At 37.7% G+C, this 57,671-nt stretch carries 47 protein-coding genes (2 of these 47 only partly in view); 7 read left to right on the top strand and 40 right to left on the bottom strand.

Annotation, left to right across the window (positions count from 1 at the left end; translation table 11 throughout):
* The 14 genes from IGL28_RS04340 to fabT all read right to left on the bottom strand — a co-directional run.
* Positions 1-688, bottom strand: partial view of a transporter substrate-binding domain-containing protein gene (locus tag IGL28_RS04340; protein WP_081128638.1) — the 5' portion only. 140 nt of this gene lie to the left of the window's left edge; the window shows 688 of its 828 coding nt (coding positions 1-688); the start codon lies at positions 686-688; its stop codon lies beyond the left edge, outside the window.
* Positions 689-1,667: 979 nt separating this feature from the next.
* Positions 1,668-5,645, bottom strand: a complete 3,978-nt coding sequence (locus IGL28_RS04335; RefSeq protein WP_081128636.1) for a BspA family leucine-rich repeat surface protein — start codon at positions 5,643-5,645, stop codon at positions 1,668-1,670.
* 82 nt (positions 5,646-5,727) lie between these two features.
* Positions 5,728-5,925, bottom strand: a complete 198-nt coding sequence (locus IGL28_RS04330) for a hypothetical protein (RefSeq protein ID WP_014834757.1) — start codon at positions 5,923-5,925, stop codon at positions 5,728-5,730.
* A gap of 752 nt (positions 5,926-6,677) precedes the next feature.
* Positions 6,678-7,463: an acetyl-CoA carboxylase carboxyl transferase subunit alpha gene (locus IGL28_RS04325; RefSeq protein ID WP_010738133.1), complete on the bottom strand. Its 786-nt coding sequence runs from the start codon at positions 7,461-7,463 to the stop codon at positions 6,678-6,680.
* Positions 7,456-8,325 (bottom strand): acetyl-CoA carboxylase, carboxyltransferase subunit beta, encoded by an 870-nt coding sequence (gene accD / locus IGL28_RS04320; protein WP_081128634.1) that lies wholly within the window; start codon positions 8,323-8,325, stop codon positions 7,456-7,458. Before accD ends, IGL28_RS04325 begins: the two co-directional genes overlap by 8 nt.
* Complete coding sequence (locus IGL28_RS04315; RefSeq protein WP_010738135.1) at positions 8,326-9,705, bottom strand: acetyl-CoA carboxylase biotin carboxylase subunit; 1,380 nt, start codon at positions 9,703-9,705, stop codon at positions 8,326-8,328.
* A gap of 7 nt (positions 9,706-9,712) precedes the next feature.
* Entirely contained in the window at positions 9,713-10,132 is a 420-nt protein-coding gene (fabZ, locus tag IGL28_RS04310) for a 3-hydroxyacyl-ACP dehydratase FabZ (RefSeq protein ID WP_010719672.1), read from the bottom strand.
* A 23-nt stretch (positions 10,133-10,155) separates the two neighbouring features.
* Positions 10,156-10,650 (bottom strand): acetyl-CoA carboxylase biotin carboxyl carrier protein, encoded by a 495-nt coding sequence (gene accB / locus IGL28_RS04305; RefSeq protein ID WP_010738136.1) that lies wholly within the window; start codon positions 10,648-10,650, stop codon positions 10,156-10,158.
* 2 nt (positions 10,651-10,652) lie between these two features.
* A complete protein-coding gene (gene fabF, locus IGL28_RS04300) occupies positions 10,653-11,888 on the bottom strand; it encodes a beta-ketoacyl-ACP synthase II (protein WP_010719674.1) in 1,236 nt (411 codons plus the stop codon).
* A gap of 17 nt (positions 11,889-11,905) precedes the next feature.
* The gene (gene fabG / locus IGL28_RS04295; RefSeq protein WP_010719675.1) at positions 11,906-12,643 is read right to left on the bottom strand and encodes a 3-oxoacyl-[acyl-carrier-protein] reductase; all 738 of its coding nucleotides are present in this window, start codon (positions 12,641-12,643) and stop codon (positions 11,906-11,908) included.
* Entirely contained in the window at positions 12,634-13,569 is a 936-nt protein-coding gene (fabD, locus tag IGL28_RS04290) for an ACP S-malonyltransferase (protein ID WP_053765627.1), read from the bottom strand. The genes fabG and fabD overlap by 10 nt, the downstream gene beginning before the upstream one ends.
* A gap of 110 nt (positions 13,570-13,679) precedes the next feature.
* The gene (locus IGL28_RS04285) at positions 13,680-13,904 is read right to left on the bottom strand and encodes an acyl carrier protein (RefSeq protein WP_005876288.1); all 225 of its coding nucleotides are present in this window, start codon (positions 13,902-13,904) and stop codon (positions 13,680-13,682) included.
* Between the two features lie 46 nt (positions 13,905-13,950).
* Positions 13,951-14,913, bottom strand: coding sequence for a beta-ketoacyl-ACP synthase III (locus tag IGL28_RS04280; RefSeq protein WP_010738138.1), 963 nt, complete (start codon positions 14,911-14,913; stop codon positions 13,951-13,953).
* A 9-nt stretch (positions 14,914-14,922) separates the two neighbouring features.
* Positions 14,923-15,363 (bottom strand): fatty acid biosynthesis transcriptional regulator FabT, encoded by a 441-nt coding sequence (fabT, locus tag IGL28_RS04275; protein WP_010719678.1) that lies wholly within the window; start codon positions 15,361-15,363, stop codon positions 14,923-14,925.
* A gap of 345 nt (positions 15,364-15,708) precedes the next feature.
* Here fabT and IGL28_RS04270 point away from each other — a divergent pair, with 345 nt between their 5' ends.
* Positions 15,709-16,581 carry a GIY-YIG nuclease family protein gene (locus IGL28_RS04270; RefSeq protein WP_088766128.1) on the top strand — a complete coding sequence of 291 codons (873 nt, stop codon included), beginning with the start codon at positions 15,709-15,711 and terminating at the stop codon, positions 16,579-16,581.
* 342 nt (positions 16,582-16,923) lie between these two features.
* Here IGL28_RS04270 and IGL28_RS04265 read toward each other — a convergent pair whose 3' ends face one another.
* From IGL28_RS04265 to IGL28_RS04240, 6 genes are all read right to left on the bottom strand, one after another.
* A complete protein-coding gene (locus tag IGL28_RS04265; protein ID WP_010719680.1) occupies positions 16,924-17,154 on the bottom strand; it encodes a YkuJ family protein in 231 nt (76 codons plus the stop codon).
* A gap of 86 nt (positions 17,155-17,240) precedes the next feature.
* Positions 17,241-18,128, bottom strand: a complete 888-nt coding sequence (locus IGL28_RS04260) for an NAD(P)-dependent oxidoreductase (RefSeq protein ID WP_010738140.1) — start codon at positions 18,126-18,128, stop codon at positions 17,241-17,243.
* Between the two features lie 89 nt (positions 18,129-18,217).
* Positions 18,218-19,441, bottom strand: a complete 1,224-nt coding sequence (locus IGL28_RS04255; RefSeq protein WP_010719682.1) for a glycosyltransferase family 4 protein — start codon at positions 19,439-19,441, stop codon at positions 18,218-18,220.
* A gap of 17 nt (positions 19,442-19,458) precedes the next feature.
* Positions 19,459-20,502, bottom strand: coding sequence for a glycosyltransferase (locus tag IGL28_RS04250; RefSeq protein WP_014834761.1), 1,044 nt, complete (start codon positions 20,500-20,502; stop codon positions 19,459-19,461).
* A gap of 173 nt (positions 20,503-20,675) precedes the next feature.
* The gene (gene ptsP, locus IGL28_RS04245; RefSeq protein WP_010719684.1) at positions 20,676-22,403 is read right to left on the bottom strand and encodes a phosphoenolpyruvate--protein phosphotransferase; all 1,728 of its coding nucleotides are present in this window, start codon (positions 22,401-22,403) and stop codon (positions 20,676-20,678) included.
* On the bottom strand, positions 22,403-22,669 hold the full coding sequence (locus IGL28_RS04240) for a phosphocarrier protein HPr (protein ID WP_010719685.1): 267 nt from the start codon (positions 22,667-22,669) through the stop codon (positions 22,403-22,405). The genes ptsP and IGL28_RS04240 overlap by 1 nt, the downstream gene beginning before the upstream one ends.
* 553 nt (positions 22,670-23,222) lie before the next feature.
* Between IGL28_RS04240 and IGL28_RS04235 the strand changes: the two genes are divergently transcribed.
* Both IGL28_RS04235 and IGL28_RS04230 read left to right on the top strand, forming a co-directional pair.
* The gene (locus tag IGL28_RS04235; RefSeq protein ID WP_034867873.1) at positions 23,223-25,460 is read left to right on the top strand and encodes an ATP-dependent Clp protease ATP-binding subunit; all 2,238 of its coding nucleotides are present in this window, start codon (positions 23,223-23,225) and stop codon (positions 25,458-25,460) included.
* 202 nt (positions 25,461-25,662) lie between these two features.
* Positions 25,663-25,983 (top strand): DUF1827 family protein, encoded by a 321-nt coding sequence (locus tag IGL28_RS04230; RefSeq protein ID WP_010719687.1) that lies wholly within the window; start codon positions 25,663-25,665, stop codon positions 25,981-25,983.
* A gap of 99 nt (positions 25,984-26,082) precedes the next feature.
* Here IGL28_RS04230 and IGL28_RS04225 read toward each other — a convergent pair whose 3' ends face one another.
* From IGL28_RS04225 to IGL28_RS04200, 6 genes are all read right to left on the bottom strand, one after another.
* Positions 26,083-26,256 (bottom strand): hypothetical protein, encoded by a 174-nt coding sequence (locus tag IGL28_RS04225; RefSeq protein WP_010719688.1) that lies wholly within the window; start codon positions 26,254-26,256, stop codon positions 26,083-26,085.
* Positions 26,257-26,405: 149 nt separating this feature from the next.
* A complete protein-coding gene (gene wecB, locus IGL28_RS04220; protein ID WP_010738142.1) occupies positions 26,406-27,506 on the bottom strand; it encodes a non-hydrolyzing UDP-N-acetylglucosamine 2-epimerase in 1,101 nt (366 codons plus the stop codon).
* Between the two features lie 80 nt (positions 27,507-27,586).
* Entirely contained in the window at positions 27,587-29,167 is a 1,581-nt protein-coding gene (locus IGL28_RS04215; protein ID WP_010738143.1) for a peptide chain release factor 3, read from the bottom strand.
* Positions 29,168-29,497: 330 nt separating this feature from the next.
* The gene (locus IGL28_RS04210) at positions 29,498-33,841 is read right to left on the bottom strand and encodes a polysaccharide lyase family 8 super-sandwich domain-containing protein (RefSeq protein ID WP_438843897.1); all 4,344 of its coding nucleotides are present in this window, start codon (positions 33,839-33,841) and stop codon (positions 29,498-29,500) included.
* 634 nt (positions 33,842-34,475) lie between these two features.
* Positions 34,476-35,852 (bottom strand): hemolysin family protein, encoded by a 1,377-nt coding sequence (locus IGL28_RS04205; protein WP_010719693.1) that lies wholly within the window; start codon positions 35,850-35,852, stop codon positions 34,476-34,478.
* A gap of 151 nt (positions 35,853-36,003) precedes the next feature.
* On the bottom strand, positions 36,004-37,125 hold the full coding sequence (locus IGL28_RS04200; protein ID WP_010719694.1) for an AI-2E family transporter: 1,122 nt from the start codon (positions 37,123-37,125) through the stop codon (positions 36,004-36,006).
* A 142-nt stretch (positions 37,126-37,267) separates the two neighbouring features.
* Between IGL28_RS04200 and IGL28_RS04195 the strand changes: the two genes are divergently transcribed.
* Positions 37,268-37,702 carry a GNAT family N-acetyltransferase gene (locus IGL28_RS04195; protein WP_010719695.1) on the top strand — a complete coding sequence of 145 codons (435 nt, stop codon included), beginning with the start codon at positions 37,268-37,270 and terminating at the stop codon, positions 37,700-37,702.
* A 128-nt stretch (positions 37,703-37,830) separates the two neighbouring features.
* Here the strand turns inward: IGL28_RS04195 and ntdP are convergent, their stop codons facing one another.
* The 3 genes from ntdP to recX form a co-directional block, all read right to left on the bottom strand.
* Positions 37,831-38,364 (bottom strand): nucleoside tri-diphosphate phosphatase, encoded by a 534-nt coding sequence (ntdP, locus tag IGL28_RS04190; RefSeq protein ID WP_010719696.1) that lies wholly within the window; start codon positions 38,362-38,364, stop codon positions 37,831-37,833.
* Between the two features lie 93 nt (positions 38,365-38,457).
* Positions 38,458-39,639, bottom strand: a complete 1,182-nt coding sequence (gene mutY, locus IGL28_RS04185) for an A/G-specific adenine glycosylase (RefSeq protein ID WP_081128626.1) — start codon at positions 39,637-39,639, stop codon at positions 38,458-38,460.
* Complete coding sequence (recX, locus tag IGL28_RS04180; RefSeq protein ID WP_010738148.1) at positions 39,632-40,429, bottom strand: recombination regulator RecX; 798 nt, start codon at positions 40,427-40,429, stop codon at positions 39,632-39,634. Before recX ends, mutY begins: the two co-directional genes overlap by 8 nt.
* Positions 40,430-40,536: 107 nt before the next feature.
* Here recX and rlmD point away from each other — a divergent pair, with 107 nt between their 5' ends.
* Positions 40,537-41,934 (top strand): 23S rRNA (uracil(1939)-C(5))-methyltransferase RlmD, encoded by a 1,398-nt coding sequence (gene rlmD / locus IGL28_RS04175; protein WP_081128624.1) that lies wholly within the window; start codon positions 40,537-40,539, stop codon positions 41,932-41,934.
* Positions 41,935-42,097: 163 nt separating this feature from the next.
* Here the strand turns inward: rlmD and IGL28_RS04170 are convergent, their stop codons facing one another.
* From IGL28_RS04170 to IGL28_RS04160, 3 genes are all read right to left on the bottom strand, one after another.
* A complete protein-coding gene (locus IGL28_RS04170; RefSeq protein ID WP_034698910.1) occupies positions 42,098-42,778 on the bottom strand; it encodes a YcjF family protein in 681 nt (226 codons plus the stop codon).
* 386 nt (positions 42,779-43,164) lie between these two features.
* On the bottom strand, positions 43,165-43,743 hold the full coding sequence (locus IGL28_RS04165; protein WP_010719701.1) for a lytic polysaccharide monooxygenase auxiliary activity family 9 protein: 579 nt from the start codon (positions 43,741-43,743) through the stop codon (positions 43,165-43,167).
* 77 nt (positions 43,744-43,820) lie between these two features.
* Positions 43,821-45,374 (bottom strand): carbohydrate-binding protein, encoded by a 1,554-nt coding sequence (locus IGL28_RS04160; RefSeq protein ID WP_063626810.1) that lies wholly within the window; start codon positions 45,372-45,374, stop codon positions 43,821-43,823.
* Between the two features lie 329 nt (positions 45,375-45,703).
* Here IGL28_RS04160 and IGL28_RS04155 point away from each other — a divergent pair, with 329 nt between their 5' ends.
* Positions 45,704-46,174, top strand: a complete 471-nt coding sequence (locus IGL28_RS04155; protein ID WP_053765637.1) for a TspO/MBR family protein — start codon at positions 45,704-45,706, stop codon at positions 46,172-46,174.
* Between the two features lie 51 nt (positions 46,175-46,225).
* Here IGL28_RS04155 and IGL28_RS04150 read toward each other — a convergent pair whose 3' ends face one another.
* The 5 genes from IGL28_RS04150 to IGL28_RS04130 all read right to left on the bottom strand — a co-directional run bounded on the left by IGL28_RS04150 (position 46,226) and on the right by IGL28_RS04130 (position 54,242).
* Positions 46,226-47,443 (bottom strand): LCP family glycopolymer transferase, encoded by a 1,218-nt coding sequence (locus IGL28_RS04150; protein WP_010738153.1) that lies wholly within the window; start codon positions 47,441-47,443, stop codon positions 46,226-46,228.
* Positions 47,444-47,789: 346 nt separating this feature from the next.
* Positions 47,790-49,274, bottom strand: a complete 1,485-nt coding sequence (locus IGL28_RS04145; RefSeq protein WP_034698897.1) for a Mur ligase family protein — start codon at positions 49,272-49,274, stop codon at positions 47,790-47,792.
* A 31-nt stretch (positions 49,275-49,305) separates the two neighbouring features.
* The gene (locus tag IGL28_RS04140; protein WP_034698894.1) at positions 49,306-49,545 is read right to left on the bottom strand and encodes a hypothetical protein; all 240 of its coding nucleotides are present in this window, start codon (positions 49,543-49,545) and stop codon (positions 49,306-49,308) included.
* 22 nt (positions 49,546-49,567) lie between these two features.
* The gene (locus IGL28_RS04135; protein WP_081204215.1) at positions 49,568-51,232 is read right to left on the bottom strand and encodes a hypothetical protein; all 1,665 of its coding nucleotides are present in this window, start codon (positions 51,230-51,232) and stop codon (positions 49,568-49,570) included.
* A 91-nt stretch (positions 51,233-51,323) separates the two neighbouring features.
* On the bottom strand, positions 51,324-54,242 hold the full coding sequence (locus tag IGL28_RS04130) for an adhesive domain-containing protein (RefSeq protein WP_438843896.1): 2,919 nt from the start codon (positions 54,240-54,242) through the stop codon (positions 51,324-51,326).
* A gap of 526 nt (positions 54,243-54,768) precedes the next feature.
* Here IGL28_RS04130 and IGL28_RS04125 point away from each other — a divergent pair.
* Positions 54,769-56,202, top strand: coding sequence for a helix-turn-helix domain-containing protein (locus IGL28_RS04125; RefSeq protein WP_232088559.1), 1,434 nt, complete (start codon positions 54,769-54,771; stop codon positions 56,200-56,202).
* A 97-nt stretch (positions 56,203-56,299) separates the two neighbouring features.
* Here the strand turns inward: IGL28_RS04125 and IGL28_RS04120 are convergent, their stop codons facing one another.
* From IGL28_RS04120 to IGL28_RS04110, 3 genes are all read right to left on the bottom strand, one after another.
* Positions 56,300-56,500: a cold-shock protein gene (locus tag IGL28_RS04120; protein WP_010719711.1), complete on the bottom strand. Its 201-nt coding sequence runs from the start codon at positions 56,498-56,500 to the stop codon at positions 56,300-56,302.
* Between the two features lie 123 nt (positions 56,501-56,623).
* A complete protein-coding gene (locus IGL28_RS04115) occupies positions 56,624-57,232 on the bottom strand; it encodes a superoxide dismutase (protein WP_081128616.1) in 609 nt (202 codons plus the stop codon).
* Between the two features lie 97 nt (positions 57,233-57,329).
* Positions 57,330-57,671: the 3' portion of a GtrA family protein gene (locus IGL28_RS04110; RefSeq protein ID WP_010719713.1), read on the bottom strand. The gene runs 123 nt beyond the window's last position; only the last 342 of its 465 coding nucleotides appear in the window; its start codon lies beyond the right edge, outside the window; its stop codon occupies positions 57,330-57,332.

Here is a 57,671-nt window from a genome sequence, read left to right as displayed (position 1 = left end):
AGGCTTCATCAGGAGCTGGCTCAAGTGAAATATCAGCGATCATCAGATCAGGATTTTGGGCGATATATGATTCGGCGATCGTTTTTTCAACGACTGTCGCAGCTAATGAGCCTTGGTTAACTTCAACGATCATGTTGGGAACTTTGTCGATTGTCACAAGCTTCGCACCTTTCAGTTGCGTCTTAACTAATTCCTCTTGAATTGATCCCTTTTGAGCACCTACATTTTTATCTTTTAGGTCATTCGCATTGCGATAGATTTCTTTATTTTTTTTGTTGATGATCACAACTTGTGGTGGGTTGTAATAATTGTCTGTGAAGTCAAATTGTTGTTTTCTTTCATCTGTGGCAGAAATCGCAGAAATAGCGAGATCTGCTTTCCCTTCTTTTAAGGAAGCTAAAACGGTATTGAAATTCATATCTGATACTTCAGCTTTTACTCCTAGTTCTTTTGCGATTGCTTTAGCTAAGTCAATATCAGATCCTACGATTTTATCTTTCCCGTCAACCATCGTATGAAACTCAAACGGCGCGTAATCAGCCGACGTAGCTACTTTTAGTACCCCGCTTTTTTTAATCGCTGCTAACTGATCCTTTTCCTGACCTTGAGCAGTCGTATTGCTGCTGCCACATGCACCTAAAGTCGCTAGTGCAAACAGTACCGTTAACATCCCAAAGAATTTTTTCATGTCATTTTCCTCCTACGTTAAAACTTTTGTATTAAGTGAAGTAATTATAGCATGAAACTTTCAAAAAAAAAGCATTTTTTGTATATTTATTTAAAAAAATGTATTTTAAGGCGAATATATTGTATATAAAACAAATAAAAGAATAATTATTTTAGAATAGTTTTCAATAAAATGAAAAAGAGCTAAGAATGAAAAAGTCATCTTAGCTCTTTTACAGGTGTAACCACAGATAAGGTTAGTTAATCTCCCGCAAGAAGATAAAAGTCATCAAACATTCAAGAAGGAAATTTTGGAAATTCTACTTCTTGATGCGAAACACTCTTTATGTGCAAATAATATTTATCAGAGTTCAATTAGATCTGGGAATCAAATTCCATGTCTGATTACTAGTATTTTTCATTGTTCTACTGATAATAGGATTAAAATCAGTTAGATTATTGTCTTCTAGATCCTATCTACACTCACATTAGAATCCTTATTTTGATAACAAAAACAGCGGGAATCTAGTCCGTTTTAACCGCCGTTCACTCTGAGTGTATTCTAGTCTGCAGTTGGATTGTTTGCGCAAAATTCATTCACACTATAGGAATGCTAGTAGAACCTTGCACTTATCCAAAGAAAAGAAACGGAGACAAAAGCAGCATCTTCGGAAAATTAGTCGGAATTACTTGATACTAAACATGTTTGTTTCAACCCCTTCTGTGCTCAACTAAGTTTCCTATTCTAAGTAATTCTCAATCAGCTTGTTTGACCAACTAATTATGCAACTGATTAATTCTAAATAATCTTAGAATCATCGTATGATTTCTAAACAGATCTTATTTTACTAAATATAAACCTCTGTACACATTCCGGTATTCATCATTTAGCTCAACCTATTTTAATTTTGAGCGTATCTTAAATCAAGAAAACTGAGACATTGATCAGATTTTTTCTAATCAATGCCCCAGTTTTTAGACTTACATGAATTTATTTTTCCTTAGTTTACAGAAACTGTTTGGTTTTCAGCCAATAAGTTGCCACTTCCATCATAGAAATTCATTGTCACTTGGTCATCAGCTTTGATTAGATCTGGCTTCACATAATAACTGATTGCCCCATCCTTAAAGCTCCCACCTTTACTGATCAGTTTACCATTGACAAACAAGTGTCCTTGGTGAACTTGAGTATCAGAATCATAGGCTCCTTTGATCGTTTGTGTGCCAAGTTTATAAGTCAATTCGTTGATTTCAGCTGTTGGTGTTTGAATAGTGACATCAATCTCTGATCCTGGAATTTGTTGTCCTCGATTGTTGGCACCCATCAAGACTACCTGATCGTCTTCTGATACTTTAAGGTTTCCTACATAATAACTGAACTTGCCATCTTTGAAGCTATCGCCTTGACTAACTTTTTCGCCATTGACCAATAAGATTCCTTGGTAAACATCGCCGGTGTAGCTTCCTTCGATCACTGTACTGATTCCCACACGATGGGCTTCTGTTAATTGACCCAGTTGTTCTCCTATAGTTACTGGTTGTGGGTCCCCTAGTGGTGTATCAAATTTATCATAGCCTTGAATCGTTGCTTGATCCCCTGCTTTGATGATTTGAGAGTTCACATAATAGCTAAACTTGCCATCTCTATAGGTTCCGCCCCAACTAACGACTTCTCCATTCACTACTAGTTTTCCTTTATGGATATCCCCCGTATAAGTTCCAGTAATGGTTGAATCACCTAGCTTATAAGTGTCCACCTGATCAATTGATCCTGAAGATTCGGAAATCACTTCAATCTCTTTGGAATCTATCAGTTCCTTCTCTTTGTTGTAGCCATCTAATACGACTTTGTCGCCGACTTTTAATTTGCCAGCACCGACATAATAGCTGAATTGACCATCTTTGAAGCTACCGCCCCAGCTGACAACTTTGCCATTAACGGTTAATCGTCCGAGAGACATATCCTCTGTGTAGGTTCCAGTAATATTGACATCTCCTACATGATATTCTTGTGGTTTCAACTCACTTTTCACTAGTTCTGCCACATAAGTTCCTGCCGTTAAATCACCAGTGCCATAATTTGCCATAAAGTCAGCAGGTGAATAGCCTTTGGACTGACCATCTTCACGAATCCAATTTCCTGTCAGCTGATCTCCATCGTTCAATGCTTTCGGTGCTGATAAACCAGTGTCTTCAACCGCCTTAAAGTGATCACCTAGTGTTAATTTAGCAAGAGGTGTATTCTTAAACATACTTTCCATCGTTGTTACTTTGCTAGTGTCAAAGCTACTTACATCTAGACTTGTTAAGTTATCCATATCGTAAAACATTGTACTCATATCTGTTACATTACTAGTATCAAAGCCACTTAGATCTAGGCTTGTTAAGTTCCCCATCTCTCTAAACATCTCGCGCATAGTTGTTACGTTACAAGTATCAAAACCACTTAAATCTAGACTTGTTACGCTACTCATACCGGAAAACATACCATGCATACTTGTCACGTTACTAGTATTCCAACCATTTACATCCAAATTTGTTATGTTTTTCATACCCAGAAACATATAACTCATAACTGTGACTTTACTGGTATCAAAGCCACTTACATCTAAACTTGTTACGCCGTTCCTATAAAACATATAAGACATATCTGTTACTTTGCTGGTGTCAAAGCTACTTACATCTAAACTTGTTAAGTTACTCATCTCTTTAAACATATAGCTCATGTTTGTTACGTTACTAGTATCCAGTTGATTTAACCCTTCAATTTCAGTTAAATTATTAAGATACTTGGATCCGGTAAGATCACTACTAAATAAGTAGGCAGAATCTTCCGGAGCAACTACTTTTCCAGCCAAGACAATTTTCTTGATGGCTTCACTATCTACTTTGTCGCTGTTCCAAGGTGATTCTGCAGAGCTACTTAATTCACCTGCTTCGATCGTCAATACCCCTGTATTTTCATCAAACATATACGGACTAGTGCCCCACGTGCCTGTTTCAACGGAAACATACGTGCCAGCAGTCAGATCACCGGTGCCATAGTTTTTCATGAAATCTTCTGCTGTATAAACCTTCCCTGTGCCATCTTCTCGCTTCCAGGCAGAAGTAAGTTTTGCATTTTCGGAGCCTGATTCTACAAATTTAAAGGTATCTCCTAGAATTAATTTCTTAAGTGGAGTATCAACAAACATCTCACGCATATCTGTCACTTTGTGAGTGTCAAAGTTGCTTAAATCTAGACTTGTTACACGACTTAAACCTTGAAACATCGTATACATACCTGTTACATTACTGGTATCAAACCCACTTACATCTAGGCTTGTTATGCTACTCATATTTTTAAACATATAATTCATAGATGTTACGTTACTAGTATCAAACCCACTTACATCTAGATTTATTACGCTACGCATATCGGAAAACATACAACGCATATCTGTTACGTTACTGGTATCTAGTTGACTCAACCCTTCGATTTCAGTTACATTCTTAAGTTGCTTACCAGTGTAAGTTGAACTAAACAAATAGCCAGAATATTTTGGAGCCACTACTTTCCCAGACAAGACAATTTTTTTGATTGCTTCATAATCCACTGTTCCGCTGTTCCATGGTGATTTTTCATAGCCACTTAACTCACCTGCTTCGATCGTCAATGTCCCTGTGTTTTCATCAAAATTATACGGACTGGTACCCCACCATCCTGTAGCAGAAACGTACGTGCCAGCAGTCAAGTCACCGGTGCCATAGTTATTCATGAAATCTGCTGCTGTATAAACCTTCCCTTTACCATCTGCTCGCTTCCAGGCAGAAGTAAGTTTTGCATTTTCGGAGCCTGATTCTACAAATTTAAAGGTATCTCCTAGAATTAATTTCTTAAGTGGAGTATCAGCAAACATACCACCCATATCTGTCACTTTGCTAGTGTCAAAGTTGCTTAAATCTAGACTAGTTAAACTGCTCATACGGCGAAACATATCACCCATATATGCTACGTTACTGGTATCAAAGCCACTTATATCTAGACTGGTTAAACTTTGCATACCGAAAAACATAGAATCCATAACTGTTACTTTACTGGTATCAAAGCTATTTAAATCTAGACTTGTTAATCTACTCATACTGTCAAACATAAACGCCATTTCTGTTACTTTACTGGTATCGAAGCCACTTACATCTAGACTTGTTACGTTGCTCATACTGTAAAACATAGCATCCATATTTGTTACGTTACTGGTATCAAAACCACTTACATCTAGACTTGTTACGCTGCGCATACCGTGAAACATATACTCCATATTTGTTACGTTACTGGTATCCAGTTGACTCAATCCTTCGATTTCAGTTACATTTATAAGGTACGAATAAGAAAATAGGCGTCTAGAATCTTCCGGAGCAACTACTTTTCCAGACAAGACAATTTTCTTGATTGCTTTAGCATCTACTTTTTTACTGTTCCATGGTGATTCTTTATAGCCACTTAACTCACCTGCTCCGATCGTCAATACCCCTGTATTTTCATCAAAAGTATACGGACTGGTACCCCACGTGCCTGTTATCTTAGAAGCTGCTGCCACGTTCGCTTTTTGCGCTACTTTTGGCGCTTCAGCTGTTGGATTAGTTGCATCCCCTTCACTTTCGGCAGTCGCTGCTGTTGCTTGTTCTTGTTCTGTTGCTTGGTCTTGGGTGTCATCCGTTGTTTCATCCGTTGCTTCATCAGTTGTTGCTAATGAATCACTAGTTGTAGTGGTTGAATCCGTTGGGTTTACTAACGGCTCTGTGACGTTTTGTATCGTTTGATCGATGACTTCTTTTGCTTCATTCGCCTGTGTTTGTTCAGTAGCAGTTTCAGCTGTTGGTGACAAAGTATCCGCTAATGCCATCGTTGGTGCGATCCCAGCATTTCCCATCACACCAGCCACCGCAAACATCGTTAATAGCTGTTTTTTACGTTTTGCTGTTAATTTTTTCTTACTCATATTTACTCCTTTTTTTCTCTTATTTTTGATCATTACTTTCTCGTCAATACCACTTCATCAGCTTTAGGTGTTTTCTCTGTTTTCAATTGATATCTCTTTCCAATGTCCATTTTGTTACCGAAGCTGACAAAATCGTATGGATCATCTCCCCTGTAGCTTTTATTTTACTTGTTCTAATCAAGAGTAAACGCTCAATATAACTAATTAATATTCTTGAATCTTGATCGTTTACCATAACTGTTTTGTTGTATGTATTTTTTTCATTGATTGAGGAAATCAATCAAGCTTTCTCTACTACTTATCATCTGAAAAAATTTTTCATCTACATGTTACGATTTATGTAAAGGTTCATACGTGGCAGAATAACCTGCAACCTTTTAGACAGGAGAAAGATTTAAATACATCAAACAAGGAAGTGGAGACAAAAGTAGTTAGCATCAAGAAATAAGAAGAGATTCCCAAAAATGGACAAGAAACACAAAAACTAGTTTTTTGCTGTTGATTGTTACCTACTTGGTGCTTCTCAAATTTTTGGTAAATTTCAGCAGATTTTCCGAAGACGCTGCTTTTGTCTCATGTTTATTTGTTTTTTAGAGATACTAGATGAGACTGAGACAAGTTCTGTCCCAGTCTCCTTGAAAAATTATAGAGCCCATATTCATGCCAACCAAATGGTAGACACATGATTATATTCAACAGAGCGATTATCGCATTCCCATTTATAAAATCTCTGATGAATGATAGAGGATAATCTCCAATCCTTGTATTCCAATGTTTTTTAAAAAAGCAGACAGGTTAATAAAAAAACTATCAACGTGAACTAACAAAAAAATCTGAGACAGAATGAGATTCATTCTGACCCAGATTTGATTTCACACCATTCATCAGTCCTTAATGACAAAGAGTCGAAAAACTCAAAAAGCAATCGACCTCCAAAGCTACTCCTGTCATCTAACAGGAAACGGTGGGTAGGTCGATTGCTTTATTCATTCAATTTGGTGCATAACTGTTTGTTTTATTCTTTATAACTGTTTAAAATTTACGGAATCTTTGATAACGTCGTTCAAGCAACTCTTCAGTGGAAGTTTGACATAGTTCGGTCAATTTTTCAATCAATGATTTTTGTAACATTCGACTGACTTTTTCTTTACTTAAAGCTTGCCCATTTACTGTTTCCGGTATCACACGATCGATGACATCTAATTCTAATAATTCAGCTGCCGCAACTTTCATTAATTCAGCCGCTTCAGCTGCTCGACTACCATCTTTCCACAAAATCGATGCAAAACCTTCAGGAGATAAGACAGCATAAATCGTCTGTTCAAGCATCCAAACTTCATCAGCTAAGCCAAGAGCCAATGCTCCTCCGCTTCCACCTTCACCGATGATGATTGCAATGATCGGTACTTTTAGATCAGACATCTCTAATAGGTTTCTGGCAATCGCTTCTCCTTCACCACGTTCTTCTGCACCGACACCACAATAGGCACCAGCAGTATTAATCAGTGTGATAATAGGACGATGGAATTTTTCTGCCTGTTTCATCAGACGAAGTGCTTTACGATAGCCTTCTGGATGAGGTGAACCAAAATTTCTGCGAATATTTTCTTGAAGGTCTCGTCCTTTTTGGATCCCAATAACTGTGACAGGTTTTCCATCTAATTTGGCAACCCCACCAACGACTGCTTCGTCGTCTCCAAATAAACGATCGCCATGAAATTCTTGAAACCCCTCAAAGATATCTTCAAAAAAATCAAGACTCGTCCAACGATCCTTTTCACGCGCCAGTTGAACGATCTCATGTGCTGTTTTATCCATGATTTATCCAACCTTTCTGCGTATGCATTTCCAACAAATGATGGATCGTTTCTTTTAGTTCTTTTCTAGGAACGATTTGATCAACAAATCCATGGGTAAGTAGAAATTCTGCTTTTTGGAAATCTTCCGGTAATTCTTGTTTGATCGTTTGTTCGATCACTCGTCTACCGGCAAAACCAATCAAGCTTTGGGGTTCAGCCAGGATCACGTCGCCTTCCATTGCAAAACTCGCTGTTACGCCGCCTGTAGTTGGATCGGTCAATACTGTTAGATAAAACAAACCGGCATTGCTATGACGTTTGACAGCTGCTGAGATTTTTGCCATCTGCATCAAAGAAAAAATACCTTCTTGCATTCTGGCTCCTCCAGAAGCAGTGAACAAGACAACGGGTAAGCCAGTTTTTTCAGCCCGTTCAAACAAACGGGTGATTTTCTCACCTACAACGGTTCCCATACTGCCCATGATGAAATTAGAATCCATGACACCAATCGCAAATGGCAGACCGTGAATCGTTGCTTTTCCTGTCAATACCGCTTCATGCAATCCTGTTTTTTCTTGCATAGTTTGGATCTTTTCTTGATAATCAGGGAAGTTCAAGGGATCTTTTGTTACTAAATCCGTGTCCCATTCTTCTAAACTTTTTTCATCGATGATCAATGCTAATCGTTGCCAAGCACCAATACGAAAGTTATAACTACAATGAGGGCAAACCTTCTCATCACCAATATCTTTTGTATAAATGATGTGTTTACAATTAGGGCATTTAGCCCACATATTATCTGGAATAGACGGCGCATTCGTTGGTTGTTCTGCTCGATTAGGATTAATTCGAATGTATTTTTTCTTTTTGAATAAAGCCATCTACTCTTCTCCTATCTCTGTTTCAGGTGTCCAGTTCGGTAAAAAATCTTCTTGTAAAAAGGCGGTACTATAGTCCCCTGCGATGACTGCTGGATGACTGATTAAATCCATTTGGAACTCCGCGTTCGTGATCACTCCATCGGTAACCACTTCGCTTAACGCTCGCTGCATTTTCATCAATGCCTCAAAGCGAGTGTCTGCATGAACGATCACCTTAGCGATCATTGAATCATAATAAGGTGGAATCGTATAGCCGGAATAAACGGCACTATCAACTCGAACACCCATGCCTCCTGCTGGCAACAAAAGGTTTTTGATTGTTCCAGGTGATGGTGCAAAATGAAAAGCTGGATTTTCTGCATTGATCCGACACTCAATGGCGTGACCAGAGAATCGCACATCTTCTTGTTTAATTTCCAACGGTTGCCCCGCAGCAATTTCAATTTGTTTTTTTACCAAGTCAATGTTTGTAACCATCTCAGTTACCGGATGTTCGACTTGGATCCGCGTATTCATTTCCATGAAATAAAATTCTCCCGCTTCATCCATTAAAAATTCAATCGTTCCAGCATTTTCATAATTAACCGCTTTGGCTGCACGAACTGCCGCAGCTCCTAATTCTTCTCTTTTATTCTGAGAGATGACCACTGAAGGGGATTCTTCTAATACTTTTTGATTATTTCGTTGAAGAGAACAATCTCGTTCGCCTAAATGAAGGACATGCCCATAATGATCACCAAGGATCTGTACTTCAATATGTCTTGCTGGATAAATGATTTTTTCTAAATACATTTCATCATTTCCAAAAGCCGCTGCTGCTTCTTGCTGCGCAGAAGAAAAATGTTGCGGTAATTCTTCTTTTGATAAAACTTTACGAATCCCTTTTCCGCCACCGCCAGCGGCAGCTTTAAGCATGACCGGATAACCAATCTTATCCGCTACTGTTAGTGCTTCTTCAACTGTTGATAATACGCCATCACTTCCTGGAATAACAGGTACATTGGCTTCTTGCATCAAGCGACGTGCATTGATTTTATTCCCCATCGCATCGATCGTTCGACTCTTTGGACCAATAAAAGCAATATTACATTCTTCACACATAGAAGCAAAACGGCTATTTTCAGATAAGAACCCAAAACCTGGGTGAATCGCTTCTGCTTTGGTCACGATGGCTGCACTCAAAACTGCTTGAACATTCAAATAGGAGTCCGTCGCTTTTGCAGGACCAATACAAATTGCTTCATCTGCCAATTGAGTATGCAATGCGTCAGCATCTGCTTGTGAGTAAACAGCAACAGTCTGAATACCAAGCTCACGACAAGCGCGAATAATTCGTACGGCGATTTCGCCACGATTAGCTATCAAAACTTTTGAAAACATAACTCACCTATCCAATCATAAAAGTTAATTCAGCTTCAGCAACTTTTTTGCCATCCACTTTTGCAATTCCTTTACCAATACCAGCAGAAGATTTGATTTTCGTAATTTCTACTTCAAGATACAGTGTATCCCCTGGAGTGACTTTTCGACGGAATTTTGCTTTGTCTAAACCACCAAAATAAGCAGTCTTTCCTTTAAATTGTTCCAAGGATAATAACGCAACTGCTCCTGCTTGTGCCATCGCTTCAACGATCAAGACACCTGGCATCACAGGTTCTTCTGGAAAGTGACCTTGGAAAAATGGTTCGTTGATCGTCACATTTTTCTTTGCAATGATTCGTTCGCCTTCCACCATTTCTTCGACACGATCAATCAGCAATAGCGGATAACGATGTGGTATGATTTCTTTAATTTCTTGAATGTTCATATTGCTCCTCTTTCCTCTTTTGCTTAATTTGGTTGAATTCTAAATAGTGGTTGATCGTATTCAACAACCGCTTCATTTTCAACAAGAATCTCAACGATTTTCCCATCGACTTCGCTTGTGATTTCATTCATCAATTTCATTGCTTCAATGATACAAATCACTTCACCTTTTTTGACACTATCTCCCACTGACTTAAATTGTGGTTTATCAGGGGCAGGTTGTAAGTAGACGATCCCAACAATCGGTGATTTTACCTCGACACCTTCGAAACTTTCTTGTGATGCTTCGACAGATGCTTGAGGTGCTTCACTAACTGGCGTTTGTTGGATTGGTGTTTGAGGTACTACCGTATCTCTAGGCGCTTCTGTGGCTACTGGCATTGGAGCCATTGTTCCCATTCCACGACTAGATTCATTTTTATTCATATATAATTCAAATTGACCTTCTCTTAAATCAAATTCAGTTAAAGTAGATTGATCGAATTGACTGACTAATTCCTTGATCTCATTGATATTCAAGATTATTCCTCCCAGCGTTTCATACACAAGACCGCATTGTGACCACCAAAGCCTAACGAATTGCTCATTGCATAAGTCAATTGCGCTGGTTTGCTTTCATTGATGACAACGTTCAAGTCAATTTCCGGATCTTGTTTTTGGACATTGATGTTTGGTGGAATAAATTGATGTTCCAGCGCCATTAAAGTAGCTAACGCTTCAATCCCTCCAGCTGCACCTAATAAGTGTCCAGTCATGGATTTCGTACTGCTGACATATGTTTCTTTGAATGAATCACCTAATGCCAGTTGGATCGCTTTTGCTTCTGCTTGATCATTAGCGGGTGTACTTGTCCCATGGGCATTGATATAGCCAACATCTTCTGGCTTAATACCCGCTTCATCCATGGCTAATTTCATTGCTTTGGCAGCGCCTGAACCATCTGGTGTAGGAGCAGTCATATGGAACGCATCACAATTAGCACCGTAACCAACGATTTCTCCATAGATTTTTGCACCACGAGCTTGAGCATGTTCTAAAGATTCGATCACTAAGATACCCGCTCCTTCGCCCATCACAAAACCGTTACGTTCTTCATCAAAAGGAATCGAACCACGAGTAGGGTCTTCGGCATTCGATAAAGCTGTTAGTGCAGCAAAGCCAGCAATTCCCATTTCACAAATTGTTGCTTCTGCCCCACCAGCTAGAATGACATCTGAATAACCATGTTTGATATTGCGGTAAGCTTCACCAATAGCATTCGTTCCACTCGCACAAGCAGTAACGATTGCTGTACAAATCCCTTTAGCACCTACACGTAGTGCAATGTTGCCGGCAGCCATATTTGCAATAGCCATTGGAACAAACATTGGTGAGACACGTTGCGCGCCTTTTTCGTGTAACCGGATCACTTGGTTTTCGATCGTTGGCAATCCGCCGATACCGGAACCAACAATGACACCAAAACGATCTTGATCGATTTTCTCTTTATCTAGACCGCTCATCCCTAATGCTTCTAGTGCTGCATAGATCCCATAAATCGAGAACATGTCCATCCGTTTGCTGTCTTTTTTTACAAAATATTTATCGTATGGGAAATCTTTGACTTCACCTGCTAGTGTGATTCCAGTTTCTGTGGCGTCAAATTTAGTAATGGGAGCAATCCCATTCGTTCCTTTTTGCAAACTATCTAAAAAGCTTTCAGCATCATTACCGATTGGTGAAGTGACACCATAGCCTGTAATTACTACTCGATTCATTATTGTTTTCCTCCTTTTTATCCGTGCATCACGAGACCGCCATCAACATTGATGACCTGTCCTGTGATATAAGGACTCTCTGCTAAGAAAATCGCAGCATTCGCAACATCTTCCACGCTGCCAAAACGTTGCATTGGAATTTGTTTTACTACTTGCTCTTTGACTTTATCAGATAACACTTCGGTCATATCCGTAGCGATAAAACCAGGAGCAATGGCATTACATGTAACACCGCGTGCAGCTGCCTCACGAGCAACAGATTTTGTAAAACCAACGACACCAGCTTTGCTTGCTGCGTAATTTGCTTGTCCGACGTTACCAATCAAGCCTGAAACACTTGACAAGTTGATAATTGCACCTTCACGTTTTTTCATCATTTTCTTTAAAACGTGTTGTGTCATATTGAATGTTCCTGTTAGGTTGATATCTAAACAAGCTTTAAAATCTTCTGCTGACATGCGCATCAATAATTTATCGTTCGTAATCCCTGCATTATTGATTAGAATATCGATTGATCCTAATTGTTTTTCTGCTTCTTCTACCATCAAACCAGCTTTTTCATAATCTGAGATATCGCCAGAAACACCGATGCAGTTCACACCTTGAGCTTTGATCTCATTGATTTTTTCTTCTGGAATTGCTTTTCGTCCATTTAAAACGATGTTTGCGCCTGCTTTTGCAAAAGCTAGCGCCACAGCGGCACCAATTCCTCTTGTGCTACCTGTAATAAATACGTTTTTTCCTGTTAGCTCCATAACATGCCTCCGATACTTGTCATTGTTTCTTCTAAAGTTTGTTGATTTTCTACTCTTAAAACCGGAATCGTTTTATCGATTTTCTTCATAAAGCCACTTAATACTTTACCTGGTCCAACTTCGATCACGCGTTCCACACCAAGTTCTTTTAATTGATGGATGCTTTCATAAAAATGTACCGGCTTCATCACTTGTTGTTCAAGCAGAGTCGGTATCCGATCTTTGTTCATGATTTCAGTTGTCGTATTACTGATGACAGGGATTGCTGGCTCATTAAAAGTGATCGTTTTTAGCTCAACGGCTAATTTTTTTGCTGCTGGCGCTAAGATTGCTGTATGAAACGGACCACTCACATTAAGTGGAATCATTCGTTTGATGCCTTTTTCTTGCATGATTCTTACTGCTTCATCCACTGCTTGTTCTTCACCGCCAATTACGATTTGTTGAGGTGTATTATAATTTGCAGGAGAAACAATTCCTAATCGTTGAGCTTCCAAACAGCTTTCTTCAATCACTTCTACAGGTGCATTCATAACAGCTACCATTTTCCCACTACCAAGTGGTGCAGCCTCAGTCATAAAAGCCCCTCGTTTTGCCACTAAAGCGACTGCTTCACTAAACGACAAAGCTCCACTAGCTACTAAAGCGGAATATTCGCCTAAACTTAATCCTAGAGCAGCTTGAGGTGTAATCCCTCTTTCTTTCAACAAACGATAAAAAGCAATGCTGACCGTTAAGATTGCTGGTTGCGTATAAGCGGTTTGATTGAGTCGTTCATTTTCTGAAAAACACAATTCCGCCATATCATAGCCTAGAATATCACTTGCTTCATCAAACGTTTCTTTGACGATAGTTTCTTGATAGAGATCTTGTCCCATGCCTGGATACTGAGCGCCTTGTCCGCTAAATAAAAATGCTGTCTTCATGTATTTTCTCCAATATTTTTAGGATATATGCTCATGTCTTGATTTATTAAAAAGGACCAAGACACTCCTATTTAAGGAAAATGTCCCAGCCCCCAACCTAATCTTAATGATTATGCAGTTTGTTTTTCAACATAAGTTACTAAATCTTGAACTGTTTTGATGCCGTCTTCTGTTTCGATTTTCACGTCAAATTCGTCTTCGATTTCATTAATGATTTGGAATAAATCCAAGCTATCAGCTTCTAAGTCTTCTTGGATGTTTGTTGTTAATTTGATTTCTTCTGTTTCTTTTCCTAACTCTTCTGCAATAATTTCTTGAATTTTTTCGAATACCATACTATATATTCCTCCGATATTGTTTACAATTTTATGTTTTATCAGCTTACAGTTCCATGAGGATACTTCCCCATGTTAAACCTCCACCGTAACCTGTAAATACTACTTTTTGTTTTTTTCCTAAAGTGATTTGCCCACTAGCTACCGCTTCATCTAATAGGATTGGAATACTTGCAGCAGAGGTATTTCCGTATTTATCCATATTGGTTAAGAATTTTTCTTGCGGTATTTTTACCTTGCGTGCAATTTTCTCAATGATTCTAAGATTTGCTTGATGTAAAAGCAGATAATCAACTGACACATTTTGAGTGATGTCTTTAATGTTTTTTGCAACGTCTCTTACAGCAAAATCAAAGATATCTCTTCCTATCATTGATAAATAAAAAGAGCCTTTTGCATCCTTTACATACACCGGTGATCCGTTCGAATGATAGCCAGCTGTGAGTGACGATCCTCGAGTGCCATCTGCTTCCAGATGTTCTGCAATTATTTTCTGCTCTGTACCAGCTTCAAGTAACACACCACCAGCACCATCACCAAACAGGACAGCCGTTGAACGATCAGACCAATCGATTAATTTGGATAATGTCTCGCCACCAATCACTAATCCTTTATTTGAACCGCACCGAATCATTTTCTCTGCCATGCTTAAAGCATAAACAAAGCCTGAACATGCTGCACTAAGATCAAATGCAATTGCATTTGTTGCACCAAGTTTACCTTGAACCTGGACAGCCACAGAGGGTGTCGTAAAATCAGGAGACATGGTTGCTACAAGAATGAAGTCAAGTTCTGTCGGATCGATGTTCTTTTTTTTGATGAGCTTTTCTGCCACTAAATAGCAAAGATCAGAAGTTTCTTGATCTGTGACGCAACGCCTTTGTTTGATACCTGTTCGCGATGAAATCCATTCATCTGAAGTGTCCATCATTTTGGAAAGATCATCATTGGTAATGATTTTTTCGGGAAGGACACTAGCTGTTGCTGTGATCGTTCCAAATTGTTCCATTAAAAATCCTCACTTGTAATCTCGCAAAAAATCATGCAAGTTTTTCAATGCAGCCAGTAAAGCTTGCTGTTCGTCGGTAGCCATGCCATCCAAGATATTTTTGACCATTTCACGATGAAAGTGCTGATGGACACGATATAAAAGTTTGCCTTTTTTTGTCAGTCCTAATTTCACCACTCGTCGATCATCTTCACTTCGAATGCGTTCAACATAGTCTTTCTTTACTAACTTATTGATAGCAGTGGTCAAGGTCCCAACAGTAATCGACAGTTCTTTGGCTACTTCTGAAGTCGTTTTTTTCTTGTACATACCGATTGCCTCGATCGTATGCATCTCTGTAATTGACAAATCTTTGAACTGAGATTTTTTTAATTCAGATTCTTCGATTGTCAAAATATCATTGAAGACACTAACAAGATAATCATTTACTGTTTTCAAATCTGGTTCCATGTTCCACCATCCACTAATTAGTTTGATTATCAAATCATTTGATGTTCAAACTATATCTTAACTTTTTTCAAAATGCAACCTAAAAAGCTCATTTTTTTCGATTATGAACTTTTTCTAAGAAAAAATTCATTTTAAAATCCTATTAAATCAACAATCACCCATTTAAACATTAAAAATATTTCTCAAATAAATATTTTGATTATCAAACTATTTTTACTTAATACTCAGCAAACGAAAAGGTTGTTCCTTTGCCGTAAATTTGATATAGTATTTTTTGATAAAAAAGGAGAAAGAACGTTGAAAGAAAAAGTAAAAAAACTCCCCTTGCTTCCTGGGGTATACTTGATGAAAGATCATACCGGAACTGTGATTTACGTGGGAAAAGCGAAACAATTAAAAAATCGTGTAAGTAGTTATTTTCGTCATAGTAAACAACATTCAAAAAAAGTTCGCCGATTGATTCATCATATCGCTGACTTTGATTTTGTCGTCGTGGATACTGAATTAGATGCACTATTGTTAGAATGTCAATTAATCCAGTACTACCGCCCTTTTTACAACCGTCAAATGAACTATTTTAGTAACTATAATTATTTACATATTACAAATAATGGTTTTTCCCTTTCGGATATGCCACTTGCCCGTACTTACGGTCCCTTTCGACTTTACAAAAAAATGCCGGCTATTTTACGCATCATTGAAGAAACCTATCAGATGCCGTGGCTGTCTGAAATCAGCCTTTTAGCTTTAAATACACAATTACCGGAAATGAATCAGTTGTCATTTGAACAAAAGAAAAAAGAGATTCAAAATCTGCTGCAAGGGCGCAATAAAAAACTAATCACTTACTTGAAGAAAAGGCAAAATCATTTTATCGAACAATTGAATTTTGAAAAAGCTGCCCAAATCCAACAAGATATTGAGTTATCCACAGCTTTCATTAAAAGAATACAGGCGCAGAAACTATTTCTAAGGACGCCTAAAATCACTTTCCATTTACCTCTGGCGGCGGACGAAACGAAACAAAAACATTATTTGATTTGTTACGGTCAACTGGCTGAAACGGCCATTACGTCTAATGATGAATCTCCTTATTTTTATTATGAAAATGCAAAAGCTGGTTTGTCCTTGAAGCGACAGTTGCAAAAAGAAGAAATTGACCCCGTCCTTATACTAATGAGTTACCATAAGAAAATTCTCGCCCAAAATGAATTGTAAAATAAAAAGAAACCTTGAACTACCAAACATTGGTCTACAGTTCACGGTTTCTTTTCGTTGTTTTATCCATTTAACCAATTATTCCCCTAATCTTCTCACTAGCCGAAAAAAATCTAAGGAAAAATAGGCGTCACACTTTTTCTTCTGTTCATCGGAGCAGTCTCTTGCTGATACGAACGCTTGTGGATAGAACACGCCCATCCTGGTCACTTCAAGAAGACTTCTTACGAACGAAGCCTGATCCATTAAGCCATAAAAAAAGCAGCTCTAAAGCACCAAGAGAAGATTTTCTAAAAAATCCTCTCTTGGTTGCTCAGAGCTGAACGCTTCTTTCATGATCTTTTATTGGATCAAGTCATAAATTTCCATTGCAACGATATCGATATTGTCAAATTCATATTGTTGATGTGAATCTGTTTCAGTTAATTCAAATGTTTCAGTTGCTTTGTCATAAGTAACTGTACATTTTTCAACGCCCTCTTTTTCAAAACGACGGACTTGCAGTTCATTATCTGCTGATTCGACCATTGCCTCCAGTCGTTTAATGATTGCAACTAATTGTGAATGTGCCATCGGAGGTCCTCCTTTTCTTATTTCTGTTATATTGTAACAAAAGCACAGACGACTTGCATTGATTTTCTCCAAAAAAAGCGAGTTTTTTAAGATTTTTTTTCTGGGTTCTTTCCTTCAGGCCACCAAAGCTTAATCAATGCTTGAGTACCGTCATTTTCAAATCCCTGATCTGCTAATTGTTCATATAATTTTAAAGCTTGCGTTGTCGCTGGTAACTTCAATGCCATTTTATCTGCTTCATCTAACGCAATTTTCAAATCTTTAATAAAATGTTTAACAAAGAATCCTGGCGTATAATCCTCTTTTAAAATACGAGGAGCATAATTACTTAATGACCAGTTTGCCGCACTGCCTCCTGAGACTGTTTCAATGACTTTTTCAAAGTCAAGTCCTGCTTTTGAAGCATAAGCAAGTAACTCGGTCATGCCTGTCATAGTCCCTGCAATCATGATTTGATTTGCCATTTTCGCATGTTGTCCTTTCCCTGCTGTCCCATGTAAAGTAAAAGTAGATCCCATCACTTGAAACAAAGGTAAAACTTTTTCATAGACACTTTTTTCACCACCAACCATGATTGTCAAAGTGGCATTCTTCGCACCCAGATCTCCACCTGAAACTGGTGCATCTAAAGCAGCTGCACCTTTTTCTGTGGCTGTTTTTGCAATTTTTTCTGCAAGCGTTGGGGTACTAGTTGTTAGATCAACCAAAATTCGATCTTGGACATCCGTTGCAAAGATCCCATTTTCGCCATAGTAAATTTCTTCTACATCTTGGGGATAACCAACCATCGAAAAGATGATCTCACTATTTTTAGTGACATCTTTAGGTGTTTCAGCCCAAATGGCTCCTTTTTTGACTAGCTCATCCGTTTTTGCTTTTGTTCGATTATAGACAGTTACTTCATGTCCTGCGTTCATAAGATGCTCAGTGATTGCGCGTCCCATGACTCCTGTCCCGATAAAACCTAATTTCATATTCGTGACCTCCTAAAAATCAAAAAATCTTTGTCTCTATGCTAAGTATACGCCAGAAACAAAGATTTTTTTAGGATAAATACCTAAATTTATCGTTTAAATGAATTTAATTTGATTTTTATTCTTTCGATGGATGCCTCTTCTTCTTTTCGTTGCATTTCTTTTTCATGATAGATAATCATATCTTCATAAAATTCAATCATCGCTTCGCCAAAGTGCGTAGAGGAAATATCATATAATTTTGATTCCAATACTTTTTGGTCACGAGGGACTTCACTTTTTATATAATCAATAAGTGCTGGTGCGAAATCCTCATCGGTTTCAAATGTTTTCCCAAGGGAGGGATGATCAAACAAACGATTAAGATAAGCATTTCCCTCAATTACACAAGGTGTCCCTGAAGCCATTGCTTCCGTATAAGTTAAACCTTGTGTTTCTGAAGTTGAGGCACTAACAAAGTAATCAGCTGCTTTATAATACAATGCCACATCTTCGTTATCGACTTCTCCAGTAAATTGGACAAATTCATCCAATGCTAGTTCGTTGATTAGCTCTTGCAACTCTTCAAGGTAAGGCCCTTTGCCAACGATCACCATTCGTGCATTGGGATACGCTTTTAGAACTTGGGGAAATCCCTGGACCAATGCTTGAATATTTTTTTCATAAGAGATACGACTTAAAGATAAGATCATTAACTCATCATCTTTGATATTCAGCGATCCTCTGATTTCTTTGATAGCTTTTTGCGTGATTCCTTCCCTTTTAAATTTCTCAATATCGATCCCTGTAGGAATCACTCGAAGTGGTGCGACAACACCATAACTTCTTAATGTATCAATTACTCGTTCACTGGGACAGACAACCCCTGTTGTATGGTTAACAAATAAGCGGGAGAGATATCTGACATGAGATTGACGTATCACTTTGCCTTTAGCAATATAGTGTAGATAATCTTCATACATCGTATGATACGTATGGATCAATGGTATTTTCAGCTTTTTAGCAACCATTTTACCTAAAATCCCTGCACCAAATTCTGTATGAGTATGAATCAGTTCTAATTCAAGTTCCTTCGCTACTAAATAAGCGTACCACATACCTCGTACCACTATTCGTCGATCTTTAAAGGAAACGAATGGAACACTCGGCATACGAATGACATCTTTTTCTATTTTATCAGCATTTGGATCGGTTGTCGTAAAAATATAGACTTCATGTCCATGTTTTTCTAGTTCATTTTTTAAGGTTTTGATCGATGTAGCAACTCCGCTTACCTGCGGAAAATAGGTATCGGTAAAAAAGCCAATTTTCATGATTTTTTGCCTCCAAACTACCCTTTATTATTTTGTCTTTCATTTATGGAAGAATCTGCTTCTTCTAACACTTGTGTATACACCAGTTTCAGTTGCTCACCAATTTTCTCAATACTTCGTGCTTGGGCAGTCTGATATCCAGCTGCCACTAGACTAGGAACTTCTTCTTCCACGATCTTTTTGATCAATACGGTAAATTCTTCATTAGAGCGACCCATGTAACAATTTTTTTTATCTTCTAACCAGCCATCATAGACTGGAATGTCTCGTACAAGAACATTTTGCTTACTTGCTAGTGCCTCTAATACTACAATTCCTTCTGTTTCTTCATAAGATGGGAAGAAAAAAAGGTCAGCGCCTGAGTATGCACCCTCAATAATTTCTCCCCGAATATATCCTGGAAAGATCACATTATCTGGGTGTTCTTCTTTCACAATCTGTCGGATATTTTTTGGGATCGAATACATAGGTACATGTCCAAACCAAATAAATGTATATTCTGGAAGTTTTTTTGCAATTTCTACAAAATCAATGATCCCTTTACGAGCAAAAAAAAGGCCAACACAGATAATCACTTTCTGATCTGGTGATAATTTGAAATAGTCGCGAAATTTTTGTTCTTTGATTGGATCTGGTTGATATTTTTTTAGATCAATCCCATTTGATATCGATTGGATCGGTAAATCTATGCCGTAACTTTCCAGTAATCTTTTAGAATATGGCGTAGGTGTGATGAGATAATCCGCCTTTTGATATAATCCCACTAAATATTTTTTTACTAATGGCGATAATTGATTAGAGCCAATAAATGAGTTACGAAAATCTTCCTCTGTTGAGTGAGCATGATAGACGATCTTCTTGCCGTCTTTTCTTGCTTTATTGACCATATTGTGACTATTGATACCATATGTATTGATGTGTAGAATATCATAGTCATCTTTACTATCTAGCGTGTAGGGAATCCCCATTTCTTTTAGAGCACGTTTTTGGTGGTCAAGCGCTCGTCCAATACCAGATTTCGCAAGTATTTTTTCACTTTCAAAATATAATAATACCTTCACCTTACGTCCTCCTTCATTTATATAGTATAACATAGCGCTGAACCTGTCACTCAAACTTAAGCCCTATTTTAAAATAACTCTATTTTTCATTCCTTATTTTTACCTATATGTAAAAATCCCATTGTAAAAAGCTGATACAGCTACTATCGCTGTACCAGCTTTTACTCGTATTATTATTTTACGTATTCATTTACAAGTTCAACGACTTCTTCCATCGTGTCACATTCTTTCAAAGCACGATCAGCAAGTTCAGCCATCTTCGTTGTATCTAAACGTTTCATTAAACTACGTGTTTTCAAGATTGATGTTGCACTCATTGAGAATTCATCTAATCCCATACCTACAAGTAGCGGAACTGCGGTTTGATCCCCAGCCATTTCGCCACACATACCAGCCCATTTACCTTCAGCATGCGCTGCATCGATCACGTTTTTAATCAAACGTAGGATTGATGGGTTGTAAGGTTGATACAAGTATGAAACACGTTCGTTCATACGGTCAGCTGCCATAGTGTATTGGATCAAGTCATTCGTTCCTACTGAGAAGAAGTCAACTTCCTTAGCAAACTTGTCAGCTAAGACAGCTGCTGCTGGAATTTCGATCATGATGCCGACTTGGATCGTATCAGATACTTCCACGCCTTCATTCAATAATTTTTGTTTTTCGTCTTCAAAGATTGCTTTTGCAGCACGGAATTCTTTAAGAGTCGCTACCATTGGGAACATGATACGTAAGTTTCCATGAACAGATGCACGTAATAATGCGCGCATTTGCGTACGGAACATTTCGTCACCTTGTTCTGACAAGCTGATTCGTAATGCACGATAGCCTAAGAATGGGTTCATTTCATGAGGCAATTGTAAGTAAGGTAATTCTTTATCGCCACCGATATCCATCGTACGCACGACAACCGGTTTACCTTCCATACCTTCAAGAACTGCTTTATATGCTTCATATTGGTCATCTTCAGTTGGGAAATCAGGAGAATCCATGTACAAGAATTCTGTACGGTAAAGACCAACCGCTTCCCCGCCGTTATTATGAACACCAACTAAATCTTTTGGTGTACCAATATTTGCTGCTAATTCAAAATGTTTGCCATCAGCAGTAACAGTTTCAGCATTTTTTAATTTTTCCCATTCTGCTTTTTGAGCAGCGTATTCAGCACCGATTTTTTCAAATTCAGCTTTTTGTTCAGCTGTAGGATCAACGATTACATCGCCTTCAATCCCGTTAACAGCTAACATATCGCCTTCTTTGACTTTAGCAGTGATTTCTTTTGTACCTACGATCGCTGGGATTTCTAAAGAACGTGCCATGATCGCTGAGTGTGAAGTACGTCCGCCGATGTCAGTTACAAACGCTTTAACAAAATTACGATCTAATTGAGCAGTATCACTTGGTGTCAAATCATGAGCAACAACAACTACTTCTTCGTTAATCATTGATGGATTTGGTAATGTCACACCTAGTAAATGCGCTAAAATACGTTTCGCAACGTCGCGGATATCAGCCGCACGTTCTTGCATATAAGCGTTGTCTTCCATAGCTTCGAACATACTGATATACATATCAGTTACTTCTTTTAATGCTGATTCAGCGTTTACGCTGTTATCATTAATGTTTTGTTTAATTTGACCAACCATTTCTGGATCAGACAGAACCATCAAGTGTGCGTCAAATACTTGCGCTTCTGCTTCACCTAAGCTTTGCGCTGCTTTTTCACGAATTTGTTGCAATTCTTCAGTAGATTTTGCTAAAGCATCATCTAAACGAGATGCTTCAGCTGCTGTATCTTCTACTGTTGTCTTACTGAATGTTAAATCCGGTTGAACTAGCAGGTAAGCTTTTGCAACGGCAACGCCGTCACTAGCGGCAATCCCTTTTAGCATTTCAACCATTATTCAGATAATCCTTCTTTCTTCATTGTATCAACGATAGCTGCCATTGCGTCTGCTTCGTCAGCACCTTCAGCTGTGATTGTAACGTCAGAACCTTGACCTACACCTAAAGACATAACGCCCATGATAGATTTCAAGTTTACTGATTTACCTTTATACTCTAAGTTTACATCAGAGTTAAATTTGCTTGCTGTTTGTACTAATAATGTAGCTGGACGTGCGTGGATTCCAGTTTCTGCTACTACGTGAAATTCTTTCTTTTCCATATTAATCGGTCTCCTTTAAGTGAGTGTTGTTTTTATGTGAGGGTTTTCTTTTTTAGCAGTTTACTAAGAACACTAATAAGTAGTACCCTTTCATTTGTAAAGATTACCATTTTTTCCCGATAGATACAACAGTTTTCATTTAAATTCAACTAAAAGTGTGGAAAATAATTAGCACTACTTTTAAAAATATGAATACATAGGATAACAACCGTATTCATTCTACCTCACTTCTTTTTTTAGTTGCTTTGATTCTCTTTACTGATCCCTCAGTAAAGAAGCAAACAAAACTAGACTCTGCCAAGCGAAATATCTCCTTCTATTTATCATTTTTATCGAAGAACGACTTATTCATTTCTTCATTTATTTTGAAAAACTAAATACTTGCACGCGTCCTAAAATTTAGTATAATTATAGCCAAAGGTCAATAATGGTCAATAACATTTTTTACCTTTTCAACTTTTGAGTAAATGAGGGTTATTCTTTTACCTTCGTAGTTACGCGTTGTAAAATAGAATGGAAACATGTGAATCATGTGAAAGGACGTGAATCATTTATGCTTTGTCAAAATTGTGGGAAAAATGAAGCAACGATCCACTTATATGCAACAGTAAACGGACAGAGAACGCAACTTGATTACTGCCAAAGTTGCTATCAAAAAATTAAAAATCAACAAAATGGAGGTCTGACTAGTATGGCTCAAAATGATCCTTTTGGTTTTGGCAGCTTGGACGACTTATTCCGCTCCATGTCCCGCCAAATGCAACAGCAAGGAAACTATGAACAAACTCCTCCAACCCAATTCGGTGGTAACAACAACTTTAACGGCGGTCAACCACCGCAACAAGGAAATTCCGAAGGTCTTTTAGGAGAATACGGAATCAACATCACCGAACAAGCTCGTCAAGGTGACATTGATCCTGTGATCGGCCGTGATGATGAAATCAAACGTGTGATCGAGATTTTAAACCGTCGAACAAAAAACAATCCGGTATTAATCGGTGAGCCTGGTGTTGGTAAAACTGCCGTAGTTGAAGGACTTGCACAAAAAATCGTAGATGGCGATGTTCCGCAAAAATTAATGGATAAAGAAGTGATTCGTTTAGATGTGGTTTCTTTGGTTCAAGGAACTGGTATCCGTGGACAATTTGAAGAACGGATGCAAAAATTGATCGAAGAAATTAAGCAGGCTGAAAATGTCATATTATTCATTGATGAAGTCCATGAAATTGTCGGTGCTGGTTCTGCCGGTGATGGGAACATGGATGCGGGAAATATTTTAAAACCAGCTCTAGCTCGTGGCGAACTACAAATGGTTGGTGCCACTACATTAAATGAATACCGCATCATCGAGAAAGATGCAGCTTTAGAAAGACGGATGCAACCGGTTCGGGTCGTTGAACCTTCTGTTGAGGAAACAATCAGTATCTTAAAAGGATTGCAAAAACGCTACGAAGACTACCATCACGTCAAATATACCGATGAAGCAATCGAAGCTGCAGCTATTCTCTCAAATCGTTATGTTCAAGATCGTTTCTTACCAGATAAAGCGATTGACTTGCTTGATGAAACTGGCTCAAAGAAAAACTTAACGATTCAAATCGTTGATCCTAAAACCATTGATAAAAAACTTGAAGAAGCACAGGAACAAAAAATCCAAGCTTCTAAAGAAGAAGACTTTGAGAAAGCCGCTTATTATCGTGACCAAATCAGTAAATTAGAAAAGATGAAAGAACGTCAATTAACAGATGAAGAAACGCCTGTTATCACAGAAAAAGATATGGAAAAAATTGTGGAAGAACGTACGGGCATTCCCGTTGGCGATCTAAAAGAAAAAGAGCAAACACAATTGAAGAATCTTGCGACTGATCTAAAAGCACATGTGATTGGACAAGACGATGCCGTAGATCGTGTGGCAAAAGCTATTCGTCGTAATCGGGTTGGCTTGAGCAAGAAAAACCGCCCTATCGGATCATTTTTATTCGTAGGTCCAACTGGTGTCGGCAAAACTGAATTAGCCAAGCAACTGGCATTTGAATTATTCGGTTCCGAAGATTCAATGATTCGTTTTGATATGTCTGAATACATGGAAAAACATAGTGTATCTAAATTGATTGGTTCTCCTCCTGGCTATGTGGGCTATGAAGAGGCAGGTCAACTTACTGAAAAAGTACGTCGTAATCCTTATAGCTTGATTTTATTGGATGAAGTGGAAAAAGCACATCCTGATGTGTTACACATGTTCCTCCAAATTTTGGATGATGGCCGTTTGACTGACGCACAAGGTCGGACAGTAAGCTTTAAAGATACGATCATCATTATGACAAGTAATGCTGGTACAGGTAAAGTCGAAGCAAATGTCGGTTTTGGAGCAGCTCGTGAAGGGGTTACTCGTTCTGTTTTAAACCAACTAAACAATTACTTCACACCTGAATTCTTGAACCGTTTCGATGGAATCATCGAATTTAGTGCGCTATCAAAAGAAAACTTAATGACCATCGTTACCTTGATGCTAGATGAAGTCAATGAAATGTTAGCAGCACAACAACTGCATATCGAAGTGCCGACAAATGTCAAAGAAAAACTTGTTGACTTGGGCTATGACCCAGCAATGGGCGCACGCCCTCTTCGTCGAACGATCCAAGAACAAATCGAAGATGGAATTGCTGAATTTTATTTAGACCATCCTTCAATCCATGAACTAAAAGCAAAATTGGATAAAGAAGAAAAAATTGTGATCACTTCTAAACCAGAACGTTTAGTCAAAGAAACGACAAACGAGCCAACAAACTAAACATCTGACAAAAACTTCGCTTTGCGACTGATAAAAAATGAAGCACCCATGAAAAAGCGACAGCTTTTCTCACGGGTGCTTCATTGCTCAAAGCGGATTTTTGATTGTTTTTTGACAAAAGCAAAATACTGTTCTTTTCATTAGAAAAAAATTATAATGAAATTAAGTTGTATCTAAAATCTACATAAAAGAGGTGAGCGCCATGAAATTTGTCAATGTAACGAATAGTCATTCACGTTTGGTTTTAAACCAATTGGAAAATACAGATGCTCATATGGTGAAGGTTTACACTGCAGGCAATACAATGATTGTTTACACTGAAGCACCGGAACATAACGAGATTTTACTGATTAATGAAAAACGAAAAATACAACCCAAAGAAATTGAAGAAGTCAAAACGTACTTCCTCAATAAAATCCATGACGCCCTATATCAAGAAAACGAAATCCAAGTAATTGAATTAGATGACTTAGTTGAAATCTCGATTCCGAAACATCATCCCCACACTGAGGTTGCAATGTGATGATTACAAATAAACAAAAAAAAGAAACCTTTTTTAGAAGGATCGAAGGATAATGTTTGATTTTATCCTTGATCCAGCTCATTTATAGAGCTGGATCTTCTAAGATTGATTGGTTTCTTTTTTTGGTGTTTTTCCTAGTCGAACGATTGCTCTTACTTCGTTAACGATCGATTCATTATGCTCCCAACCTTCAACATCTAACAGCCTGCATAAACGCTGCATTTCTAACTTTTTTCTTGCTTTACGTTGTTTTCGTTGCTCCAGTGTTTCCATCCAACTCCCCCTTTTTTCTTTTTATATGTACACATCTTTATTTTAATTCATTTTATTTCAAAGAATTTACCAATTTTTTCTTTAAAATAAAAAAAACTTTCCACCAAAATTGTTGGAAAGTTTTTTTTTGCTTTTTTGGTAACCTGTAATCAATGAAATGAGGCTGCGATAGCCTCTAAGATTCGTTGACTTGCGTAACCATCTCCATAAGGATTTTTTGCTTGTGCCATCTTTTCATAAGCCTTTACATCAGTTAACAATTGTTTTGTCTCGTCATAAACTGTCTCTTCGTCTGTACCAACGAGTTTTAAAGTTCCGGCTTTTACACCTTCCGGTCGTTCAGTGGTATCACGTAAGACAAGAACCGGAACACCTAAAGAAGGTGCCTCTTCTTGAACTCCGCCTGAATCAGTTAATATAAGATAACTTTTGGCTGCACAATTGTGAAAATCAATGACATCTAATGGTTCGATCAGCTGAACATTCTCATATTGTCCTAAAATAGTATCAGCTAATTCTCGTACTTTAGGATTTTTATGCATCGGAAAAATAATGGATACATCAGAAAATTCTTCAGCAATCCTTCCTAATGCTTGAAAAACGTTCGCCATTGGCTCGCCTAGGTTCTCACGTCGATGCATTGTTACTAATAATTGTTTAGTGGAGCTGCTCGAAAGATGATCGCTTTTTTGATCCGCCACGATCGTGTACCTCATCGCATCGATCGCCGTATTGCCAGTAACGAAGATGTTTGCTTCATCGTGGTGCTCTCTTCTAAGATTATCAGCACTTTCATTGGTTGGCGCAAAGTAGAGATCCGCTAAAACATCTGTGGCTTGCCGATTGATTTCTTCAGGAAACGGTGACCATTTGTTCCAAGTTCGTAATCCTGCTTCGACATGTCCGACTTTAATTTGTTGATAAAATGCTGCGGTCGCTGCAGCAAATGTTGTGGTCGTATCTCCATGAACTAAGACGATATCAGGCTGTTCTGCTTGTAAGATTGGTTCTAATGATAAAAGAACTTTCGTTGTAATAGCGGTGAGTGTTTGATTGACACTCATCACATCTAGATCGTGATCAGGAGTAATTTCAAACACTTCTAACACTTGGTCTAACATTTCACGGTGCTGGCCTGTAACCGTCACGATTGATTCAAAGCGCTCATCTTTTTCCAGCGCTTTGATCAAAGGTGCCATTTTTATTGCTTCTGGACGTGTTCCAAAGATCGACATTACTTTAATCATCATTAAATTCCTCCGGATTATTTAGTTATTCTCTCCCGGCTATTTTCATAGTACTCCCAAAGCACCACCATGTGATGAGCGCTTTACATTAAACTTTTTAATTTGACATTTGGGTACTTGTCAGCAAACCAACGTTCAGCAAATTGGTTTTCGAACAAGAATAATGGCTGATCAAAACGGTCACGTGCCAAGATATTACGACTAGAACTCATCTTCTCATCTAAATCTTCGGGCTCGATCCAACGGGCAATTTTATGACCCATAGGAGACATGATCACTTCTGCATTGTATTCATTTAGCATCCGGTATTGGAATACTTCAAATTGAAGTTGTCCAACTGCACCAATGATGTATTCTTCCGTCAAATAAGTTTTATAGAGTTGGATCGCACCTTCTTGGACTAACTGATAGATACCTTTATGGAATGATTTTTGTTTCATCACATTTTTAGCAGTGACTTTCATAAATAATTCCGGAGTAAAGGATGGTAACTCTTCATACGCCACCTTCAATTTTCCTTCATAAAGAGTATCGCCAATTTGATAATTTCCTGTATCATAGACCCCGATAATATCCCCTGCTACAGCATTCTCGACATTCTCTCTTGAGTCAGCCATAAACTGCGTCACATTACTTAACTTCAATTTTTTACCTGTTCGTTCTAATTGAACATCCATCCCACGTTCAAAAGTTCCAGAACAGATTCGCACAAAAGCAATCCGATCTCGGTGAGCTGGATTCATATTGGCTTGGATCTTAAAGACAAAACCTGAAAATTCTTCTTCATAAGGACTAACTTCTTGTCCTGATTGTGTTTGATGTCCGTAAGGTGAAGGGGCTAATTCCACGAAGGTTTCTAAAAATGTTTGCACACCAAAATTTGTTAACGCTGAACCAAAGAAGACCGGTGTCTGATCTCCCCGAGCAATTTTTTCTTCATTAAAAGAATCTCCTGCTTCTTTCAACAATTCTACTTCTTCAAGAACTTGTTCATACAATGAATTTTCTGTCAAAGGATGGCCTTCTGGCAGCAATCCTTCTTCATCCAAGGCAACAAGGCGCTCATCATTATAGTTTTCTGGACGATAAAACTCAATACGATTATGGTGGATATCATAGAGTCCTTCTAAGCCTTTCCCCATACCAATCGGCCAATTCATTGGATAAGACTCGATATCGAGCAACTCTTCCAATTCTTCTAAAAGTTCTAATGGTTCGCGACCATCTCGATCTAACTTATTGATAAAGGTAAAAATAGGGATTCCTCTTTTTTTAACGACTTGGAATAATTTTTTTGTTTGAGCTTCAATCCCTTTGGCACTATCGATGACCATAACCGCACTATCGACAGCCATCAATGTCCGATACGTATCTTCAGAAAAATCTTCATGCCCTGGGGTATCTAAGATATTGACTCTTTTACCATGATAATCAAACTGCATCACAGAACTGGTAACTGAGATTCCACGTTGCTTCTCAATTTCCATCCAGTCAGATTTTGCAAAGTTACCAGTCTTTTTCCCTTTGACAGTTCCTGCCTGACGTATTGCGCCACCAAATAAAAGTAATTGTTCAGTAATCGTTGTTTTACCAGCATCCGGATGGGAAATAATCGCAAACGTGCGTCGGTTATCTACTTGTTGTTTTAAGTTAGGGTTATTCATGTTTTACTCCATTTCTGTTACATCATTATCATCTTATTCGTCATCCTGTTCAAGGAATGATCGAACTAGCTATCTCAACTTACCAAGTATATCATGGAAACTATCAAAAAATAAACACTTGTTATGAGTCTTCTATCTTTCTCTGTTGAATATCATATAAACGACTTTTTCAATAAGAGAAAATAAAGCTTTTCCTGCTACTATAACAACTGAAAACAGATTAAACGAAAAAAGTTGAACTTGGAACAGGCTTTTGTTCCAAGTTCAACTGTCTATTTCAATCATCTACAGACAAATGATTATTTATTTTACCTTGTGTTTTTCATCAGATTACTTGCCTAATTTATTTTGACTCCTCTTAGATTCCTTTCGACCTTTCAATAGGAACAAGCTAACGAATACCACTAATAAAATTGTATATCCTAATTTTTGAATAACTTGGTTATTTTTTTCACCTGTTTTTGGTAATAAACCTTCCTTACCAGTCTCTTCACTAATAGAAGATTTACCTATTTCATTGTTGCCCTCTTGTGTATTTTTACCTTGCTCTGCTTTATTATTGATGTTTTTATCTTCCTCAGAGGATGATGCAGTTTCTTTATTCTCTAATTGTTCGATAGCCTGCACCAAATCGTTCATCACTAGTTCGACTTCAGCTTGCGTAGTATTTGAATCAGCTAACACTGCTTGCGCTGCTTCCAGCGCTTTGCGGAACACTTGCCAACTTTCTGCCGTATAACCACTTGCAACTCGGCTTTGGTTTTCTTCGACCAATTTTTTTAATGCTGTTTTGTCTACTTTAGTTACTTCTTGCAGTTGCTCGATGGCTTTATTCACTGCTTGGATTGCTTCGTCTACTTCAGCTTGCGTAGTATTTGAATCAGCTAACACTGCTTGCGCTGCTTCCAGTGCTTTGCGGAACACTTGCCAACTTTCCGCTGTATAACCACTTGCAACTCGGTTTTGGTTTTCTTCGACCAATTTTTTTAATGCTTTTTTGTCTACTTTAGTTACTTCTTGCAGTTGCTCGACGGCTTTACTCACTGCTTGGATTGCTTCGTCTACTTCGCTTTTCGTTGCTTTTGGATCTGTTAACACCGCTTGGGCTAATTCCATTGCCTTAGTGAAGACTTTCCAACTTTCTTTTGTATAGTCGCTTTCGTTTCGGTTTTGGTTTTCTTCGACCAATTTTTCTAATGCTGTTTTGTCTACTTTAGTTACTTCTTGCAGTTGCTCGACGGCTTTACTCACTGCTTGGATTGCTTCGTCTACTTCGCTTTTCGTTGCTTTTGGATCTGTTAACACCGCTTGGGCTAATTCCATTGCCTTAGTGAAGACTTTCCAACTTTCTTTTGTATAGTCGCTTTCGTTTCGGTTTTGGTTTTCTTCGACCAATTTTTCTAATGCTGTTTTGTCTACTTTAGTTACTTCTTGCAGTTGCTCAATGGCTTTTCTCACTGCTTGAACTGCTTCATCTACTTCGGCTTGCGTTGCTTTTGGATCTGTTAACACCGCTTGGGCTAATTCCATTGCCTTAGTGAAGACTTTCCAACTTTCTTTTGTATAGTCGCTTTCGTTTCGGTTTTGATTTTCTTCGACTATTTTTTCTAATGCTGTTTTATCTACTTCTGAAGGAACTTTGATAGTAATTAATCTCGAACTTCCTTTTAACCCTTTGCTATCAAATAGAAATGCTCCTGAATCCATGGTAATTTCGGACTCTTTTTCGATAACCTCAATGATCTCTTTCTCAATCGAAAATTCAATCACCTTATTATTTTGAACAGGATTCGCAATTGACAGTCGATAAGTATCATTACTCAATTTTTCTGCAATAATGGATGCAGGTTCAGATACGTGAACAAAAGCTGCCTGTTGATTTCCACTCCAAGCATTCAACATGAGATAGTCTTTTGTCTCAATCGCTTGGATTTCTGGTGTGTTTGCTAACACATTATAGCTTTTATGTTGCGCCATTTCTGCCATTTCTTCTGCTGTCTTTCCAGCAACAGTCAAATACTCATAAGTATCATTTTGAGCGTTACTTCCATGATTTTTGATGATTTTTACAAATTCTTTTGTATATGATTGATCATTGACAAAATATTCGTTGATATCCAAATATTTGCCAGTTCGAATTTCTTTTTGAACGTCAACGTTCGACATGGTATTTGGAAAAATGTAACCTAAATTATTGAGTGGATTTGTCGAAGTAAGATTGATCCAAGTAGAATCAGCTGTTTTCTTTTGGATAATTTGCATGTTACTTGAATCCATCATTCGATTATCAAGGATCGTCTCAATTGTCGCATTCGTTGTTCCGCTGATTCCACTGCCTAAATTAATCAATTTATCTTCTAACAAAAACCATGATTTCTTTGCTACCAAATCCATATTTTCATTTTTCTTATCTACAAACATTCCGACTGCAGCTACTTTGCCATTATTCGATCCTCCCACCCAAGACTGAGGACTCTTTTTACCAGTAGAAGCACCTTCTGCTAACACTTTTGTGTCTATAGTGGTACCTGGTAAGCGATAAGAATCAATAGTGACCCAATAACCTTCATCAAATTGAGCGAGGTCACCGTTATAAAGATAAACCATCCCATCAGCCGTATGCCATCCTTTTTTATTTTCAGTATTTCCATATTCATAATTTCCAATACGACTAGAGTACATACTTATTCCGAGACTATAACTCTCGTTTTTTTGAAACACCCGATCCATTGAACCATAAATATTCACGAAATTTTGCTCTTCTTTACTAGTTATCGAAGGCTCATTCATGATTTTCTTAAGATCAATCAACGCTTCAAAGTCTCTTGGGTTTTCAAAAAAATCATAAAAATAACTACTATGCTCAAGCCATGCTTTAATAGACGAATCAATTTTCTTGCGTAAAATTTCTGGCGAAAATTTCGCTACTAATGTAAGATTGGCGATTGTTTCCTTTCCAGATTCAAATTCAGAGGTAAAGGGATTCGTCCCAGGAGCTCTAGAAATACTTCGTCCTGATACCATTGAGGGCATTTTCCCATTTACCATCAATTGTAAATAACCTTTATCGGTTACTTGAAACAAGTTATTTATATTGTCATCTTTAATTTCCCAATGTGTCCCTTGCAAAATCGTTTGAACCCGTCCAAAGCCTTTCAGCAATTCATTTCCATAACTTCCGTTATATGGGAAATGACTATGTTGGATTAATGAGCCGTCTGAATATAAGCCATCTCCTCCTGTCACCATTTTTAAAACGGATGGAACAGCGCTTTGAACTGCCTCTACTCGGGAATCATTTTCTAATAAAATGGCTGTTCCTAAGACGGTAATAGATATATCTGTTAAGTTCGCTCCTGTAGCCGTATAGCTAGGCCATTGAACTTTAGGATCTTGCGCATAGTGGTTTAAAGGTTCAACAAATTTAGTTAAGATTGCATCATCTTTTTCGATTAAATCATCATGTAATAAAATCAGTGTGTCTGTTAATGGCTGTGCTGATCCAATTTGCCAATCCCACCAATTCCCACTCCAGTAAGTTCCATTGTAGTTTTTGGTTTCAATCATAAAATCAATTGCTTTCAAAATTTGCGTAAAAACCTCTTGATTCTTATGTAATGAACTCGAAGGATCATAATAACCTAATGTCAATTTTTTGATGTTGGTAAATTGAGTGGTATAGTCTGCTGATAGTGTGTCTGAACTTTTTTTCTCCCACAAATAAGTTCTATTTTCTGACTTATTAAGTGTTTGCCATAATTCTAAACTATCTTTGGCTATTCTCGCTCGATATTTTTTTACGTCCGAATCCTGATCAAATTCTTCATGATCTTCTTTAGATCCTAGCAAGCGTGCTTTCCATTTCTCACGCATTTCACGATACTCTGCTTTTTCTTGAATAACCGTAACTGGAATCGTATCACTTAAATCCGTATTTTTGATTCTCACAGTCACCTTTGCTTCTCCGGTTTTGAGTGCTTTCATTCTTCCTTGACTGTCTACATTGACAATACTAGGATCACTACTGCTCCACTCAATTTGTTTTTCAGGAACTTGGACGCCTGTTGGTGTTAATATGTAAGTTAATTGTTTGGATCTTTTCTCGCTGATTTCGGCTGAATCAATCGAAAACTTTATCCCATCAGGTAAACGTGCTTGACTATAAGCTTCCATTGAAATAATGCTCGAACCATAATATTGACCATTCGTGTGCTTCCACATTTTTAGTTGTTGGTATTTAATATATCGAGCTGTTACATTCGCTACTTCAATATATTTTTTTGCTTCTTTCCCGCCACTTCCACGCTCCTCCTTATAGATGGATTGATAATTTTGATTGTCGTTAGAAACTAATACCTCATATTCTGGACTCTCCGCATGAAAGTGTAAAACCACCTGACCAATTGTTTTTTCTTCTCCAATATCAACAGTCAGCCACTGATTATCTGTTTTATCCGCTGACCATCTCGTCGATACATCCCCATCAACCGCTTTTTCACCTACAAATTGCGGATATTTCCAATTATCTCCTTGTTTCCCACCTTCTACTCCTGAGTAGGTAACATTCTTTTGAAACAAAAAATCTTCAGTATCTTCAGCACAAACGATTGGACTGTAAAAAGATGTAACAACAAGCGCCAATCCTGTTAAAGCAAAAATGATTGCCTTCTTCATTAACAAATTCCTCCTTTAGTTAAATAGAATAGTCGATAAAAAATTTTAAGTCGTGAGGCAAAATGAATGATCATCAATTTTTTATCCATTCTTTGCAACTTTTGTACATACTACTTTTACTTGAGAAAACTACCTAATATTCGTTCTTAGTTTTTTAGTTTCAATTGAGATAAATCATTGGAAGAATCGCTCATATCTGCTTATTCGTAAAATATTTAAAATCTGTCTTTCTACTAAAAACACTACTTTACATTTTCCCCACCTCCTCACTGATTCACTTAAACATATAAAAAAATAGGCATGAAAAAACGACGGAAGACTCCGTACGTGTTTTCCATGCCTAGTATAACCTAGTCACATGAAACTTGTGTTTGCGTTTTCATAATACTCTAGCAAAAATTTATTGTCAACCAACAAAACATTTAAATATACTGGTTATATTATGTATAAGTTAACTGGGACCATAGGATCTTATTGTATGTTTTAGTAATCTTTACAAAAGGGTAAAGTTCTGCCTCACTTGTTTCTGACTACCCCTCAACTTAGGGAACCACACTGATTTACGTATCAACTTTGGAAAAAAGAAAAAAACATCCTTGCACAAAATCTCTTCTGTGCAAGGATGAAACATATCTTATCTTCTCGGCTCATTTTCATCAAAATCTTTATAAAATAAACGACGTTCCTCATCTGGTTCCACAATTTCTTCTTTAGGATCATGGAACACCACGCGAATTTTTAAAATTCTAGAACCTTCCATTTCTTCAGAAGTCAAGGTAATGTTGTCTACATCAAACGATAATTTTTCTCCCTCATCAGGGATCATGCCCAAAGCAGTGATTAAATAGCCTGCCATCGTATCGACATCGCTCATGTGCAAGTTACTGTCAAATACTTCGTTGAACTCATCGATCAACATTCGTCCTTGGATCACGTATTCATGTTCAGCAACCTTTTCATATAATTTTTCGACTTCATCTGATTCATCATCAATTTCACCGACGATTTCTTCTAGTAAATCTTCTAAAGTCGCTAAACCAACGACTCCACCATATTCATCCAGTAAAATAGCCATCTGGTTTTGAGTTTTTTTCATTTCGTACAAGAGATCATCAATGAATATTGTCTCTGGTACAAATAAAGGTTCTTGCATGATTTTTTGAATATTTAAATGTTCAAATCCAAATTTATGAGCAGCTTTCAATAAGTTTTTCGTATGAAGAATCCCAACAACTTTGTCTTTGTCTTCATTATAGACCGGAATCCTTGAATAATTTTCTGATAAAACTTCATTGACATTCTCTTCAACGGAGTCATTGATATCGATCATAAAAGCATCTGTTCGAGGAACCATTACTTCCCTAGCTACTTTGGTATCTAAAGAAAAAACACCTTGCAGCATTTCTAACTCTTCATTATCAAGTACACCTTCAGTTTCCAACATATACCGCATTTCATCTCTCGTCATTTTTGAATCTTCATCGTCAAAAGTCATTGGTGTGACACGAGCTAATAAACTAGTCGATGCAGATAACAACCAGACGAAAGGTTTGGCAACCACACCGATCAGACGGATGATCCCTGAAGTAAAGTTGGCTACTTCTTCTGATTTGTTCAAGGCAATTCGTTTAGGATACAATTCACCAAAAACAATCGATACGTAGGTCAAAATAGCTAAAACAATAATATTGGCAATATTTCTTGCTGCTACACTACCACCTAATAATGGTGCTAATTTTTCTGATAATGTATTGGCTAACGAAGCACCGGATAGGATATTGACTAACGTGATTCCTACCTGGATCGTTGACAGAAAGTTATTTGGGTTCTGCAATATTTTTAAAAGCTTTTGAGATTTAACATCTCCTTCTTCCGCTTTTTGCTCGACTCGATTTTTGTTGATCGAAACAACAGCAATCTCGGAAGCAGCTAAAAAAGCATTGATCAAAGTTAAAATGATCAGTAATAAAATTTGCGCTAACAGCGACTGACTCTCAGGGTCAGCATTCATAATCGCATTCTCTCCTTATATTTTTTAATTTTTTTGTTTACGATAGAAAAAAAGCGTGACTATAAAGATAGCCACGCTAAAATGTTATCACAAAGAATTTTTCTTTGCAATAAAAACAACTATGAAGCAATTAGTCGGAATTGCTGATACGTTATTCCAATGTCGTTGCAATTTTTTTCTTTTTTTCATTTTGCTGGTCTTCTTTAACAATTTTGATGACATAAGAAATAATCGTCTTACAAATGGCATAAAACGGTACACCTAAGAAAATCCCGATCAAACCAGCAATGTTTCCTGCTACTAATAACACAATGATGATCGTTAGCGGATGGATTTTTAATGATTTTCCGATGACATTTGGATAAATCACATTTCCATCCAATTGTTGAACGATCAAGACAACGACACAACAAAGCAGTGCTTTAACAGGATCATTGAATACTGTCACTAAAAATGCTGGAGCTAAGCCTAGGTAAGGACCTAGATAAGGAATCAAATTAGTCAAACCAGCGATGACGCCAAATAAAAAGGCATAATTGACCCCTAGAATCAGATACCCCAAAAAAGTAAATGTTCCGACAAAAAGACATTCAATCGCTTGACCACTAATGTAGTTAGCTAATGTTTTGTTCAATTGACCAAGTAATTCAACAATTTGATCTCTTCTCTTTTCAGGAAAGAATTTCTTGACTGTCGGAACCATTTTTTCTCCATCTTTCAACATATAAAACAAAATAAATGGAGCTGTGATGATCACGATTGTAGCAGAAGCGATCGTACCGACAAGCGATCCTAAGCTGTTTGAAATCCCGCTGAGGAACTGTTGGATAATCTTAGCATAAGAAATATCTAATTGATTCAAATAATGATTGATATCTACTTCTTTGAAGATCGGTAGTTGGGCCATATTATTTAACCAAGTCTCTACACGACTAATAAAGTCAGGAATATTCGATGCGATGGATGAAATTTGTTGGATCAAGCTAGGAATCACGCTGAGCAAAATCCAGATGATCGCTGCGACAAGCAAAAGTAATACGATTGCTACCGCCCAAATGCGTTTGATTTTGATCTTCATCAATAGTTTGACAATAGGATTCAACAAATAATACAAAAATCCAGCAATCAAGACTGGCGCGAATAATGTTGAGAAAAACGTTCCAATTGGTTGAAAGATAAAATTTATTTTTGAAGAAACCAAGATCAACGTGGCGATAATGAGTAATTCGCAAGACCAAAACATCAATTTTGATTGTTTCAATTTTTCAAACAATATACTTCCTCCTTTCGTCTTTTTTACTAGTATATATTATTTGTGTGAAAATTTCTTTTATTCTTACTGCTATTTGTTTTTTTATCCACTTTTCATTTTATTTTCTTTACAGTATACTAAACGAATGAAAGGTGGGTTTCGGATGAAAGTCGTTCAAACAAAAGATACATTAAGTGATATTTACCTTGATGCCGTTCGTATTAGAAACCAAGTTTTTGTCAAAGAACAAGGCGTTCCTATAACTAGAGAAATTGATCAAAATGAAGCACATTGCATCCACTTTGTTCTTTATTCAGACCAAAATCTACCTTGTGGGACTGTTCGGCTATTACCATTAGAAAATGGAAAAATGAAGTTACAACGAATGGCGATTCTTGCAGATTATCGTCATCAAGGATTAGGTCAAATTTTAGTAGCTGAAGCTGAAGCTTTCGCCAAAAGTCAAGGATATAATACGATTTTGCTAGGCGCCCAAGCAACAGCTGAGAATTTCTATAAAAAATTAGGATTCACTGCTTATGGAGAACCATTTGAAGATGCTGGTATTGCTCATATCGCAATGAAAAAAGTCTTTTAATTATTGACAGGCTATCAAAGCAAGGATCATCCCTTGTCCTTTTTCTTCCATCATCAGTGTCTATGTTGAAGAACCCATAGCAAAAAAGCAGTAAACGCAAAACTTTTGCGCTTACTGCTTTTTTTTGTTTACTTGCGCGACAATTGCTTGTAACGGTTATACCAAATATCAATATAGCCTTCGGAGAAAGGGCCCTCACCATTATTGATCCAGTCAACCAAGATCTTCACGTTTTCTTTTAGGATGAAGTCGATATCATTCGGATAATTCATCATTTGGCTATGCATCTCATATTCATCGACATCTAGTAATCGTTTCTCTCCATCAGGAAAAACTTTGATATCTAAATCATAATCAATATACTTCAATGCCTCATCGTCCAGCAAAAAAGGTGAAGCTAGATTACAATAATAGGAAACCCCCTTTTCTCGAATCATTGCTATTACATTGAACCAGTATTTTTTGTGAAAATACACAATTGCTGGTTCTCGAGTCACCCAACGACGTCCATCAGACTCTGTAACTAGAGTATGATCATTGACACCGATCATCGAATGCTCACTTGTTTTTAATACCATGGTATCACGCCACGTTCGATGCAATTTGCCGTCATGTTTGTAACTTTGGATCGTTACAAACTCACCTTCTTTTGGGACTCCCATAGCAACCCTTCCTTACGCAGCATCTCATGCTTTGTGTTTGGGTGTTCATTACACCGACATCGTAATTATTATATCAATAAAAAAGAGCTTTGCCTAGAAAGGATTACTATTGTTTCGATTTTTCTCTAATTGTTCGTTTAATTTTACCTGTACTTTTGGAAAAGCCACGTTATCGAAGTCTTCTGGTAATAACCATTGTGTTATTTCAGTTTTAGGAAATTTGTCATTTGATTGAGAAGGTATTCGACCGTAAAATAGTAATACATGCCATTTCAAATGGCTAAAGATATGCGTTACCTCTCCCAAATGCCGCTTTTGCCAAATCAATTGTTCTTTAAAATGAAAGGGTAGCTCCGTTTCTTCTTCTGCAACTTTGTCTTGATCGAATAAGCTTGGTTCATGAGATTGAGCCCATTCAGCTTGCAACCATTCGTATTTCTCTTTTGTGACTTCTACCATCGGGAACGTCCACATGTTTGCTAATAACCTTTGCGTATGTCGTTCCTCAAAATAATAGGCTCCCGCCTCATTTTGAATCGCTGCACACACATAATAGACATCTTTCGGTTTGGCTTTCTTTGTTTTTACCGGAAACGAGGTTTGCTCATTTTTTTTGTAAGCTAAGCAAAATGATTGGATCGGACATGATTCACAATTAGGTGAAGTAGGTGTACAAATGGCCGATCCTAGATCCATCATTGCTTGGTTAAACTCACCAGGATGCTTTTCATCAATGATCCTACGCATCGCCTCATCAAAAATTTTCCGACTAGAAGCTTTGGCGATGTCAGCTTCAATACAAAATAAGCGACTCACGACTCTCATGACATTCCCATCGATTGCTGGTTCTGGCAAACCAAAAGCAATACTTGAAATAGCGCCTGTAGTATAAGGGCCAATCCCTTTCAATGAACTGATTTCTTCTGGTGTTTGCGGCATACGTCCATCAAATTCTGTCATGATCTGTTGGGCAGCAGCTTGGATATTTCGTACGCGAGAATAATACCCCAATCCTTCCCAAGCCTTTAAAAGTTTTTCTTCTGGTGCCGCAGCTAACGCTTCAATCGTCGGAAACCATTCCATAAAGCGATAAAAATAAGCAATTACCGTATCTACACGGGTTTGTTGAAGCATGATTTCAGAAATCCAGATACGATAAGGATCACGATCATAGCGCCAAGGTAGATTGCGTTTTTCTTTTTCGTACCAGCCAACAAATTGCGTTTGAAACTGTGCGATTTCCTCTTCCGTCCATTTTTCCCATTCTTTATTCACTTGCTTCTTCCTTTTCTACGATAAATCGTTGGATCATTTCTAAATCAAATCCTTTTTGATATAAGCTTTGTTTGATTTTTAAATTACGTTTTTTCGGTTCAAATCTCTCATTTTTACGCCATAACTTGTCCCCTTGTGAAACTAATGCTTCATATTCAGCGTCTTCATCCGTTTCTTGTGGTAAATGGGCGATGGCTTGTTGGATCGCCTCTTGGGTGAATCCCTTTGTCATCAAGTTTTGTTGAATTTTTCTAAAAAGTTCTTTATGACTTTTCCCATGATTTTTATTGAATAATTTTTCTGCCGTTTGCGATGCTATCGCTATTTGTTCTTCTTCTGGATATTGCAACAGCGCCTGCTCGATGATTTCCGGTTTCAAACCTTTTTGTTGTAATTGCTGAGCTATTTTTTTTGGTCCTTTGTCACTTAGTCGTACATTTGTCCGCACGTAGCTTTCACCATAGACGAGGTCATTGATCAAATCTAATTCCTTTAAACGATCCACGATCTTGTTACGGTCAGCTAGTTCAATCTCTTTTTCTTTCAAATAAGTTCTAATTTCTTTTTCCGAACGCAATTGATAACTTAGATAATTGAGCGCTTGTTGGAGACCAAAGTCAAACCCACTACTTTTCTTGATTTCCTCAATTGTTTCTTCTGTTAATTCTTGTCCCTTTAACAAGCGGTAACGCACCAAGATATCTTCTGAAACCTTCAAAGAATCTCCTTCAGATAATTCGACTTGATAAAACGGACCTTTGCCTTTACTGATCCTAGTAACTGTTATCATTGAGTTACCTCCTCGAACGTATATTCTTATCATAACATAGAAAATCCCCATCGCTATTAATAATATGTTAGAATAAAACCACACTATTAGAAAAAAGGAAGATACTTATGACAGAAACCATTGTCAAAAACGGCCAAACCATCCCTTTAAAAATCAAACGACTGGGTATCAACGGTGAAGGGATCGGTTATTTCAAACGTTTGATCATCTTTGTCCCTTATGCACTGCCCAAAGAAGAAGTTCTTGTCAAGATCACGAAAGCAACACCTCGCTATGCGGAAGCTCAGTTACTCAAAGTCAAAAAGCAAAGCAAGGATCGAGTGGTGGCGCCTTGTCCAGTGTATTATGAATGTGGTGGCTGTCAGCTTCAACATTTAGCATATCAGGCACAACTTGATTTCAAAAAAGATTTGCTTATGCAAGCGCTAGAAAAATTCAAACCGGCTGGCTTTCGTTCTTACGAATTACGTCCAACGATTGGCATGGAAGAACCATGGCATTACCGAAACAAAGCACAATTCCAATTAAGAAAAAATAAGAAAACACAACAAATCGAAGCTGGGCTATATCAAGCAAATTCCCATGAACTTGTGCCATTAATCGATTGCTTAGTTCAAGAACCACAGACACAGAAAGTGATGAATACGGTCGTCGAGTTATTGAATAAGTATGACCTTCCTATCTATGATGAACGGAGCAACAGCGGCATTTTTCGGACGATCATGGTACGTGTTGGAATAAAAACGGGTGAATTACAAGTTGTCTTTATTACTCGCAGTCAAAAATTTCCACAAAAAAATGCAATCATCCGTGACATTAACCAACAATTGCCAGAGGTTGTTTCAATCATGCAAAATGTTCAACCTGCTAAAACTTCTCTCGTAATGGGCGATGAAACAATCCACCTTTGGGGAAAAGATGCTATTGAAGAACATCTCAATGAAGTTACTTTTGATCTCTCACCACGAGCTTTTTTCCAGTTGAATCCGCAACAAACAGAAGTCCTTTATAATGAAGGAATCAAAGCACTCGCGATCCAACCAAATGAAACGATCGTAGATGCTTACTGTGGTGTGGGAACGATTGGTTTAAGTGTAGCAAAACAAGCGAAAGAAATCCGTGGAATGGATGTGATTCCTCAGGCTATTGATGATGCACGTAAAAACGCTCAACGTTTAGGGTATACTAATACCCATTATGAAGTTGGAACTGCTGAAGAATTATTACCAAAATGGCTTGAAGAAGGATTTGAACCAGATGGGATCATTGTCGATCCCCCTCGTACAGGGCTTGATCCCCAGTTGATTCAATCGATCCTCAACTATCCGCCAACGAAATTAGTGTATATTTCCTGCAACGTCTCAACCTTAGCACGAGATCTGGGACAATTAAGTAAGAAATTCAAAGTGGAGTATTTGCAGTCAGTGGATATGTTTCCCCAAACGGCTCGATGTGAAGTCGTTGTAAAATTGACTAGAAGATCAAGTGTTATCAGCAAAAATTAGTTGAACTTTTTTCGGTACTTTTTCTGCTCGTCTGACTTAACCCAACCTAAGTAAATAAAAAACATCCAAAACACAGAGCTGTGTTTTGGATGTTTTTGTTATGCAATAGTTCATGATTGTCCACTTTTTTAACTCTTACTAATTCAATTTATCCACTAAATATTTACTTTTTGATACTTTTTAATGCACGAAACAATGTCTGGGATTGTCCTTTGAATGACATGACTTGTTCAAATATATCTTCCCCATCATTCAGCATCTTTACGGTGGTCCACCCTAGTGATTCGGTGATGGCACTTGCAACAGTGGCATTGATCGCTGCCCCTGTAACAGTTCCAACTGCTGGTACAAATTTGACAATATTTCCGACAGTACTTCTTCCTAAACTGACTACTACAAGTTCTTTAGAAACACTTTTCCCTAAACTTTCTGACCAAGGTTGTCCAAAAAGTTTATGTAGCCGAGCCATCATAGTCAATTGAACTGGAACTAATAAAAACGCATCTGAAAAAGGGATCGGAGAGCAACCGATGATTGCAGCTGTTAACGAAGCCGCGTGAATGATCCTATGACTTTTTTTGCGTGTCGTTTCATCGACTCCTTTTAAGAAATCTTTAAATACATGATCAAATTTTGCTTGATTTTTTGCAAGGATTTTTTCTGCTACGATTTTCGATTGGTCATAAGCATTAAGGATCACTCTAGCTGATTTTTGTGGCATTTTTTTTAACACTTCAGCAAAGAAAGAGTCGAACTCTTGCTGGTCAAGTGTTTCTTTAGCAAGTGGTGCAACATGATTAGTTTCATCGCTTGTATCTTGCGTATTCTTCTTAAAAAATCTCATCATACTTTTCCCCCTACTAAAAACTACCAATACTCCATTTAATGAAGCATTGTTGTAGCTATATCATACATTAAACCTTTCCTTAACCAAAATCATTCACTCATGAACAAAAGAAGGTTGAAGCAACAGTGTTTAGCATCAATAATTTAGAACGAATTTCCGAAAACTGCTTCTCAAATTTAAAGATGAAAATCTCGAAACAGCTTCTCATGTTTTGAAAAATTCAGGCTTATTTCGAGGAGCTGATGATTGAACACCATTTACACATTTTTAGAAATAAAGAGACTGAAGCAAGTTTTGCCTCAGTCTCCTACACTTGTCTTTGAATAATTGGTATTTCTAGCACATATTCGCTGAAATTGAACCCAAAAGATTCTTATGCTTTATTATTGAATATTCGCATCAATTACTTGATAAAAAGCATTGGTTGTATCACTAATATTCCATACAGCCAAGATCACGTGATAGCCTTTACGATCTTTTGGAATATTGATTGTTTGTTTGACAGTTTGTGGCGGTCTTGCACCTTTGTCATCAATTTTTGATATCAATTCAAAATCACTGATTTTCAATGGTGCATTAGGATTCCAACCAGTTTTAGTGATATAGTAATCCCAAGTACTTGTACTATGCTGCGCAGTTAAAAACCAAGTAATATTCAAGTTGCCAGTATTGATGATATTTTTATGCCATCTAGTTGCTGTTTGCTCATCTAGTGGCTCAAATCCAGTAACCCCAGCACTTGCTATTTTCCCATCGATAAAGGTATTTTTTGGTGCTTCAATACTTTGTGGCTCCCACTCTGCTCGTCCAACATTTTGGTTCAAATTACCAGCTGCTGCAGTTCCGAAATAAGCACGACTTCCAGGTGAGGTAATATAGCCATGAGCATAGCCAGATGCACCAAATCCAAACAAACCTAACATAACAACGCCAACAAACATTAAGATATTAACCTTTTTCATGATGAACCTCCCATTCATTGATAGGTTCATTGTAAGCGCTTTTAATAAAAGAATCAAACATTATGCTTTTATAACTTTTAATAGATTCTTACCCATAAAGCTTCTGTAATATCTGGTTCCCATCCCTCAGTAGCTGGATGTGGTTGAATACAACGATAACGATGTCCCTTATAGGTAACGATATCGCCTATTTTATATGATTTTCCGATAACCCAAGTATCACCTTGCGTACTTTCACTTGTGGTTTTCACTGAGATTGCTTGGCTAAAGTCAGAGGTTCCTGCAGCGTTAACTGCTTTAACTTTATAGCTGTAGGTTGTATTTGCTTGTAAATTTTGATCTTTAAATGTATTCGTTGCACTTGTAGCGATGCGGATATTGTTTCGATAAACTTCATAATGAGTGACTTTTTCTTTTGAAGCATTATTAGTCCAGTTTAAAGTCACTGAATTTTGCGTAACATTACTACTAGTTAAATTTACCGGAATTGATGGTTTAGTTAGCGTTTCTACTGGGTCATTTTCTCCACCAGTCGTTCCATCAGTGAATTGTTGGGCAACAGTTAAGAACTCATATTGATTTTTGACTTGACCTTGACCACCATCGACCATGGCATCACGGTTCATTGACCAATAAGAAACCATCCCGAGTTTTCTTGATTTTGCATGTTGGACGATTTTATTGAACATATCAGTTGTAAAGTATGGATGTGTGTCTCCTTCAAATCCAACGGAAGGGGTTGTTCCTAATTTAGCATAAGCTTGAGCATCAGTTAACGTTTTGTTCGCATAACGTTTGTAGTAATCTTGTAATTGTTTTTTCGTATTGTCCACTGCATCTAGTGAACCTTGCGCATAATCGGGAACAACGCTACCGTAACACATCGTCATGATATTAACGGTAGTTAGATCAACACCTGCCTCAAGATAGGCTTGCAAGACAGATAAACCTGTAGATACCAATCCAAAGTCCATCACTGGTAATGTAAGGGTCACACTAACACCTGTTTCATCTTGGACTTTTTTAATCGCTTTAGCATTAGCTAAATTATGCGCATAATTCATTGCCCCAGCTTCTACGTCGAAATCAACACGAGTTAATCCATAACCATCAATAATTTCTTTATAAGCATTTGCTAAAATGGTTGAATCTTGTGTTGTTTCCCAAAATGCGCCAGAATTTAGACCACCAAATGATACAGCAACATCGCCACCAACTTCTCTTAATTCACGAATGGATTTTTTGATTCCTTCATATTGCCATTGATCGCTATCACTTTCGCTTAAGCCTCCAAATCCACCCCAGGCCCAGTCAATCTTACCATTTTTAATACCTCTTGATTGCATGAATCCTAAATTGAAGAATTTTTGTCCAGTGCTTTTTGCCACTGCAGCTAAATTAAGCGCTCCGTTATTTGATAGATTGCTGCCTGAAACATATGCCGTCATATCGACAAATGGTGCTACTACTTGATCCGCCCATTTGATCCCTTGACCAACGCCAAAACCAGCTTGCTTGTTCGTACTTTGTTCTGTCGCAAACGCCTCTTCCATATTCAATAATAATGGCGCAATCATCAGACTACAAAGAGCTGCTCCCGCTAACATTTTTTTGATTCTTTTATTTCCCATATCTTCTTCTCCTCTCGTGATCAGTGCTATTATCATCTATTTTGTAATCGATTACATATATTATCTTATCAGATAAATAACATCAAAAATAACAATACGTTTAACAATTAACGTTATTTAATCTAATTGACTATTTTCTTTAATAATGTTCGGAGTTACAACATTACAATGGCAATGATTTTCATTATCCAATAAGAGATAGGGGTTAATATTCTAATATAATAACTGGTTTAAAATAACTAAACCAAAAGTATAACCTTCCAAATCAAATTCAAGTATGTTTAAAACGTTCATGGTAAACTAGAATTATAGAAAGGAGTTAAAACAATATGGCTATACTGAAAGATTATCGTTTTTGGGTTTGTACTGTTGGCATAGTGATTTTAGGTTTCTTATCGGGGATACTAAGTGGTAATCCAGGTAGTTATTATTATTCACTTGAGCTACCTCCTTTTGCACCACCTAGTTGGATCTTTGGTCCTATGTGGACAGTGCTATATATTTTAATGGGAATTTCGTTATATTTACTATTGGTAATGAAAAACAAAAGGGTCAAACAAAAATTAATTACATTATTTGTTATTCAATTTGTATGTAATTTTATCTGGTCTGCTTTGTTTTTCAACTTGCAAAACACCTTGATTGCTGCACTAGATATTACTTTATTAGTGGTCCTTCTCTCCATACTGCTTTATCAACTATGGAACCACTATCGCTTAGTGATGTGGTTACTGGTACCATATTATCTCTGGGTATTATTTGCTACGCTTCTCAACTATTCTATTTTATTTTTAAACTAGTAAAAAAGCATCCGCACAGTCGGTTATGACTGTTGCGAATGCTTTTTTTACTTAATACCCATTTCCATAATTATATCCTTGTTCATTATTTTCTTGTTGGTAAGTTTGTTCATTGTTTTGGTTGTAATTCTGATTGTAGTTCTGATTGCCGTACTGATCATAATTTTGATCGGCGCTTTGATTGTATTCTTGATTATACTCGTTGTACTGATTTGTTGTTTGCGAATTTCCTGAATAAGTTGAATTATTCTCACTTGTCGCAGTCTCGTTCGAATCTTCAGCGGATTGCGAGTCATTGTAGAACATGATAGAAGCATTGTCATTTTTTAAATTAGGTAATGTCTTACTTGGTTTGATGTTTAATTGTTTTTTCAATTCGTTTTGGATACTTAATAAATCATTTTCACCTAAAATTTGATAGTAAATACTATCAATGGTTGCATCTTTACCTTGCAATTGATCTTGTTTGATCGTTTCAAATGCTGGTGTGTAATTAGTTGCTACATCTAGCATATCATCCCAATCTAGGTCAGTTGTGACATTTTTTTCGACCGCTTTTAAAATTTTCCGATAATTGCTGACACCATCTAAACTCAATACTTTATTAACAATTTTGGTAACGACTTCACGCTGTCGTGCTTGACGTCCGATATCCCCCTTAGGATCTTCGTGACGCATCCGTGAATAAGCAAGGCCTTTCTTACCATCTAATACTTGTTTACCTACAGGAACATGAACACCATCTAATGTAAAATCAATTTTATTATTGACTTCCACACCTCCGACAGCATTGATCAAATCTTCCATTCCATCTAAATTAATGGTTACATAATGGTCAATGGGGATATCGAGTAACTGTTCGATTGAGTCCATGGCCATTTCAACGCCTCCAAAAGCATAGGCGTGATTCAACTTATCAACAGTACCATGACCAACGATATTGGTATAGATATCACGGTCTAAGCTGACGATCGTTGATTTTTTTTGTTGCGGATTCACCGTTACCACCATCATTGTATCCGATCTTCCTTGTTCGGTTCTACCTAATCCGCCAGTATCCAGTCCTAACAAAAGGACAGAAAAAGGTTCTTTGTCGTCAATACTCACTTTATCTTTACGCTTTGTTGACTGACGATTCGATCCCTTGGATATTTGATTGACTGTTTGGTTTGCTTCACCCATGAGTTTAATTCCATAAGCTGAGACTCCGCCAATAAAAACAACGAGAATTCCCAGTAAAGCTATTACGACTTTTTGCCACCGCTTCATAACGCACCTCTATCTCACATTTTCTTAAAATATTTTCTCATACAACTAATAAATCAGCAAACTACCTATTTAATCATAATAAAACTTTAAAAAAATAGTCGTGAATAAAAAACTAATTAATATGTAATTTTTTGAATTCTTAATTATCATACCATAGCATCATTACAGAGAAAAGCTTGAATCTAAGTATTTCAAAACGCTTTTATTTTGAAGCACTGAAATGCCTCTTACTCGTTCTCTTTCTTAATTACAATGGTCATCTTGGATCTGTCGTTTTATTTGCAAAAAAAGAAACGATGCCATTCAGCAGACATTGTCTCTTTTTTACAAATTGATACCACCTAGTTTATACAGCTTTTAACTGTTTTTTATTAGCGATTTTACGGATGTAACGATCTATATCATGAAAATCACTCCCTGTTACAGACCCCTTCGCTAAAATTAGACTGTCTTCGATTAGTAATTCCTCTAGATAATCACTTAACTCTTGTAAAGTAGCGAACCATTTGAATCGTTGATCTTGTATTTGTTCTTCCTCAAAAATCTTTTTAAAATGCTCACCATAACCTAAGATATGATCTGCTCCACAATGTTCCATCGAATCTTTCAGTGATTCATGGATTACTTGTGCAGTACTTCCTAAGTCAGCAATCTGTCCAAGTACCAAAATACTTTTTCCTTGATAAAAGGTTCGAACTTCATCAAAATAATCGATAGCATTTTTCATCGCAGGCAAAGAAGCATTATGGGTGTCGTCAATAAATGTGAAATTCGTTCCATTCAAGGAAGCATAATTCGTTTTATCGAGAATCTTAGACAATGGCTTAAATGTAGTAAATGCTGGCAGATACGATCGAATGTCGCCTTTTATTTTCCAGACTGTCAATAAAGCAGCAAAAGCATTAGAAATCATACCTGCAGAAGCAACTGACAAGTTCATCGAAAATTCTTGTCCTAAAAAAGAAAATAAAATTTCACAATACTCTCTTTCTTGTCTCGTTTCAATTAAGAAGACATCCTTTGTTTGATCATACAAAGAGTACGTGAGAATCTCTGCTGTTCTTTTTTTGGCTGCTGTCATTAGAATCGCTAGTTCTTCCTCACCAATATCTGTATTGATGATTGCAGTGCCATCTTGCTTCAGTCCTTCAAAAATTTTTGCCTTATGTCGTGCCACTCCGATAGTATCTTTTAATGAACTAAGGTGTGCTTCTCCAATTGAGGTTACAATCGCAATCTCTGGTTGCACTAAATTAGACATTGATCCAGTGTCATAAGAGTTCAACGCATTGACAGAGACTTCTAAGTTCAACATATCTGGCTCACTTACTAGCTTGCTTAGGTATAGAGGAATCGCAAAACGAACATTGTGGTTCCCACGATTTTCTAACACTTTTTCATTTTGGAATAAATGTGAGATCATCATTCGTGTGGATGTTTTTCCAGCCGAACCAGTGATCGCTACAATTGGTTGTACATAATTGCTTCGGATTTTCTCTGAAATTTGTAGTAAAAATTCCCAACTATTTTTAACAATAAATTGAGGTGTTCTAACAGCTGGGTCGTCAATAGGAATTTCAGTAATGATTAAACCAAACTCATTTTCCCTTCCTTTGATTTGCTCGTTCCCATCTCGCCAAGCCACTGTCTTTCGATTGATGTAACTTCTTCTTTCTGGTGTCAAACAAACAAATGCTGTGGTATTATAATTGGTTCTTTTGTTTAAATGTCCAGAAAAGTACTCAAAGTTGTCAATTATTTGATCAAGATGGTCGTACTTTTGTAAATACGCACCATCGATATCAGCCAATAATTCTTGGATCTTCCACATTCTTTTACACCTACTTTGTTCTAGATTCTCTCTACCATTTTCCTCGTCTTGGTCTTGCTTGATTCACATACCTTGTTGCTGTTTTTTCAATTCTCTGTGGCGAGTCATCTTGGTCTTCTTCCCAAGGATACAACCCCTCTTCATTTTTTTGATACTGACTCCAATCATTTTCTAAAGTTTCTGATTGATGGTCTTTTTTCTTTTTCAGCCGAAACCCTAAATAGGAAAGACCAATCAATGCTAAAGCAGCAAATCGAATATAACCAACCATTATCTTCACTCCTCTTCTCTTTTTAAAGGCATAAGTAATTGATCAAACCAGATAGAAAATGCTCTGCATCATCTATTCTCATACGGAAACGATCATGACGCGCAAAAAAACCATATTTGATCACTTGCGGTTGTTTGAAAAACTGTGCAAACTCTGGAAACATGACTCCTGTTGTGATTTCATGTAACACTCTTTTTTTCATTACCGTATTGATTCGTGCTTTCGTTTCAAAAAATTCTTTCTCTATCGGAAAAAGCTTATCTTTTAAAGGACTTCTTTCTAATTTGCTGATCATTTTTGAGGCTGCTACTAGTAACTCAAGCATGGTTGGATAAGCTGTATCTCGTTGATCGATAAAGTTGATGTTGACCATCGCATTCTTAATACCAAATTCATAGTAAGTATCTTTTTCTTGATATTTAAGCATCTCATTCGTTGCATAACTTAACCAGTGATCATGGTATTTTTGATAATTATTTGCGACAAATTGTTCCATCAATCCTTCACAAATCTCAAAAATCTCAATTTGTTTTAAAATCGCATGTGCTCTTAAGAGGGAAAACAGAATTTCACCATCATAATAAATAATTCTAAAACGCTCTTTTGTCATTAATTCGGCATTCAACACATGGATCGTCTGATCATCTGGAGTGATAAATTTTTCTGAAACAGTCGTAATTAAACGACTAAGGGAACTATGAAAGATGGTCTCTTTAGTCACTTCTGAATATTTTGCTAAAGCCAAGATTGCTGTCGCCTGGGCTCCTAACTTATACTCTACTTCTTTATTCAAGTAATCTTTAATCAACAGCTGACCATTGACTTCAGAAGTAAGATTTTCCAATCCCCATAGTAATCCTTCTTTGACTCGTTGCATCAATTCCTGGTCGGATAAATATTCTGCCGATTCAGCTAATGCGTACAAAGATGAAAAATGGCGAACCGAATTATACCCTTTTAGTAACTGATCATAGCAAGGATAATAGCCATAAATGAATTTACCAGTAGGAGTCAACTGTTTGGTTAAATAATTCGTTCCTTGTTCAATCACTAGTTCCGTAATATCATCAAGATTTTCTGTAGTCACTTCTCTGACTTGATTGCCATTGCCATAATCTTTCAAAGGGAATACTTCACCATTTTCAAAATAGAAGGAGGCTGTTTCAAAAAAATAACACTTTGAACGCTCTAAGTAGCTTAAATCACTTTCTTCACGTCCATATTTACGCTTAACATAGCCACGGTAATTTTGGGAATCAATGTGTAACTCAGGATGATTTTTTCCAACTATATGTGCTTTACTTGGTTTAATGATTGCATTTGCTACTAATTCTTCTTTTAAAAAACTTCTTTTTCTGATTCCATCTATTCGCAAATTAAAATCGATGTAATTATTCCTTTTTATTTTGTTTAACCGTTCTTTGACTTGTTGAAAATCAACTTGCTCTTCTTTCGTCACTACATCCAACCTCAGATACGTTTCTGTCTCAAAATGATAGGTTCGATAAGCTGTTAGAAAATTATTCCAAATTGTTTTTAGATTGTTTCCGTAAAATTCATAAGTCTTACCACGCTTACTAAAATCTCCTACGGATACGATTAATAATTTTTTCTCCGTATGAATGACTACTTTTTCAAGTACTTCTTGGATGGTTGCTAAATCATTTTTATCTGTTTGAACTGGCATAGACTCACCCCTATCAAGAATAAAGAGGTTATAACTACATCCATTATGATTTTTAAATCTATTTCTATAGTTATAACCTCTCCGTTAATTATTAGTTATTCTTTTTATTTCTTTTCATTTTCCAAATACCCATTCCCGAAATCAATGATACTAATCCACCTAACCAAGAAACAGATGAACTTACCGTATCAGAGGTTTTAGGATACATTTTTAGTGTTGAGCCGTCATGGTAATTCAATGGTTTTGTATGACTTGTCCCACCATAGTGCAAAGGTAATTGTGGTGGATTTGAACCTGATCCACCAGAAGTGTTGATCGGCACCATTCCTGGGTCGCCGTTCTGATCCGTATCTGTACCATTTCCTGCACTTCCCATGCCGGCATCCGCATCGGCGTCAGCATCAGCGTCGGCATCCGCATCAGCATCAGCGTCGGCATCAGCGTCAGCATCGGCATCCGCATCGGCGTCAGCGTCGGCATCAGCATCAGCATCCGCATCGGCGTCAGCATCAGCGTCAGCATCAGCGTCAGCATCTGCATCAGCATCAGCGTCGGCATCCGCATCGGCATCGGCATCGGCGTCGGCGTCAGCATCGGCATCAGCGTCAGCATCCGCATCCGCATCCGCATCCGCATCAGCGTCGGCATCAGCATCAGCATCGGCATCGGCATCAGCATCAGCGTCGGCATCGGCATCAGCGTCGGCATCGGCATCAGCGTCGGCATCGGCATCAGCGTCAGCATCAGCATCAGCATCGGCATCGGCATCAGCATCAGCATCAGCATCCGCATCAGCATCAGCATCAGCATCCGCGTCAGCATCGGCATCAGCATCCGCGTCGGCATCCGCATCGGCATCAGCGTCGGCATCAGCATCAGCATCAGCATCCGCATCCGCATCAGCGTCGGCATCGGCATCAGCGTCGGCGTCAGCATCCGCATCGGCATCAGCATCGGCATCAGCATCAGCATCGGCATCAGCATCCGCGTCGGCATCCGCATCGGCGTCAGCATCAGCATCGGCGTCAGCATCAGCATCCGCATCAGCGTCGGCATCGGCGTCGGCATCCGCATCGGCGTCGGCGTCGGCGTCAGCATCCGCATCCGCATCGGCGTCAGCATCGGCATCAGCGTCGGCGTCAGCATCGGCGTCGGCATCGGCATCGGCATCTGCATCGGCGTCGGCATCCGCGTCAGCATCAGCATCAGCATCGGCGTCAGCATCAGCGTCAGCATCCGCATCGGCATCGGCGTCAGCATCGGCATCGGCGTCAGCGTCGGCATCGGCATCGGCATCCGCGTCAGCGTCGGCATCCGCGTCAGCATCCGCATCGGCATCGGCATCAGCATCAGCATCGGCATCCGCGTCGGCGTCAGCATCCGCATCGGCGTCGGCGTCAGCATCAGCGTCGGCATCAGCGTCGGCGTCAGCATCCGCATCTGCATCTGCATCTGCATCGGCGTCGGCGTCGGCGTCGGCATCTGCGTCAGCATCCGCATCCGCATCGGCGTCGGCGTCAGCATCAGCGTCGGCATCGGCATCAGCATCAGCGTCCGCATCGGCATCGGCGTCAGCATCTGCATCAGCATCCGCATCCGCATCGGCGTCAGCATCTGCATCAGCATCAGCATCGGCGTCAGCATCCGCATCGGCATCGGCGTCGGCTTCTTCATCGTCTGGGATCACAGCAGCAGCTGGTAAACTTGGATTGTCATTTTCATCATACGCGATTAATTGGATGTCTTCTAAAGGTGACACATCTGTGGCTGCAATTGGAATCGTAAAGTTTCCATTTTCATCAGCCTGTCCTTCTGCAATCAAATTATTCTCTTGATCATAAATACGAACTGTTGCATTAGGATCTGCCATCCCAGTTACTTCATAACCATCAGTTGAGTTCCCTGTAACAACAACATTATATGGTGGTGTTACTTCAGCAGCTTGATAAAAAACTGGCGAATAGCCATCAGAGCTAGAGGCGATATCGATAGATAAAACATCTGCTTTTACAATATTTCCAACGAAGCCAGCTTCATAAGGAACAGACATATCTACTCCGGCTGCCGCTAAATCACTATAATTAGGATCCTGAATCAATGTAGGAATCGTAACCGTCGTTTCACCTAATACGCTCGCATCAGCTAATGTTCCAATCAATGATGATCCCACACCAACTAAACCTGTTGCAGTAGCAAAAGTAAGATTAAACGCTGGTTTAATCGTTGCGGACAACGCTGTATTGATCGTACCTGCTGCTATCGTACCAAGAGCACCGCTTCCTGCATTCGGTGTCGCTTGGATTGCTTGGACAGCATCATTGATTCCATCTAAAATTTCAGTCAGCCCTTCTCGAATAACTGTTTCTAATGAGCCATCTAATTCACCATAGATATATTCGTCCCCTTGCATTTGAAGATTCAATGCTACTTCAGCTGACGTCAATGTACTAAGGTTCTCTAATAATGCTAGTTGAGCATACACTTCATCTAAATTGACTGATGCCAACGGGTTAAGGTTAACAATGTTTTCAACAGCAGACACTAGGGTAGTTACCGCCCCATCTACAATCGACAATAGTGGTTGTAGTTCTTCTCCTGGTAACAAAATATCTGTTTGGAAAGTACCCGTCCCATTTGGATTAACTAAACCTTGCATTTCAGTTGGGATTGCTAAAACTGCTCGTCTCGAGCCATTTAGAACACTTAGATCAATCCCATTATTAGCTGAAATAACAAAATCAACATTACGAGTCGTTCCAGCCAATGGAAAAGGTGCACTTGCTGTTGTTCCACTGGTATTAGACGTCGTTAGATTATTGAACAACTGGCCACTAATCAAGTCAGCATATACTTGTTGTGAACCCACAGTAAACAACGGTGTAGCAATTGAAATAGGTGCTGTCCCCAACAGCATCCCTGCAGCAATAGACGTTCCTACTAATAAGTATTTTTTGGATCGACGTTTAGCTCTAGCTTTTTGATCCATACTTTTTTTATAATCCTTTTTCATTTTTTTCCCCCTTAGATGCTTCCATTATTTACTTATGCTTTATCCCCCACTTAATCAATCACTAACAACAATTATTTCCGCTAGGAACTGGCCTCCTTTCTTTTTGTCAAAAAGATATCTTTCTGAAAAAACTTCAGTTAACTTAAGTTACAAAGATTTTAGCAATCGTTAAATTAAAAATCTATTATTAAGTTTTAATCTTTTTAAAATAACTTTATTATTTTAAAAATAAAAAGGAACTGTAGCAAATATGTAAAAATATTGCATAACATTTCGTTTTTATGCTTGGATAAATTATAATGTCATTAAGGAATTTCTCTATATATCCATTCATGAAAAAAACTAGCAGCCCAAATTAAAATAACGTATTTTTCACTTATTTTTTTGGCTAATTTTTATAAAAAATGATTATAATAAATTTTTTTCTCATTTTTCGTAAAAAAAAATGACAAAATTTAATAATTTGTCATTCGGAAAATTTCGAGTATAAAAATATAGGAGGGAAAAATAAATAAATTTCTCTGTCATGTTAGAAAGGAATATCCAAGTCCAATTAACGATCTTGGACAACTTATATCGCTCACAAGTTACTTGTACGTTAGAGGAATTATCGAAAACAGCTCATTGTGACAAACGTTCTGTGCTTCATCAATGTGACTATCTTAAGGTTTTATCTGACGATCACATCACAAAAAGTACAAAAGGCTTCACTTTTTCTGGAACGATCAGTGAGTATCAACTATTACTACTAAAAATCTTGGAACATTCCGCCATCTTTCAATTGTTAAAAGACCTTTGTCTTCAACCTAGAGTTGATCTGGTTTCCTTTGCCACAGAGCAAAAGATTAGTATTCCCTCCTTAAGAAGACATCTTACTCGAATCAATCAGTTGCTTAGTACCTATCAATTACAATTAAAGACTTCAAAAGGCTTCGTGTATCTCAAAGGTAGCGAACCACAAGTCCGTTATCTTATTTATTTATTTTTGTGGCAATACTATCAAGGGGTCGTTTGGCCCTTTCCAACCGTTGATTTTCATGAAACCTTTGCAGGGATTGAGTATGCTTTTCAGCTGACAAAACAAAAACCAAATAAACTGAAAATGATTGAATGGTGCTTTATTATTGCTATCACTTTCGTCCGATCAGCACAAGGAAATCAGATGAATCAGAGAGAACTTCCTGATTTTACAGAAGAGATTTGGGATAGCTTTGAAGAGATTACCCATTTCCTTAAACGAATGAGCGTGAAAGCCAAGCTCGATCTTTTGGAAGTCCAATTTTTATTTCTTTGGTTACAAGCACGCCCAGCTTTTTATTTAAAAGACGATCACTTAGAACGAGCCATGAAATTCCATCTAAAAAAAGCCACAGCGATCAAACAATTTCAAAATAGTTTCTATAGCTATATTTATGAAATTGGGTTTAAATCTACACAAATCAACGTAAAGAAAAAATTACTAAATAGTACGATCTTTGCCAACGGGATGAGCGGGCTGTTGTTCCACCGATTTTCCACCATTAAATATGACTTATCAGTCTTTGTAGAAGAAAATTACCCAGCATTCAATCGAGAAATCAATCAATTAGCTTCCCAATTCCAAAAACAGCAACAAGAGCTGTATTGGGTACAATCCTGTCATTTGATCGAAGCATTTATGATCATTACTTCTCCAACATACTTTGATAAAGAAATAAAGATAAAGTACGAAAGTGACTTGCCATTAAGTATTGAACTGAGTTATATGAGTATGTTGCAAGAACAATTACGAGTTTACTTAAATGTGGTTTTTACAAATGATCTTTTATTTGAGCCAGACTTAATCATTCGAACAACCGATATGCCGTTAAAGATCCTGACCTATGAAGAAACAATCCCGTGTTTAGTCGCTCCGACTGATATGTCTAGTGAGCAGATTTATTTATTAAGCCAAAAAATCAAGAAACTAGTTAACGAATAATTAACTTGGGTTTTTATAAAATAAAAAAAGATGGCAGACGCCATCTTCTTTTTATTATTTGAATAGACCGCTAAGCGGGCTTTTCTTCAACAAGTTATTATAATTTAGTCACTTCAGCAGCTTGAGGGCCACGTGCGCCTTCAACAATTGCAAATTCAACTTCTTGACCTTCTTCTAAGCTCTTGAAGCCGTCTCCTTGAATTGCTGAAAAATGTACGAACACATCGTCTCCGCCGTCTACTGTAATAAACCCAAATCCTTTTTCATTGTTGAACCATTTAACTGTTCCATGTTCCATAAATGTATAGCCTCCAAAAAAGTTCTTGCAAGAAACCTTGCATAAATATTATACCGAATTTAGAAAACGCTCGCAAGACTTGCTCAATTTATTTTTCATTCTTTTTTTTAGGCTTGAAAATGATTATTTGGCAGTTGATAATTGATTGTTTACTTCTTCCCAGTTCACAACGTTCCAGAAAGCTTCAATGTAATCAGGTCGTACATTCTTATATTTCAAATAATACGCATGTTCCCAAACATCTAAACCTAAAATAGGTGTTTTGCCTTCCATTAATGGTGAATCTTGGTTGGCTGTTGAAGTGATCGCTAATTTACCATTTTCCATCACTAACCAAGCCCAACCTGAACCAAAACGGCCAGCTGCAGCTTTTTTAAATTCTTCCTTAAATGTTGCAAAATCACCAAAGGCTTCATCAATCGCTTCTTTAATTGCACCAGTTGGTTCGCCACCAGCATTTGGTGCCATGATTTTCCAGAAGAAAGAATGGTTTGCATGTCCGCCACCATTATTACGTACAGCAGTCTTGATATCTGTAGGGACAGCATCCATATCAGAAAGTAGTTCTTCGATTGTTTTTTCACCTAGTTCTGGATGTTTTTCAATCGCTGCATTTAAATTTGTTACATAAGTATTATGGTGTTTGTCATGATGCAAGTGCATCGTTTCTTCATCGATATAAGGTTCTAACGCATCGAATGCATATGGTAAATCTGGTAATGTGTAAGTCATAAAAAAATTCCTCCTCAATGTGTTTGTTCATAGTGTCTACACTACAAAGAGTAACAAAGAGCAAGGAATTCTTCAAAAATTATGCCTACTGTGGATTTTACTTCTCTTTTTCAGGAAGTTCTTCCTCAATAATGGTTGTCCCTTTAAAAATAAACAATTTACTAAAGACATAATTGGCGACTACCACGATGACTTGGGTAATAATCTTAGCCACATAATCATTTGTGTGCATCACCTGAATCAGCAGCAACATGGAACCCATATCCATACCATAAGAAAGAATCCGATAGAACAAAAATTTACTAAATTCAATAACTAAATGGAAAAAATTAGGTGACTTGGAATGAAATACCCATAATTTGTTCGTTACAAAAGCAAATAAAACAGAACAAATCCAAGAAATAGTATTTGCTATCGGCATACTTAGATGGAGCATCTG

Origin of the sequence: Enterococcus sp. AZ077 (assembly GCF_051714965.1) — a bacterium.
In the GTDB taxonomy this organism is placed as follows: domain Bacteria; phylum Bacillota; class Bacilli; order Lactobacillales; family Enterococcaceae; genus Enterococcus_B; species Enterococcus_B hirae.
Note: the sequence above shows the minus strand (reverse complement) of the source record. Positions and strands in the feature narration are given on the sequence as shown.

What these genes read in the sequence shown, in the direction of transcription:
- IGL28_RS04335 (WP_081128636.1), bottom strand. Translation starts at nt 5,645, where the DNA reads ATGAGTAAGAAAAAATTAACAGCAAAACGTAAAAAACAGCTATTAACG.
- IGL28_RS04325 (WP_010738133.1), bottom strand. Translation starts at nt 7,463, where the DNA reads ATGGATAAAACAGCACATGAGATCGTTCAACTGGCGCGTGAAAAGGAT.
- accD (WP_081128634.1), bottom strand. Translation starts at nt 8,325, where the DNA reads ATGGCTTTATTCAAAAAGAAAAAATACATTCGAATTAATCCTAATCGA.
- IGL28_RS04315 (WP_010738135.1), bottom strand. Translation starts at nt 9,705, where the DNA reads ATGTTTTCAAAAGTTTTGATAGCTAATCGTGGCGAAATCGCCGTACGA.
- fabZ (WP_010719672.1), bottom strand. Translation starts at nt 10,132, where the DNA reads ATGAACATTCAAGAAATTAAAGAAATCATACCACATCGTTATCCGCTA.
- fabF (WP_010719674.1), bottom strand. Translation starts at nt 11,888, where the DNA reads ATGAATCGAGTAGTAATTACAGGCTATGGTGTCACTTCACCAATCGGT.
- fabG (WP_010719675.1), bottom strand. Translation starts at nt 12,643, where the DNA reads ATGGAGCTAACAGGAAAAAACGTATTTATTACAGGTAGCACAAGAGGA.
- fabD (WP_053765627.1), bottom strand. Translation starts at nt 13,569, where the DNA reads ATGAAGACAGCATTTTTATTTAGCGGACAAGGCGCTCAGTATCCAGGC.
- IGL28_RS04285 (WP_005876288.1), bottom strand. Translation starts at nt 13,904, where the DNA reads ATGGTATTCGAAAAAATTCAAGAAATTATTGCAGAAGAGTTAGGAAAA.
- IGL28_RS04280 (WP_010738138.1), bottom strand. Translation starts at nt 14,913, where the DNA reads ATGGAACAATTTGGAACGATCACAGCAACAGCTAGTGTCCTTCCCGAA.
- fabT (WP_010719678.1), bottom strand. Translation starts at nt 15,363, where the DNA reads ATGGAACCAGATTTGAAAACAGTAAATGATTATCTTGTTAGTGTCTTC.
- IGL28_RS04270 (WP_088766128.1), top strand. Translation starts at nt 15,709, where the DNA reads ATGAAAGATCATACCGGAACTGTGATTTACGTGGGAAAAGCGAAACAA.
- IGL28_RS04265 (WP_010719680.1), bottom strand. Translation starts at nt 17,154, where the DNA reads ATGGCACATTCACAATTAGTTGCAATCATTAAACGACTGGAGGCAATG.
- IGL28_RS04260 (WP_010738140.1), bottom strand. Translation starts at nt 18,128, where the DNA reads ATGAAATTAGGTTTTATCGGGACAGGAGTCATGGGACGCGCAATCACT.
- IGL28_RS04255 (WP_010719682.1), bottom strand. Translation starts at nt 19,441, where the DNA reads ATGAAAATTGGCTTTTTTACCGATACCTATTTTCCGCAGGTAAGCGGA.
- ptsP (WP_010719684.1), bottom strand. Translation starts at nt 22,403, where the DNA reads ATGGTTGAAATGCTAAAAGGGATTGCCGCTAGTGACGGCGTTGCCGTT.
- IGL28_RS04240 (WP_010719685.1), bottom strand. Translation starts at nt 22,669, where the DNA reads ATGGAAAAGAAAGAATTTCACGTAGTAGCAGAAACTGGAATCCACGCA.
- IGL28_RS04235 (WP_034867873.1), top strand. Translation starts at nt 23,223, where the DNA reads ATGCTTTGTCAAAATTGTGGGAAAAATGAAGCAACGATCCACTTATAT.
- IGL28_RS04230 (WP_010719687.1), top strand. Translation starts at nt 25,663, where the DNA reads ATGAAATTTGTCAATGTAACGAATAGTCATTCACGTTTGGTTTTAAAC.
- IGL28_RS04225 (WP_010719688.1), bottom strand. Translation starts at nt 26,256, where the DNA reads ATGGAAACACTGGAGCAACGAAAACAACGTAAAGCAAGAAAAAAGTTA.
- wecB (WP_010738142.1), bottom strand. Translation starts at nt 27,506, where the DNA reads ATGATGATTAAAGTAATGTCGATCTTTGGAACACGTCCAGAAGCAATA.
- IGL28_RS04215 (WP_010738143.1), bottom strand. Translation starts at nt 29,167, where the DNA reads ATGAATAACCCTAACTTAAAACAACAAGTAGATAACCGACGCACGTTT.
- IGL28_RS04210 (WP_438843897.1), bottom strand. Translation starts at nt 33,841, where the DNA reads ATGAAGAAGGCAATCATTTTTGCTTTAACAGGATTGGCGCTTGTTGTT.
- IGL28_RS04205 (WP_010719693.1), bottom strand. Translation starts at nt 35,852, where the DNA reads ATGAATGCTGACCCTGAGAGTCAGTCGCTGTTAGCGCAAATTTTATTA.
- IGL28_RS04195 (WP_010719695.1), top strand. Translation starts at nt 37,268, where the DNA reads ATGAAAGTCGTTCAAACAAAAGATACATTAAGTGATATTTACCTTGAT.
- ntdP (WP_010719696.1), bottom strand. Translation starts at nt 38,364, where the DNA reads ATGGGAGTCCCAAAAGAAGGTGAGTTTGTAACGATCCAAAGTTACAAA.
- recX (WP_010738148.1), bottom strand. Translation starts at nt 40,429, where the DNA reads ATGATAACAGTTACTAGGATCAGTAAAGGCAAAGGTCCGTTTTATCAA.
- rlmD (WP_081128624.1), top strand. Translation starts at nt 40,537, where the DNA reads ATGACAGAAACCATTGTCAAAAACGGCCAAACCATCCCTTTAAAAATC.
- IGL28_RS04170 (WP_034698910.1), bottom strand. Translation starts at nt 42,778, where the DNA reads ATGAGATTTTTTAAGAAGAATACGCAAGATACAAGCGATGAAACTAAT.
- IGL28_RS04165 (WP_010719701.1), bottom strand. Translation starts at nt 43,743, where the DNA reads ATGAAAAAGGTTAATATCTTAATGTTTGTTGGCGTTGTTATGTTAGGT.
- IGL28_RS04160 (WP_063626810.1), bottom strand. Translation starts at nt 45,374, where the DNA reads ATGGGAAATAAAAGAATCAAAAAAATGTTAGCGGGAGCAGCTCTTTGT.
- IGL28_RS04155 (WP_053765637.1), top strand. Translation starts at nt 45,704, where the DNA reads ATGGCTATACTGAAAGATTATCGTTTTTGGGTTTGTACTGTTGGCATA.
- IGL28_RS04150 (WP_010738153.1), bottom strand. Translation starts at nt 47,443, where the DNA reads ATGAAGCGGTGGCAAAAAGTCGTAATAGCTTTACTGGGAATTCTCGTT.
- IGL28_RS04145 (WP_034698897.1), bottom strand. Translation starts at nt 49,274, where the DNA reads ATGTGGAAGATCCAAGAATTATTGGCTGATATCGATGGTGCGTATTTA.
- IGL28_RS04140 (WP_034698894.1), bottom strand. Translation starts at nt 49,545, where the DNA reads ATGGTTGGTTATATTCGATTTGCTGCTTTAGCATTGATTGGTCTTTCC.
- IGL28_RS04135 (WP_081204215.1), bottom strand. Translation starts at nt 51,232, where the DNA reads ATGCCAGTTCAAACAGATAAAAATGATTTAGCAACCATCCAAGAAGTA.
- IGL28_RS04130 (WP_438843896.1), bottom strand. Translation starts at nt 54,242, where the DNA reads ATGAAAAAGGATTATAAAAAAAGTATGGATCAAAAAGCTAGAGCTAAA.
- IGL28_RS04125 (WP_232088559.1), top strand. Translation starts at nt 54,769, where the DNA reads ATGTTAGAAAGGAATATCCAAGTCCAATTAACGATCTTGGACAACTTA.
- IGL28_RS04120 (WP_010719711.1), bottom strand. Translation starts at nt 56,500, where the DNA reads ATGGAACATGGAACAGTTAAATGGTTCAACAATGAAAAAGGATTTGGG.
- IGL28_RS04115 (WP_081128616.1), bottom strand. Translation starts at nt 57,232, where the DNA reads ATGACTTACACATTACCAGATTTACCATATGCATTCGATGCGTTAGAA.